The 55,641-nt window shown below is 63.4% G+C and carries 52 protein-coding genes, 1 tRNA gene and 1 pseudogene (1 of these 54 only partly in view); 30 read left to right on the plus strand and 24 right to left on the minus strand.

Annotated features, from left to right (window positions below):
• The first annotated feature begins 213 nt into the window (after nucleotides 1-213).
• The 5 genes from FJW06_RS06810 to FJW06_RS06830 all read left to right on the plus strand — a co-directional run bounded on the left by FJW06_RS06810 (nucleotide 214) and on the right by FJW06_RS06830 (nucleotide 4,432).
• The gene (locus tag FJW06_RS06810) at nucleotides 214-852 is read left to right on the plus strand and encodes an SGNH/GDSL hydrolase family protein (RefSeq protein WP_140749906.1); all 639 of its coding nucleotides are present in this window, start codon (nucleotides 214-216) and stop codon (nucleotides 850-852) included.
• A 222-nt stretch (nucleotides 853-1,074) separates the two neighbouring features.
• Nucleotides 1,075-2,523 carry a dihydrolipoyl dehydrogenase gene (gene lpdA, locus FJW06_RS06815; RefSeq protein WP_140749909.1) on the plus strand — a complete coding sequence of 483 codons (1,449 nt, stop codon included), beginning with the start codon at nucleotides 1,075-1,077 and terminating at the stop codon, nucleotides 2,521-2,523.
• A 102-nt stretch (nucleotides 2,524-2,625) separates the two neighbouring features.
• Nucleotides 2,626-2,883, plus strand: a complete 258-nt coding sequence (locus FJW06_RS06820; RefSeq protein WP_027170010.1) for a GlsB/YeaQ/YmgE family stress response membrane protein — start codon at nucleotides 2,626-2,628, stop codon at nucleotides 2,881-2,883.
• Nucleotides 2,884-3,004: 121 nt separating this feature from the next.
• Nucleotides 3,005-3,970 (plus strand): lipoyl synthase, encoded by a 966-nt coding sequence (gene lipA / locus FJW06_RS06825; RefSeq protein ID WP_140749912.1) that lies wholly within the window; start codon nucleotides 3,005-3,007, stop codon nucleotides 3,968-3,970.
• A 6-nt stretch (nucleotides 3,971-3,976) separates the two neighbouring features.
• A complete protein-coding gene (locus FJW06_RS06830) occupies nucleotides 3,977-4,432 on the plus strand; it encodes a type II toxin-antitoxin system RatA family toxin (protein WP_140749915.1) in 456 nt (151 codons plus the stop codon).
• Here FJW06_RS06830 and FJW06_RS06835 read toward each other — a convergent pair.
• Nucleotides 4,407-4,916: a CinA family protein gene (locus FJW06_RS06835; protein ID WP_140749917.1), complete on the minus strand. Its 510-nt coding sequence runs from the start codon at nucleotides 4,914-4,916 to the stop codon at nucleotides 4,407-4,409. The two genes, FJW06_RS06830 and FJW06_RS06835, sit on opposite strands and share 26 nt — an antisense overlap.
• Nucleotides 4,913-6,142 (minus strand): bifunctional 2-C-methyl-D-erythritol 4-phosphate cytidylyltransferase/2-C-methyl-D-erythritol 2,4-cyclodiphosphate synthase, encoded by a 1,230-nt coding sequence (locus tag FJW06_RS06840; protein WP_140749920.1) that lies wholly within the window; start codon nucleotides 6,140-6,142, stop codon nucleotides 4,913-4,915. Before FJW06_RS06840 ends, FJW06_RS06835 begins: the two co-directional genes overlap by 4 nt.
• A 253-nt stretch (nucleotides 6,143-6,395) precedes the next feature.
• On the opposite strand from FJW06_RS06840, the gene dusB reads away from it, so the two are divergent.
• From dusB to hflX, 8 genes are all read left to right on the plus strand, one after another.
• Complete coding sequence (gene dusB / locus FJW06_RS06845) at nucleotides 6,396-7,424, plus strand: tRNA dihydrouridine synthase DusB (RefSeq protein WP_140749923.1); 1,029 nt, start codon at nucleotides 6,396-6,398, stop codon at nucleotides 7,422-7,424.
• Entirely contained in the window at nucleotides 7,421-8,563 is a 1,143-nt protein-coding gene (locus FJW06_RS06850; protein WP_140749926.1) for a nitrogen regulation protein NR(II), read from the plus strand. Before dusB ends, FJW06_RS06850 begins: the two co-directional genes overlap by 4 nt.
• Nucleotides 8,560-10,020 carry a nitrogen regulation protein NR(I) gene (gene ntrC / locus FJW06_RS06855; RefSeq protein WP_140749929.1) on the plus strand — a complete coding sequence of 487 codons (1,461 nt, stop codon included), beginning with the start codon at nucleotides 8,560-8,562 and terminating at the stop codon, nucleotides 10,018-10,020. The genes FJW06_RS06850 and ntrC overlap by 4 nt, the downstream gene beginning before the upstream one ends.
• A gap of 120 nt (nucleotides 10,021-10,140) precedes the next feature.
• The gene (locus tag FJW06_RS06860; RefSeq protein WP_140749932.1) at nucleotides 10,141-12,432 is read left to right on the plus strand and encodes a PAS domain-containing sensor histidine kinase; all 2,292 of its coding nucleotides are present in this window, start codon (nucleotides 10,141-10,143) and stop codon (nucleotides 12,430-12,432) included.
• Nucleotides 12,422-13,783, plus strand: a complete 1,362-nt coding sequence (locus tag FJW06_RS06865) for a sigma-54 dependent transcriptional regulator (protein WP_140749935.1) — start codon at nucleotides 12,422-12,424, stop codon at nucleotides 13,781-13,783. The genes FJW06_RS06860 and FJW06_RS06865 overlap by 11 nt, the downstream gene beginning before the upstream one ends.
• An 82-nt stretch (nucleotides 13,784-13,865) precedes the next feature.
• The gene (locus FJW06_RS06870) at nucleotides 13,866-14,729 is read left to right on the plus strand and encodes a D-amino-acid transaminase (protein WP_140749938.1); all 864 of its coding nucleotides are present in this window, start codon (nucleotides 13,866-13,868) and stop codon (nucleotides 14,727-14,729) included.
• A 142-nt stretch (nucleotides 14,730-14,871) separates the two neighbouring features.
• Nucleotides 14,872-15,117: an RNA chaperone Hfq gene (gene hfq / locus FJW06_RS06875; RefSeq protein ID WP_006202172.1), complete on the plus strand. Its 246-nt coding sequence runs from the start codon at nucleotides 14,872-14,874 to the stop codon at nucleotides 15,115-15,117.
• Nucleotides 15,118-16,506, plus strand: coding sequence for a GTPase HflX (gene hflX / locus FJW06_RS06880; protein ID WP_140749941.1), 1,389 nt, complete (start codon nucleotides 15,118-15,120; stop codon nucleotides 16,504-16,506).
• On the opposite strand, the gene mazG is transcribed toward hflX, so the two are convergent.
• Nucleotides 16,503-17,339 carry a nucleoside triphosphate pyrophosphohydrolase gene (gene mazG, locus FJW06_RS06885; RefSeq protein WP_140749944.1) on the minus strand — a complete coding sequence of 279 codons (837 nt, stop codon included), beginning with the start codon at nucleotides 17,337-17,339 and terminating at the stop codon, nucleotides 16,503-16,505. The two genes, hflX and mazG, sit on opposite strands and share 4 nt — an antisense overlap.
• Before the next feature lie 83 nt (nucleotides 17,340-17,422).
• Nucleotides 17,423-18,607 (minus strand): amino acid aminotransferase, encoded by a 1,185-nt coding sequence (locus FJW06_RS06890; RefSeq protein WP_140749947.1) that lies wholly within the window; start codon nucleotides 18,605-18,607, stop codon nucleotides 17,423-17,425.
• A 147-nt stretch (nucleotides 18,608-18,754) separates the two neighbouring features.
• Between FJW06_RS06890 and FJW06_RS06895 the strand changes: the two genes are divergently transcribed.
• The 5 genes from FJW06_RS06895 (at nucleotide 18,755) to FJW06_RS06915 (ending at nucleotide 22,267) form a co-directional block, all read left to right on the plus strand.
• Nucleotides 18,755-19,276: a sigma-70 family RNA polymerase sigma factor gene (locus FJW06_RS06895; RefSeq protein WP_246674553.1), complete on the plus strand. Its 522-nt coding sequence runs from the start codon at nucleotides 18,755-18,757 to the stop codon at nucleotides 19,274-19,276.
• Complete coding sequence (locus tag FJW06_RS06900) at nucleotides 19,273-20,046, plus strand: anti-sigma factor (RefSeq protein ID WP_140749953.1); 774 nt, start codon at nucleotides 19,273-19,275, stop codon at nucleotides 20,044-20,046. Before FJW06_RS06895 ends, FJW06_RS06900 begins: the two co-directional genes overlap by 4 nt.
• A 36-nt stretch (nucleotides 20,047-20,082) precedes the next feature.
• Nucleotides 20,083-20,799 (plus strand): Bax inhibitor-1/YccA family protein, encoded by a 717-nt coding sequence (locus FJW06_RS06905; RefSeq protein WP_140749956.1) that lies wholly within the window; start codon nucleotides 20,083-20,085, stop codon nucleotides 20,797-20,799.
• A gap of 178 nt (nucleotides 20,800-20,977) precedes the next feature.
• On the plus strand, nucleotides 20,978-21,853 hold the full coding sequence (locus FJW06_RS06910) for an aldose 1-epimerase family protein (RefSeq protein WP_140749959.1): 876 nt from the start codon (nucleotides 20,978-20,980) through the stop codon (nucleotides 21,851-21,853).
• Between the two features lie 3 nt (nucleotides 21,854-21,856).
• Nucleotides 21,857-22,267 carry a hypothetical protein gene (locus FJW06_RS06915; protein ID WP_140749962.1) on the plus strand — a complete coding sequence of 137 codons (411 nt, stop codon included), beginning with the start codon at nucleotides 21,857-21,859 and terminating at the stop codon, nucleotides 22,265-22,267.
• An 18-nt stretch (nucleotides 22,268-22,285) separates the two neighbouring features.
• Here FJW06_RS06915 and FJW06_RS30455 read toward each other — a convergent pair.
• Nucleotides 22,286-22,405, minus strand: a pseudogene (locus FJW06_RS30455) (agmatinase); the annotation flags it as partial.
• Nucleotides 22,406-22,589: 184 nt separating this feature from the next.
• Between FJW06_RS30455 and FJW06_RS06925 the strand changes: the two are divergent.
• Nucleotides 22,590-22,970 (plus strand): hypothetical protein, encoded by a 381-nt coding sequence (locus FJW06_RS06925; protein ID WP_140749965.1) that lies wholly within the window; start codon nucleotides 22,590-22,592, stop codon nucleotides 22,968-22,970.
• Nucleotides 22,971-23,466: 496 nt separating this feature from the next.
• Here FJW06_RS06925 and FJW06_RS06930 read toward each other — a convergent pair whose 3' ends face one another.
• From FJW06_RS06930 to FJW06_RS06960, 7 genes are all read right to left on the minus strand, one after another.
• Nucleotides 23,467-24,288 carry an MBL fold metallo-hydrolase gene (locus tag FJW06_RS06930; protein ID WP_140749968.1) on the minus strand — a complete coding sequence of 274 codons (822 nt, stop codon included), beginning with the start codon at nucleotides 24,286-24,288 and terminating at the stop codon, nucleotides 23,467-23,469.
• A 3-nt stretch (nucleotides 24,289-24,291) separates the two neighbouring features.
• Nucleotides 24,292-25,086 carry a TatD family hydrolase gene (locus FJW06_RS06935; protein WP_140749971.1) on the minus strand — a complete coding sequence of 265 codons (795 nt, stop codon included), beginning with the start codon at nucleotides 25,084-25,086 and terminating at the stop codon, nucleotides 24,292-24,294.
• The gene (metG, locus tag FJW06_RS06940; protein WP_140749974.1) at nucleotides 25,086-26,630 is read right to left on the minus strand and encodes a methionine--tRNA ligase; all 1,545 of its coding nucleotides are present in this window, start codon (nucleotides 26,628-26,630) and stop codon (nucleotides 25,086-25,088) included. Before metG ends, FJW06_RS06935 begins: the two co-directional genes overlap by 1 nt.
• A gap of 82 nt (nucleotides 26,631-26,712) precedes the next feature.
• A complete protein-coding gene (locus tag FJW06_RS06945) occupies nucleotides 26,713-27,768 on the minus strand; it encodes a DNA polymerase III subunit delta' (protein ID WP_140749977.1) in 1,056 nt (351 codons plus the stop codon).
• Complete coding sequence (gene tmk, locus FJW06_RS06950) at nucleotides 27,765-28,439, minus strand: dTMP kinase (RefSeq protein ID WP_140749980.1); 675 nt, start codon at nucleotides 28,437-28,439, stop codon at nucleotides 27,765-27,767. The genes FJW06_RS06945 and tmk overlap by 4 nt, the downstream gene beginning before the upstream one ends.
• Nucleotides 28,440-28,511: 72 nt before the next feature.
• Complete coding sequence (locus FJW06_RS06955) at nucleotides 28,512-29,690, minus strand: D-alanyl-D-alanine carboxypeptidase family protein (protein ID WP_140749983.1); 1,179 nt, start codon at nucleotides 29,688-29,690, stop codon at nucleotides 28,512-28,514.
• Nucleotides 29,691-29,804: 114 nt separating this feature from the next.
• On the minus strand, nucleotides 29,805-31,067 hold the full coding sequence (locus FJW06_RS06960) for a septal ring lytic transglycosylase RlpA family protein (RefSeq protein ID WP_140749986.1): 1,263 nt from the start codon (nucleotides 31,065-31,067) through the stop codon (nucleotides 29,805-29,807).
• Nucleotides 31,068-31,352: 285 nt separating this feature from the next.
• On the opposite strand from FJW06_RS06960, the gene FJW06_RS06965 reads away from it, so the two are divergent.
• The 4 genes from FJW06_RS06965 (at nucleotide 31,353) to rimO (ending at nucleotide 34,463) form a co-directional block, all read left to right on the plus strand.
• Nucleotides 31,353-31,442 (plus strand) — tRNA-Ser (locus FJW06_RS06965).
• 172 nt (nucleotides 31,443-31,614) lie between these two features.
• Complete coding sequence (locus tag FJW06_RS06970; RefSeq protein ID WP_181178174.1) at nucleotides 31,615-32,022, plus strand: DUF930 domain-containing protein; 408 nt, start codon at nucleotides 31,615-31,617, stop codon at nucleotides 32,020-32,022.
• A 262-nt stretch (nucleotides 32,023-32,284) separates the two neighbouring features.
• Nucleotides 32,285-32,971 (plus strand): TerC family protein, encoded by a 687-nt coding sequence (locus FJW06_RS06975; protein WP_140749989.1) that lies wholly within the window; start codon nucleotides 32,285-32,287, stop codon nucleotides 32,969-32,971.
• Between the two features lie 178 nt (nucleotides 32,972-33,149).
• Nucleotides 33,150-34,463: a 30S ribosomal protein S12 methylthiotransferase RimO gene (gene rimO / locus FJW06_RS06980; protein WP_140749992.1), complete on the plus strand. Its 1,314-nt coding sequence runs from the start codon at nucleotides 33,150-33,152 to the stop codon at nucleotides 34,461-34,463.
• Between the two features lie 84 nt (nucleotides 34,464-34,547).
• Here the strand turns inward: rimO and FJW06_RS06985 are convergent, their stop codons facing one another.
• The 8 genes from FJW06_RS06985 to FJW06_RS07020 all read right to left on the minus strand — a co-directional run bounded on the left by FJW06_RS06985 (nucleotide 34,548) and on the right by FJW06_RS07020 (nucleotide 42,985).
• Nucleotides 34,548-35,615 (minus strand): BMP family ABC transporter substrate-binding protein, encoded by a 1,068-nt coding sequence (locus FJW06_RS06985; RefSeq protein ID WP_140749995.1) that lies wholly within the window; start codon nucleotides 35,613-35,615, stop codon nucleotides 34,548-34,550.
• 51 nt (nucleotides 35,616-35,666) lie between these two features.
• A complete protein-coding gene (locus FJW06_RS06990; protein WP_140749998.1) occupies nucleotides 35,667-36,587 on the minus strand; it encodes an ABC transporter permease in 921 nt (306 codons plus the stop codon).
• Nucleotides 36,587-37,714 (minus strand): ABC transporter permease, encoded by a 1,128-nt coding sequence (locus FJW06_RS06995; protein WP_140750001.1) that lies wholly within the window; start codon nucleotides 37,712-37,714, stop codon nucleotides 36,587-36,589. The genes FJW06_RS06990 and FJW06_RS06995 overlap by 1 nt, the downstream gene beginning before the upstream one ends.
• Nucleotides 37,711-39,288 carry an ABC transporter ATP-binding protein gene (locus FJW06_RS07000; RefSeq protein ID WP_181178175.1) on the minus strand — a complete coding sequence of 526 codons (1,578 nt, stop codon included), beginning with the start codon at nucleotides 39,286-39,288 and terminating at the stop codon, nucleotides 37,711-37,713. Before FJW06_RS07000 ends, FJW06_RS06995 begins: the two co-directional genes overlap by 4 nt.
• A 254-nt stretch (nucleotides 39,289-39,542) precedes the next feature.
• Nucleotides 39,543-40,520, minus strand: coding sequence for a quinone oxidoreductase (locus tag FJW06_RS07005; protein WP_140750007.1), 978 nt, complete (start codon nucleotides 40,518-40,520; stop codon nucleotides 39,543-39,545).
• 132 nt (nucleotides 40,521-40,652) lie between these two features.
• The gene (pcsA, locus tag FJW06_RS07010; protein ID WP_181178176.1) at nucleotides 40,653-41,471 is read right to left on the minus strand and encodes a phosphatidylcholine synthase; all 819 of its coding nucleotides are present in this window, start codon (nucleotides 41,469-41,471) and stop codon (nucleotides 40,653-40,655) included.
• On the minus strand, nucleotides 41,468-42,082 hold the full coding sequence (locus tag FJW06_RS07015; RefSeq protein ID WP_140750010.1) for a DUF1326 domain-containing protein: 615 nt from the start codon (nucleotides 42,080-42,082) through the stop codon (nucleotides 41,468-41,470). Before FJW06_RS07015 ends, pcsA begins: the two co-directional genes overlap by 4 nt.
• 12 nt (nucleotides 42,083-42,094) lie before the next feature.
• On the minus strand, nucleotides 42,095-42,985 hold the full coding sequence (locus FJW06_RS07020) for a DUF2182 domain-containing protein (RefSeq protein ID WP_140750013.1): 891 nt from the start codon (nucleotides 42,983-42,985) through the stop codon (nucleotides 42,095-42,097).
• Between the two features lie 101 nt (nucleotides 42,986-43,086).
• On the opposite strand from FJW06_RS07020, the gene FJW06_RS07025 reads away from it, so the two are divergent.
• Nucleotides 43,087-44,298 (plus strand): UbiH/UbiF family hydroxylase, encoded by a 1,212-nt coding sequence (locus FJW06_RS07025; protein ID WP_140750016.1) that lies wholly within the window; start codon nucleotides 43,087-43,089, stop codon nucleotides 44,296-44,298.
• Here the strand turns inward: FJW06_RS07025 and FJW06_RS07030 are convergent.
• Entirely contained in the window at nucleotides 44,275-45,237 is a 963-nt protein-coding gene (locus FJW06_RS07030; protein ID WP_140750019.1) for an AEC family transporter, read from the minus strand. The genes FJW06_RS07025 and FJW06_RS07030 overlap by 24 nt on opposite strands.
• A 211-nt stretch (nucleotides 45,238-45,448) precedes the next feature.
• Between FJW06_RS07030 and hspQ the strand changes: the two genes are divergently transcribed.
• Entirely contained in the window at nucleotides 45,449-45,772 is a 324-nt protein-coding gene (gene hspQ / locus FJW06_RS07035; RefSeq protein WP_167449172.1) for a heat shock protein HspQ, read from the plus strand.
• Between the two features lie 85 nt (nucleotides 45,773-45,857).
• Here the strand turns inward: hspQ and FJW06_RS07040 are convergent, their stop codons facing one another.
• On the minus strand, nucleotides 45,858-46,478 hold the full coding sequence (locus tag FJW06_RS07040) for an invasion associated locus B family protein (protein ID WP_040982846.1): 621 nt from the start codon (nucleotides 46,476-46,478) through the stop codon (nucleotides 45,858-45,860).
• A gap of 294 nt (nucleotides 46,479-46,772) precedes the next feature.
• Between FJW06_RS07040 and FJW06_RS07045 the strand changes: the two genes are divergently transcribed.
• From FJW06_RS07045 to mgtE, 5 genes are all read left to right on the plus strand, one after another.
• On the plus strand, nucleotides 46,773-48,593 hold the full coding sequence (locus tag FJW06_RS07045) for an extracellular solute-binding protein (RefSeq protein WP_140750024.1): 1,821 nt from the start codon (nucleotides 46,773-46,775) through the stop codon (nucleotides 48,591-48,593).
• 40 nt (nucleotides 48,594-48,633) lie between these two features.
• Nucleotides 48,634-49,317, plus strand: coding sequence for a DsbA family protein (locus FJW06_RS07050; RefSeq protein ID WP_140750026.1), 684 nt, complete (start codon nucleotides 48,634-48,636; stop codon nucleotides 49,315-49,317).
• 110 nt (nucleotides 49,318-49,427) lie between these two features.
• A complete protein-coding gene (locus tag FJW06_RS07055) occupies nucleotides 49,428-49,691 on the plus strand; it encodes a hypothetical protein (protein ID WP_140750028.1) in 264 nt (87 codons plus the stop codon).
• 260 nt (nucleotides 49,692-49,951) lie between these two features.
• Nucleotides 49,952-51,841, plus strand: coding sequence for an ABC transporter ATP-binding protein/permease (locus FJW06_RS07060; RefSeq protein ID WP_181178177.1), 1,890 nt, complete (start codon nucleotides 49,952-49,954; stop codon nucleotides 51,839-51,841).
• Between the two features lie 280 nt (nucleotides 51,842-52,121).
• Nucleotides 52,122-53,486 carry a magnesium transporter gene (gene mgtE, locus FJW06_RS07065; RefSeq protein ID WP_140750032.1) on the plus strand — a complete coding sequence of 455 codons (1,365 nt, stop codon included), beginning with the start codon at nucleotides 52,122-52,124 and terminating at the stop codon, nucleotides 53,484-53,486.
• A gap of 110 nt (nucleotides 53,487-53,596) precedes the next feature.
• Here the strand turns inward: mgtE and gor are convergent, their stop codons facing one another.
• Both gor and FJW06_RS07075 read right to left on the minus strand, forming a co-directional pair.
• Nucleotides 53,597-54,985, minus strand: coding sequence for a glutathione-disulfide reductase (gor, locus tag FJW06_RS07070; RefSeq protein WP_140750034.1), 1,389 nt, complete (start codon nucleotides 54,983-54,985; stop codon nucleotides 53,597-53,599).
• 117 nt (nucleotides 54,986-55,102) lie between these two features.
• Nucleotides 55,103-55,641: the 3' portion of a DUF2059 domain-containing protein gene (locus FJW06_RS07075; RefSeq protein ID WP_140750036.1), read on the minus strand. Its footprint extends 79 nt past the window's final position; the window shows 539 of its 618 coding nt (coding positions 80-618); the start codon falls outside the window, past its right edge; the stop codon is at nucleotides 55,103-55,105.

Raw genomic sequence — 55,641 nt, forward strand, 5'->3', positions numbered from 1 at the left:
GCCGTCGACGGCGCGCTCGGCGCGGAACTGCTCGGCGCTTTCAAGCGCATGATCGAAAACCCGATGGGCATGCTGGTCTAGGAAGGAAAAGGCGGTGCGGAAATTCTTCACCGGCCTTTTCACCTCGATCATTTTCGCCTCTGAAGGCGAGTTCTTCGCATGTCGGAGCGCCAGGCGCTCGCAGCCGGGTTTCGGCAAGGGTGGGGCAACCGCATGAAGACAATTCTCTGCTACGGCGACTCGCTGACCTGGGGTTACGACGCCGCCAGCCTCGGCCGCCATGCGCTCGAAGATCGCTGGCCGAGCGTGCTCGGGGCGGCACTGGGCGAGGGTGTCGAGGTTATCGCCGAAGGATTGAACGGCCGCACCACTGCTTTTGACGACCACCTGGCCGGCGCCGACCGCAATGGCGCCCGCGTTCTGCCGACCATCCTGACCAGCCATGCGCCGATCGATCTCGTCATCTTCATGCTCGGCGCCAATGACATGAAGCCCTGGATTCACGGCAATCCGGTTGCAGCCAAGCAGGGCATGCAGCGGCTGATCGACATCGTGCGCGGCCATGACTATCCGTTTGACTGGCCGGCGCCGCAAATCCTCATCGTTGCGCCGCCGGCGGTGACGCGCACCGACAATGCCGAATTCAAGGAAATGTTCGCCGGCGGCGACGACGCCTCGAAGCGTCTGGCGCCGCAATATTCGGCGCTCGCCGACGAGGCCGGTTGCGGCTTCTTCGATGCCGGCACCGTCGCCGTCACCACGCCGCTCGACGGCGTCCATCTCGATGCCGAGAACACGCGGCGTATCGGCGCGGCGCTGGCGCCGCTCGTGCGTGTGATGTTAGCGACATGACAGTCAATGCATTTCTGATCATCGGCCTTTGGTTGGCTGTGCGTTGGCAAGGCCATCAAAGTCGGCTGCTTACCGGCTACGCATTTGTGAGACTCTGGGCTTTCGACGCTCTTTCGATACTGGTGCATGAGCCAATTTTCAGGCTTCCAATGCTGATGCATGAGCCATGGGCGATACCAAAGCCCTCTTTCAGCAAAGTCTCGCTTCAATAAGGACCATAAAATGGCTGAATCCTACGACGTCATCATCATTGGCTCGGGCCCCGGCGGCTATGTCACGGCGGTGCGCTCCGCCCAGCTCGGCTTCAAGACGGCGATCGTCGAGCGCGAGCATCTCGGCGGCATCTGCCTCAACTGGGGCTGCATCCCCACCAAGGCGCTGCTGCGCTCGGCCGAGATCATGCATTATTCGGATCATCTGAAGGATTACGGGCTGAAGCTCGAAGGCGGCAAGGTCAGCCCCGATACGGCCGCCGTGGTCGACCGCTCGCGCAAAGTATCGCTGAGGCTGAACACCGGCGTCGGCTTCCTGATGAAGAAGAACAAGGTCGACGTCATCTGGGGCGAGGCGAAGCTCTCCAAGCCGGGTGAGGTCGTCGTTTCGAAGACCGCGAAGAAGGCGATAGAGCCGCAGCCGCCGGTGCCGAAAGGCGTCAAGGGCGAGGGCACTTACACCGCCAAGCACATCATCCTGGCCACCGGCGCCCGGCCGCGCGCTCTGCCCGGCATCGAGCCGGACGGCAAGCTGATCTGGACCTATTTCGAGGCGATGGTGCCGAAGGAAATGCCGAAGTCGCTGCTGGTCATGGGTTCCGGCGCCATCGGCATCGAGTTCGCCTCCTTCTACCGCACCATGGGCGCGGACGTGACGGTGGTCGAGTTGCTGCCGCAGGTCATGCCGGTCGAGGACGCCGAGGTATCGAAATTCGCGCAGAAGCAGTTCGAGAAGCAGGGGATGAAGATCATCCTCGAAGCCAAGGTGACCAAAGTCGAAAAGGGCGCCAATTCGGTCACGGCGCATGTCGAGATGAAGGACGGCAAGATCGAGAAGATCACCGCCGACCGCATGATCTCGGCCGTCGGCGTGCAGGGCAACATCGAAAATCTCGGCCTGGAGGCGCTCGGCGTGAAGACGGACCGCGGCTGCATCGTCGTCGACGGCTACGGCAAGACCAATGTGCCGGGCGTCTACGCCATCGGCGACGTCGCCGGGCCGCCGATGCTCGCCCACAAGGCCGAGCATGAAGGCGTCGTCTGCATCGAGAAGATAGCCAATTTCCCGGGCGTGCATGCCATCGACAAGCTGAAGATCCCCGGCTGCACCTATTGCAGCCCGCAGGTTGCATCTGTCGGCCTGACCGAAGCCAAGGCCAAGGCCGAGGGCAAGGATATCCGCGTCGGCCGCTTCCCATTCAGCGCCAACGGCAAGGCCATCGCGCTCGGCGAGGACCAGGGCTTCGTCAAGACCATCTTCGACAAGAAGACCGGGCAGCTTCTCGGCGCGCATATGGTGGGCGCCGAGGTGACCGAGCTCATACAGGGTTTTGTGGTGGCGATGAACCTGGAGACGACCGAGGAAGAGTTGATGCACACGATCTTCCCGCATCCGACGCTGTCAGAGATGATGAAGGAGAGCGTGCTCGACGCCTATGGCCGCGCTCTGAACGCATGATAGACTCGCCACGCGAGACTCATCCGCGGCAGCCGGAGAGAGCTGACGACAAGACGGTTCGTATCCGGATGCATTTTCACCTGATCGAGGAGGAACTGGCATATGCATTTGAATGGCGTCGGCTGGATCGCAGCCATCATCGTCGGCGGCCTGGCGGGCTGGCTCGCCGAGATGGTCATGAAGAGCAACACCGGCATCTTCATGAACATCATCATGGGCATCGTCGGCGCGGTGGTACTGAACGCGATCCTACAGGCCCTCAACATCCAGTCGTTCGGCGTCGGCTGGGTCGCCTACCTGATCACAGGCTTCATCGGCGCCTGCCTGTTGATCTTCGTGGGGCGGCTTGTCCGCCGCTGAACGAAAGCCGCTATGCGAAAACGGCCGTGGCGGCATGCGCCGCCGCGGCCTTTTTCTTTGCTTCGAAAAGTCCTAGATGACGACAGTTGGCCGCAAAACTTGCGGCCGCGAAGGGTTTGAGATGGTCACAGTCGTAGACACGATCGCCAACCGGCCGCGCCCGCGGCATCCCGAAAAGGCGCACCGGCCCGACCAGGAAGTGCTGCGCAAGCCGGATTGGATCCGTGTCAAGGCGCCGGTTTCCAAGGGCTATGCCGAGACGCGCGAGATCGTGAAGTCGCACAAGCTGGTGACGGTGTGCGAGGAGGCCGGCTGCCCGAACATCGGCGAATGCTGGGACAAGAAGCACGCCACCTTCATGATCATGGGCGAGATCTGCACGCGCGCCTGCGCCTTCTGCAATGTCGCAACCGGTATCCCGACCGCGCTCGATCCGGATGAGCCCGCCCGGGTGGCGCATGCTGTGAAACAGATGGGGCTGAGCCACGTCGTCATCACCTCCGTCGACCGCGACGATCTGGCCGACGGCGGCGCGCGGCATTTCGCCGATGTCATCCACGCCATCCACGCGGAAGCCCCTTCGACGACGATCGAGATCTTGACGCCCGACTTCCTGCGCAAGGACGGCGCGCTGGAGATCGTCGTTGCCGCCAAGCCCGACGTCTTCAACCACAATCTCGAAACCGTGCCGTCGAATTACCTGACCGTTCGCCCCGGCGCGCGTTATTTCCACTCGATCCGGCTGCTGCAGCGCGTCAAGGAACTCGACCCGTCGATCTTCACCAAATCCGGCATCATGGTCGGCCTCGGCGAGGAACGGAACGAGGTGCTGCAGTTGATGGACGATCTGCGTTCGGCCAATGTGGACTTTATGACCATCGGCCAGTATCTGCAGCCTTCCAAGAAGCACCATCCGGTTATCCGCTTCATCCCGCCGGACGAGTTCAAGTCCTATGAGACGATCGGCAAGACCAAGGGTTTTCTGCTGGTGGCGTCGAGCCCGCTGACGCGCTCCTCACACCATGCCGGCGAGGATTTCGCCAGGCTGCGCGCGGCGCGCGAGGCGCAGCTCGCGAAGGCCAGCTGACCTTCAATGCCGAAATTCGAGGCGACACGCCGCGTCGCGCATACACCGCAAGAGATGTTCGCGCTGGTTGCGGACATCGAGGCCTACCCGCAATTCCTGCCGCTCTGTGAATCGCTCACCGTGCGATCGCGCAAGGAGCGCGACGGCCGCACCATCCTGGTTGCCGACATGAGCATCGGCTACAAGGCAATCCGCGAGACCTTCACGACACAGGTGCTGCTCAAGCCCGACGAGAACGCCATCGATGTCAAATATATCGACGGCCCGTTCAAATATCTCAGCAACATCTGGCGCTTCGATCCCGCAGACGGCGGCTGCGAAGTGCATTTCTTCATCGACTACGAATTCAAGAGCCGCATTCTCGGCGCTCTGATGGGCACGATGTTCGACCGCGCCTTCCGCATGTTCTCGGAAGCCTTCGAGAAGCGCGCCGATGTCATCTATGGCGCGAAGCCGGACTAACTTCGCCGAGCGCTCGTAGCCCGAGTTGCAGCGCGTGCCGCACCGTCTCGTGCCGGATGAATTCACGGCCCTTTTGGCCGAACAATTGCTGGTCGGCCACGACAGGCTGACCGGCAAGCGCAATCCCGAACCACACAAGACCGACCGGCTTGTCCGCCGAGCCGCCGCTGGGACCAGCGATGCCGGTGACGGCGAGCGACAGGCTGGCTTGCGACTGCGCCAGCGCCCCCGCGGCCATCTCCAGCACCGTCTCGCGCGAGACCGCGCCATGCACGTCGAGCGTGGCGGCGGAGACGCCGAGCATCTCCATCTTGGCTTCGTTGGAATAGGTGATGAAGCCACGATCGACCACGGCGGAAGACCCTGCAATGTCGGTCAGCGCGGCGATGATCAGGCCGCCGGTGCAGCTTTCGGCCGTCGCCAGCATGATGCCGCGCTGCTGACATGCCTGGAGCAAAGCAATGGCGAGTTCGGCGTTGCTCATGCGGGCACCTCTCCCGGATAGACGACGCTGGCGGTGGCGATCGCGGCGATGCCTTCGCCGCGCCCGACAAAACCGAGCTTCTCATTGGTCGTCGCCTTGATCGAAATGCGCTCGGGCGCAATGCCGAGCATGGCCGAAAGCGCCTTCGTCATCGCTGCGCGATGCGGCCCAACGCGCGGCGCCTCGCAGATCAGCGTGATGTCGGCATTGGCAATGCGGCCGCCGCGCTCCCGCACCAGCTTCGCCGCATGCTCGACAAAGATCGTCGAGGCTGCACCCTTCCATTGCGGATCAGACGGCGGGAAATGCGTGCCGATGTCGCCGGCGCCGCAGGTGGCCAGCAGCGCGTCGGTCAGCGCGTGAAGCCCAACATCGGCGTCCGAATGGCCGGAGAGCTTTCGCTCATAGGGAATGGCGACGCCGCAGAGCGTCACATGGTCGCCGGGCTCGAACGCATGCACGTCGTAGCCATTGCCGGTGCGAATATCCGGGAAGCGCTGCTGCGCGCTCGAGAGCCGCTGGTCGGCCAATGCGATGTCCCTTGCCCAGGTGAGTTTGACGTTGTCCGGCGATCCGGGAACGATCCTGACCGGTATCTGCGCCCATTCGGCGATCGCCGCATCGTCGGTGAACTCGGTCTTGCCGAGATGATGCGCCTTCTCATGCGCGGCAAGCAACGGCCAGAACGGAAAACCCTGCGGTGTCTGCGCGGCATGAAGGCCGGCCCTCGACACCGTCTCGTCGATCATGCCGGTGGCCGATTCCCGCTTCAGCGTGTCGGCAACGGGCAGCGCCGGCAGCGCGCCCTGGCGCTCGCCGATGGCTTCGATGGTGCGGTCGATCAGCCCGGCGTCGACAAAAGGGCGTACGGCATCATGCACCAGCACTTTTGCCGGTGCCTGCTCCCTCAGCGCCAGAAGGCCGAGCCGGACCGATGCCTGGCGCGAAGGGCCGCCGATCACGGCGACAAGACGATTACCATGCGCTTCGGCCGCGCGTTGGAAGAGTTCGGCGTCGTCGGCATGAATGGCCACGACCACGGGACCGATCATCGGATGGGAGAGGAAGATATCCAACGTATGGGCGATGACGGCACGGCCGCCGATGCGCTGATATTGCTTCGGACCGTCGGCCTGTCCGGCGCGCGCGCCGCGGCCGGCGGCAACGATCACCACTCCGATCCCGCCGCTTGGGGCCGCCGCTTGCTTTTCGCTTGCCTCGCTCATTCCGATCGGTCCTAGAGCCAGATGATTTCAGGTCGATTCGACCTGAAATCTGAATCCGTCTCTAAATCAAAGAAGTAGAGCATGTTGTCGGCCGAAAGCCGCTCACACTTTTCGGCATCATGCTCTAGTCGCGGTGATGGCCGAAGGCCAGCTTTTTCCAAAATGCGCCTTAATGTGACGTCATTGCGCGTTGCACAATGCCACACTTCTGGCTAGTGAATGTGCAACGATCGAACGTGCTTGGTTTTTGTGCATGACTGACCTGACCACATTGGCATCGCCACTCGATGTCGGCGGCGTAAGAATCCCCAATCGGGTTTTCCTCGCGCCAATGTCCGGCATCACCGACGAGCCGTTCCGGCAGCGCGCCCATACGCATGGTGCCGGCCTCGTCGTGTCCGAGATGGTGGCGAGCGGCGAGCTGGCCAAGGGCAGGGCCGGCTGCGACCTGCGCATCCGCCATTCCGGCCTGCCGGTGCACATGGTGCAACTGGCCGGCCGCGAGGCCGTCCATATGGGCGAGGGCGCGCGCATAGCGGCGGGCGAGGGCGCCGACATCATCGACATCAACATGGGCTGCCCGGCGAAGAAGGTGACCGGCGGCTATGCCGGCTCAGCGCTGATGCGCGATCTCGACCACGCGCTGTCGCTGATCGAGGCGGTGGTCGGCGCCGTGTCGGTGCCGGTGACGGTCAAGATGCGGCTCGGCTGGGACGAAAGCGCACTCAACGCGCCGATGCTGGCGCGCCGCGCCGAACAGGCCGGCGTCAAGATGGTGACAGTGCATGGCCGCACGCGCTGCCAGTTCTACCAGGGCAAGGCCGACTGGCGCGCCATCGCGCGCGTCAAGCAGGCCGTCTCGATCCCGGTGGTGGCCAATGGCGATGTCGGCTCGCCGGAAGAGGCGGCGACCATCCTCGAACAGTCCGGCGCCGACGCGGTGATGATCGGCCGCGCGCATTATGGTGCGCCGTGGATCGCCGGCGGAATCGCCACGAGAGCCGCCGGCGCAGGCGCGCAAGGCATTCCGCAAACAGCGCAGGCGCTCACCGACTATGTCGTCTCGCACTATGAGGACATGCTCGCGCTCTACGGTATCGAAAGCGGGCTGCGCCAGGCGCGCAAGCATCTCGGCTGGTATCTCGACCGTCATGCTCCCGATGTTTCGGCCGAGCAGCGCAAAGCCATTCTGACGTGCTTCGAGCCACGCGCGGTCGTCGCCGGGTTGCGCTGCGCGTTCGCCGACGGCTTGCCCTCGACCAGCCTGCGGAGCGCGGCATGAAGGCCGATGTTCCCCAGCAGGCCGATATGGCGGATGCCGCCAACATCGTGCTCAACACCATCCGCCGCCCGGTCATCATGGTCGACTCCGACGGCTTCATCACGTTCGCCAATGCGGATGCCGAGGACTTCTTCCGCTCCAGCGCGAACATGCTTGCCCGCAATACCCTCTCCAAGCTGGTGCCCTTTGGCAGCCCGTTGCTGACGCTGGTCGACCAGGTGCGAGAGCGGCGCGCACCGGTCAATGAATACCGCGTCGACGTGTCGTCGCCGCGCCTCGGCATCGAGAAGATGGTCGACCTCTATGTCGCGCCGGTGCCGGAGTTTCCGGGTTCGATCGTCGTCATGTTCCAGGAGCGGTCGATGGCCGACAAGATCGACCGCCAGATGACGCATCGGGGTGCCGCACGCTCCGTCACCGGCCTGGCCGCCATGCTCGCGCATGAGATCAAGAACCCGCTTTCCGGCATCCGCGGCGCCGCTCAATTGCTTGAGCTTTCCGCGTCCGACGAGGACCGCGCGCTCACACGCCTGATCACCGACGAGACCGACCGCATCGTCTCGCTTGTCGACCGCATGGAAGTGTTTTCCGACGAGCGGCCGATCGAGCGTTATCCGGTCAATATCCACGTCGTGCTGGATCATGTGAAGGCGATTGCCAAGAACGGTTTTGCAAGGCGGATCAAGATCTTGGAGGAATATGATCCATCATTGCCTCCGGTCTTCGCGAACCGCGACCAGCTGATCCAGGTCTTCCTCAATCTGGTGAAGAACGCCGCCGAGGCGATCGGCGCCGACCCGCAGGGCGAGATTGTGCTGTCGACGGCCTTCCGCCCCGGCATCCGCGTCTCCGTGCCCGGCACGCAGGACCGAGTCTCGCTGCCGCTGGAATTCTGCGTGCATGACAACGGGCCCGGCGTCTCCGAGGACATCCTGCCGATCCTGTTTGATCCGTTCATCACCACCAAACCCAATGGCTCAGGACTTGGGCTGGCGCTGGTAGCCAAGATCGTCGGCGAGCATGGCGGCATCATCGAATGCGATTCGACGCCGCGCGGGACGACATTCCGCATCCTGCTTCCGGCCTGGAAGGAGACCGCGCCCGGCGCAGGCGAGGAAGCTGAAGGAGACCGCACATGAGCGCTCGCGGCAATATTCTCGTCGCCGACGACGATGCGGCCATCCGCACCGTGCTCAACCAGGCGCTGTCGCGGGTCGGCCACGAGGTGCGCGTCACCTCCAACGCCTCGACGCTGTGGCGCTGGGTGGCGGCGGGCGAGGGCGATCTGGTCATCACCGATGTGGTGATGCCGGACGAAAACGCCTTCGACATGCTGCCGCGCATCAAGAAGGCGCGGCCCGAACTGCCGGTCATCGTCATGAGCGCGCAAAACACGTTCATGACCGCCATTCGCGCCTCCGAGACCGGCGCCTACGAATATCTGCCGAAGCCGTTCGACCTGACGGAGCTGCTCAACATCGTCAACCGGGCGCTGGCCGAGCCGAAGCGGCCGAAACTCGATGCCCGCGCGGAAGACCAGCCGGAGACAATGCCGCTGGTCGGTCGCTCTGCCGCCATGCAGGATATCTACCGCATGCTGGCGCGTATGATGCAGACCGACCTCACGGTCATGATCAGCGGCGAGTCCGGCACCGGCAAGGAACTGGTGGCGCGCGCGCTGCATGAATATGGCCGCCGTCGCGGCGGTCCGTTCGTGGCCATCAACATGGCGGCGATCCCGCGCGACCTCATCGAATCGGAACTGTTCGGCCACGAGAAGGGCGCCTTCACCGGCGCGCAGAACCGCTCCAGCGGCCGTTTCGAGCAGGCCGAGGGCGGCACGCTGTTCCTCGACGAGATCGGCGACATGCCGATGGAGGCGCAAACCCGGCTGCTGCGCGTGCTGCAGCAGGGCGAATACACCACCGTCGGCGGCCGCACGCCGATCAAGACCGACGTGCGCATCGTCGCGGCCACCAACAAGGACCTGCGCACGCTGATCAACCAGGGCCTGTTCCGCGAGGATCTGTTCTACCGTCTCAACGTCGTGCCGCTCAGGCTGCCGGCGCTGCGCGAGCGTTCCGAGGACATTCCCGACCTGGTCCGGCATTTCTTCAAGCAGGGCGCCAGCGAGGGCCTGCAGACCAAGCGCATATCGTCCGGCGGCATCGAGCTCATGAAGCGCTATCCCTGGCCGGGCAATGTGCGCGAGCTGGAAAACCTGGTGCGCCGGCTGGCCGCGCTCTACTCGCAGGACGAGATTTCATCGGAGGTCATCGAGTCCGAGCTCAAGACCGGGGAACGGCCGGTCGTGCCGGACGGCGGCGCGCTCATCCCCGACGATCTGTCGATCGGCCAGGCGGTCGAGCATTTCCTGCAGCGCTACTTCGCCTCCTTCGCCGGCGAATTGCCGCCGGCCGGGCTCTATCAGCGCATTCTTGCCGAGGTCGAGTATCCGCTGGTGCTGGCCTCGATGACGGCAACGCGCGGCAACCAGATCAAGGCCGCGGAGCTTCTGGGGCTCAATCGCAACACGCTGCGCAAGAAGATCCGCGAGCTTGGCGTCAACGTCTATAAGTCGTCCAGGCAGCCGTAGCGTCACTTCGTCCTTTTGGTGGATTTCGCCGGGAAAGATTATCTTCCCGGCCACACTTGTTGCATAATCGCCACAATGCGTTGCATACATCCGACGCTATGACCGACTCTGTACCGCGACATGGCAGCTGAGGCTCCGACCCTGAACCAACCGCTTTTCAACCAGACCGGCACGCGTGACGGGCGACGGTTGCTGGCGTTGCCCGGCGTGGTCGCGATTGCCGGCGCGATGATCACGGCGGCCATCTCCTTTGCGATCCTGGTCGGCGCAACACCGATCGCGCCGACTGCCGACGCGACCTGGGCCCTGGTCGCGGCCAATGCCGTCTTCGTCCTGTTCCTCATCGCCCTGATCGCCCGCGAAGTGCGTCGCATCGTCCTGGCACGGCGCCACGGCAGGGCTGCCTCGCGGCTGCATGTGCGCATCGTCGCCATGTTCGCGCTGGTTGCCGCCATCCCGGCCATCATGGTGGCGATCATCGCCTCGATCACGCTCGACATCGGCCTGGACCGCTGGTTCGAAATCCGCACCAAGACGATCGTCAACTCGTCGCTGTCGATTGCCGACGCTTATGTGCAGGAGAACGCGCGCAACCTCCAGGGCACGACATTGTCCATGGCATACGATCTCGATGCCTCGCGCACGCTCTATGGCCTCGACAAGGGCGGTTTCCTCGACCTGTTGAACAAGGAGGCAGTCGGCCGCGGACTGGCGCATGCGGCCCTGATCAAGCCGGACGGCTCGTTCGTCATGAACGCCAAGACCGATGCCGATTTTCCGATGCCGGAGCCGCCCGCGGGCGCTGTCGACACCGCGTCCGACGGCAAGCCGGTGCTGATAGAGCCGCGAACCCGCAACATCATGGGCGCCATCATCAAGCTGCGCGAGATCGAAGGGCTGTACCTCTATACGATCCGACTGGTCGATCCCGACGTGATCAAGGCGCGCCAGATCGTCAGGGGCAACACCGACGAATACCGCAACTTGGAAGACAATCGCCGGACCTCGCAGGTCGCCTTCGCGTTGCCTTATCTGTCGCTCACGCTGATCATCACGCTCTCGGCGATCTGGACCGGCATTGCGGTCGCCGATCGCCTTGTGCGGCCGATCCGCCAGCTGATCGGCGCCGCCGACGAGGTGGCGACCGGCAATCTCGACGTTGCTGTTCCCGTGCGCCAGTCGGATGGCGACGTCGCCTCGCTCGGCGAAACGTTCAACAACATGATCCTCGAGCTCAAATCGCAACGCAACGAGCTGCTCTCGGCCAAGGATCTGATCGACGAGCGCCGGCGTTTCTCCGAGGCAGTGCTCGCCGGTGTCACCGCGGGGGTCATCGGCGTCGACCCCTACGGCATCATCACCATCGTCAATCGCTCGGCCGAGACCATGCTGGCAATTTCAGCAAATGCGACGCTCGGACAGAACCTTTCAGCGGTTCTGCCGCTTGTCGGCCGCGTCTTCGAGATCGGGCGGCAGTCCGGCAAGCCGGTCTATCGCGAGCAGGTGACCTTCTTCCGCACCGGCCTGGAGCGCACCTTCAATGTCCAGGTCACGGTCGAGTCCGGCGACGATGGAGAGGACGAGAAATCCTATGTGGTCACCGTCGACGACATCACCGATCTCGTCCAGGCGCAGCGTTCGTCGGCCTGGGCGGACGTGGCGCGGCGTATCGCGCATGAGATCAAGAACCCGCTGACGCCGATCCAGCTCTCGGCCGAGCGCATCAGGCGCCGCTACGGCAAGGTCATCACCGAGGACCGCGAGGTCTTCGACCAGTGCACCGATACCATCATCCGCCAGGTCGAGGACATCGGCCGCATGGTCGACGAGTTCTCGGCCTTTGCGCGCATGCCGAAGCCGGAGATGAAGGCGATAGACCTGCGTGAGTCGTTGCGCGAGGCATCTTTCCTGGTCGAGGTCAGCCGCTCCGATATCGCCTTCGAACGAGACTTCGGCAGCGAGCCGTTGAAAGGCACTTTCGATAGCCGACTGATGGCGCAGGCCTTCGGCAACGTCATCAAGAACGCGGCCGAGGCGATCGACGGACTTGATGGCGACGACCGTTCGGACGGCACAATCCGGATTCAGGCCGGACGCCAAGATGGCGCCATACGAATCGACGTTATCGACAACGGCAAGGGGCTGCCGCGCGAGAATCGCCAACGGCTTCTCGAGCCCTATATGACGACGCGCGAGAAGGGGACCGGGCTTGGCCTCGCTATCGTCAAGAAGATCGTGGAGGACCATGGCGGCCGTCTCGAATTGCACGACGCGCCAGAGGATTTCCATGGCGGCCGGGGCGCGATGGTCTCGATCATCCTGCCGCCGGCGACGGTCGTAGCCGCGCCGCCACGCGGTGAAGGCCGAAACGAACACGAACGAGAAACTGAAAAGGTCGATAATGGCGTCTGACATTCTCATCGTCGATGACGAGGAAGACATCCGCGAACTTGTCGCCGGTATCCTGAGCGACGAGGGTCATGAAACCCGTACGGCGCATGACGCCGACAGCGCGCTTGCGGCGATCGCCGATCGCGCGCCGCGGCTGATTTTCCTCGACATCTGGCTGCAGGGCTCGCGGCTCGACGGCCTGGCCCTGCTCGACGAGATCAAGACCATGCATCCGAATATGCCGGTGGTGATGATCTCCGGCCACGGCAACATCGAAACGGCGGTGTCGGCCATCCGGCGCGGCGCCTACGACTTCATCGAGAAGCCGTTCAAGGCCGACCGGCTGATCCTGATCGCCGAGCGCGCCCTTGAGACCTCCAAGCTGCGGCGCGAAGTCTCCGACCTCAAGCAGCGCAGCGGCGAGACCTTCGACCTGATCGGCATGTCGTCGGCCATGAGCCAACTGCGGCAGACCATCGAGCGTGTCGCCCCCACCAACAGCCGCGTCATGATCGTCGGCCCGTCCGGCTCCGGCAAGGAACTGACGGCGCGCGCCATCCACGAGCTGTCGTCGCGCAAGACCGGTCCGTTCGTCACGCTGAGTGCGGCCACCATTACGCCCGAGCGCATGGAGATCGAGCTGTTCGGCACCGAATCGAACGGCACCGAGCGCAAGGTCGGCGCGCTGGAAGAGGCGCATCGCGGCATCCTCTACATCGATGAAGTCGCCGATATGCCGCGCGAGACGCAGAACAAGATCCTGCGCGTGCTGGTCGAGCAGCAGTTCGAGCGGGTAGGCGGCACCAAGCGTGTCAAGGTCGATGTCCGTATCATCTCCTCAACCTCCCAGAACCTTGAGGCGATGATCGCTGACGGCCGCTTCCGCGAGGACCTTTACCATCGCCTGGCGGTGGTTCCGGTCATGGTGCCGGGGCTCGCCGAGCGGCGCGAGGACATCCCCTACCTCGTCGACAATTTCATGAAGCAGATCGCGCGCCAGGCCGGCATCAAGCCGCGCCGCATCGGCGACGATGCGCTGGCCGTGCTGCAGGCGCATAACTGGCCGGGCAATGTTCGCCAGCTGCGCAACAATGTCGAACGGCTGATGATCCTGGCGCGAGGGGAAAATCCCGATGCCCCGATCACCGCCGACCTTCTGCCCTCCGAGATCGGCGACGTCATGCCACGCACGCCCAACCAGTCGGACCAGCACATCATGGCCCTACCGCTGCGCGAGGCCCGCGAGCAGTTCGAGAAGGATTACCTGATCGCTCAGATCAACCGCTTCGGCGGCAACATCTCGAAGACGGCCGAATTCATCGGCATGGAGCGCTCGGCACTCCACCGCAAGCTGAAGTCGCTCGGTGTGTAGGACCAGCCTGGCTCAGCCGATTGTCTGTTACGACTGCGGCGGAATCGCCTAAGAAAGCCGGACGTTTTTACCGAGGATACCCATGCCGCGCATTGCCTATGTCAACGGGCGCTATGTCGTCCACGCCCAAGCCAGCGTCCATATCGAGGACCGTGGCTACCAGTTCGCCGACGGCGTCTATGAGGTCTGCGAAGTGGCGCGCGGCCATATCGTCGACATGCCGCGCCATCTTGCCCGGCTCAAGCGCTCGCTGAAGGAACTGGCGATCGCCTGGCCGGTCTCGGAAGGCGTGCTGCCGATGCTGCTGCGCGAGGTGGTCAATCGCAACGGCGTGGTCAACGGCCTCGTCTATGTGCAGGTGACACGCGGCGTCGCCAGCCGCGAGTTCGTTTTTCCACCGGCGGGAACGAAATCTTCCCTGGTCATAACCGCCAGGAAGGCCGATCCCGCCGCGGCGGCGAAGCGGGTGGAGACCGGAATCAAGGTCATCACCGTTCCGGAGAATCGCTGGGACCGCGTCGACATCAAGAGCACGGGCCTTTTGCCCAATGTGCTCGCCAAGCAGAAGGCCAAGGAAGCGGGCGCCCAGGAAGCCTGGTTCGTCGACACCGACGGCAACGTCAAGGAAGGCGGCTCATCCAATGCCTGGATCGTCACCCGCGACGGCGTCTTGGTGACCCGGCCGGCCGAGCACGGCATCCTGCGCGGCATCACCCGCACGACGCTTTTCGACGTCGCCGCCAAGCTCGGCCTCAAGATCGAGGAGCGCGGTTTTTCGGTCACTGAGGCCAAGGCGGCCAGGGAGGCGTTCATCAGTTCGGCGACCACAATTGCCATGCCGGTGGTCGAAATCGACGGCGCGCCGATAGCAAATGGTCATCCTGGTTCCATGACACTTTCGTTGCGGCAGGCCTTTTTTGACGTTGCGGAAAAAAGTCCAGCCTGATAACCGCACAACTGGAATGAACCTCAACTATCTCGTTCTGCTTGCCTTTGTATCGGCAAGAGGGGGTTTGCGCGCTTGACAGGTGCCGCGTAATTTGGCGCATTGGCCGCAAACCGAAGGGGATCGGCGAAAGACAAGAAAAATGGCGGAACGATCGCAAAACCTTCAGGACCTGTTCCTGAATTCAGTTCGCAAGAGCAAAAATCCACTTACCATCTTCCTCATCAACGGCGTGAAGCTGACCGGCGTCGTCACTTCGTTCGACAATTTTTGTGTGTTGTTGCGGCGTGACGGGCACTCCCAGCTCGTCTACAAGCACGCCATTTCCACGATCATGCCGAGCCAGCCGGTTCAGATGTTCGATGGCGAGGAAAGCCAGGGCGCCTGATTGGCACGTGATAAGGACGCGGACCGCAGCGTTCGCGGAAAACAAGGACATCAACTCGGGCCGGAAGCCAAGGATCCGACCCGGGCCGTTGTCATTGTGCCGGTGCTTGCGCGCCAGCCGCGCGGCGACGACGAGTCGAGTCGGCCGCGCCTGAGCCGTTCGGCGGATGCCCGCCGCGACGAAGCGGTCGGGCTTGCCAGCGCCATCGATCTCAATCCGGTTCACACCGCGGTGGTGACGGTCGCCGACCCGCGGCCGGCGACGCTGCTCGGCAGCGGCAAGGTTGCCGAATTCGCCGACATCGTGAAGGAGCGTAACGCGGAGCTGGTCATCGTCGACCATCCGCTGACGCCGGTGCAGCAGCGCAATCTCGAAAAGGAACTGAACGCCAAGGTGCTCGACCGCACCGGGTTGATCCTCGAGATCTTCGGCGAACGGGCGCGCACCAAGGAAGGCACGCTGCAGGTCGAGCTTGCGCATCTCAACTACCAGAAGGGTCGGCTGGTGCGCAGCTGGACCCACCTCGAACGGCAGCGCGGCGGCGCCGGTTTCCTCGGCGGCCCCGGCGAAACCCAGATCGAGTCGGACCGACGCATCCTGCAGGACAAGATCACCAAGCTGAAGCACGAGCTGGAAACGGTACGCCGCACGCGCGACCTGCACCGTGCCAAGCGCAAGAAGGTGCCGTTTCCGGTGGTGGCGATCGTTGGCTACACCAATGCCGGCAAGTCGACACTGTTCAACCGGCTGACCGGGGCAGGGGTCCTGGCCGAGGACATGCTGTTCGCGACGCTCGACCCCACCTTGCGGCGCGTGCGGCTGCCGCACGGCACGCCGGTCATCCTGTCGGACACGGTGGGCTTCATCTCCGACCTGCCGACGCATCTGGTCGCCGCCTTCCGGGCCACGCTGGAAGAGGTGGTCGAAGCTGACCTGGTGCTGCATCTGCGCGACATCTCCGACCCGGATACGGCCGCCCAGGCGGAAGATGTCGAACGCATCCTCGGGGATCTCGGCGTCGACGCCGCCGACACCAACCGCGTGGTCGAAATCTGGAACAAGATCGACCTGCTCGACGAAGGCAACCGCGAGCGGCTGCTGGCCGAGGGCGCAAGCGGCAAGTCGCCGCCGATCGCCATATCGGCGGTGACCGGCGAGGGACTGGACACGCTGAAAGCGCTGATCGAGGCGCGTGTATCGGGCGAGTTGGAAACGATGACGGTGACATTGAGCCCGGCCCAGCTCGGTCAGGTCGACTGGCTCTACCGCAACGGCGATGTCGTGTCGCGCACCGACAATGAGGATGGCAGCGTCACACTCTCGCTGACGGCCACGCACAGCGCCAGGCACGAAATCGAGAACCGCCTGCATCGCAAGAGCGGCAGCTAACCGACTGATTGCTTGGCGCTTTTGGCTTGCTGCCAGAGCGCTTCCATCTCGTTGAGCGTCGCCTTGTCCAGTGAACCGCCCGAAGCCGCCAAGGCTTGCTCGACATAGTGGAAGCGCGATCGGAATTTTTCGTTGGTGCCGCTGAGCGCCGCTTCCGCGTCGAGCTTGAGGTGGCGGCCGAGATTGACGACGGCAAACAACATGTCGCCGAACTCGTCCTTGATCGGCGCCGCGTCACCGGTGGCGAGTGCTTCGCGCAACTCGCCGATCTCTTCCTCGATCTTGTCGAGGATCGGTGCCGCCTCGCTCCAGTCGAAGCCGACACGCGCTGCTTTCTCCTGCAGTTTCAGCGCGCGCGTCAGGGCAGGGAGCGCCACCGGAACGCTGTCGAGATAGCCTTTGCCGTGATCCTCCGGATCGAGGCCGCGGGCGATGCGGGCACTGCGCTTTTCAGCCTTCTCCTCAGCCTTGATCTTTTCCCACATGCCCTTGGCCATGCCGGCGCTGCGCGCCTTCTCGTCACCAAATACATGCGGATGGCGGCGGATCATCTTGGTGGTGATGGCCTCGACGACATCGCCAAAAGCGAACTCGCCGATCTCCTCGGCCATCTGTGCATGGTAGACGACCTGCAGCAGCAGATCGCCCAACTCCTCGCGCAGGTCGTCGAAATCGCCGCGCGCGATCGCGTCGGCCACTTCATAGGCCTCCTCGATCGTATAGGGCGCGATGGTCGAAAAGTTCTGCTCGATATCCCAGGGGCAACCGGTCTCCGGAGCCCTGAGCTCCGCCATGATCTCGATCAGCCGGGAAATGTCTTTTGAGGGCGTCATCCTGCAAACCCTAGCGCGCGGCGCGGCGGGCGACCAATCCCGCCGGTTGGCAAAAGACTATTGTCCACAGTTGCGCGGGCTTTTTAGTCGAGCACCGAGACGATCGCCTTGGCGAGATCGTCCATGCCGTCCTCCGGCAGGCCGGCTACGTTGATGCGGCTGTCGCCGACCATATAGACGGCATGCTCGGTGCGCAGGCGCTCGACCTGCGCCTCGGTCAATCCGAGCCGCGAAAACATGCCGCGATGGTTGGCGATGAAATCGAAGCGATCGGAGTTGGACTGCCGGCGCAACGCCTCGGCAAAGGCGACGCGGAGCCTGAGCATGCGCAGCCGCATCTCCTCGAGCTCCGTCTCCCAGTCCCTCCTCAGGGCGGCGTCTTCGAGCACCATGCGCACCGCCGCCGCGCCGTGATCCGGCGGCATCGAATAAAGCGCGCGCGCGGCCGCCAGCATCTGGCTCATCGCCACGTCGGCCTGGGCGCCGTCCTTGGCCATGATCATCGCTGCGCCCACGCGCTCGCGATAGACGGCGAAATTCTTCGAGCAGCTGGAGGCGACGACCATCTCCGGCACCTTGTCAGCCAAGAGCCGCAGACCCGCGGCGTCGGCGTCCAGGCCCTCGCCAAAGCCCTGATAGGCGATGTCGACGAAGGGCAGCAGGCCGCGCTCCAGGAGGACGTCGGCAACCTTGGCCCATTGCGCGACATCGAGATTGGCGCCGGTCGGGTTGTGGCAGCAGCCATGCAGCAGTACCACGTCGCCGCTGTTGGCCGTCCTGAGCGTCGCCAGCATCTCGTCGAAACGGACGGCGCCGGAAGCGGAATCGAAATAGGGATAGTTGCGAACCTCGAGGCCCGCGGCTCGCATCACCGGCAGATGGTTCGGCCATGTCGGGTCAGACAGCCAGACCGTCGCGCCGGGACGTGTGCGCTGCAGAAGCTCGGCCACCAGCCTGAGCGCGCCCGATCCGCCCGGCGCCTGCGCCGCGCGAATGCGCGAATGGTCAGCCTTCTCGCCAAAGGCGAGCTCGATCATAGCGGCGTTGAATCCGGTGTCGCCGGCAAGGCCGAGATAGGTCTTGGTATCCTGGCTCGCCAGCAGACGCTTCTCGGCCTCGCGCATGGCGCGCATCACCGGCGTCCTGCCGTCGATATCCTTGTAGACCCCGACACCGAGGTCGACTTTGCCGGGCCGCGGATCATTGCGATAGAGGCCGATCAAGGCAAGGATCTTGTCGGCGGGCGCGGGCTGCAGGGTTTCGAACATCGCTAGGGCTCCAATCGCGGCGGAGTGATACGCAAATCGATCGCGCCGCGCCAGCGGTTTCCTCGGCGCCGGCGATAAGCAAAAGAAATCGCCGGGCGGAGGGATTAAAATCCCCACATGCTCCGTAAACAGGGCATGAAACGGTCGATGGCACGCTTCGATATTGTCGGGCAATTGGGGTCGCTGCGGCGTTACGCGCGCTCGCTGACGCGCGACGGCACTGAGGCCGAGGATCTGGTCCACGACGCACTGGTGCGCGCCTATGAGCGGCGCGCGACCTTTCGGTCAAGCGGCAATCTGCGCGCCTGGCTGCTGGCGATCGTGCACAACATCTTCATCGACCGCGTGCGCTCGCGCCGCTCCGAGGCGGTGCGCATAGAACAGGCCGGCCTTGTCGCCGACCAAAGCGTGCCGGCGTCGCAGGACCATTCGGTACGCCTGTCGCAGGTCCGGGAGGCGTTTCTCTCACTGCCGGAGGAACAGCGCTCCGCGCTCCATCTCGTCGCCATCGAAGGGCTTTCCTATCAGCAGGCCGCCGAAGTCATCGGCGTGCCGCTCGGAACGCTGATGTCGCGCATTGGCCGCGCGCGCGCCGCGCTGCGCGAGATGGAGGAGGGCGCGACGCCGAAAACCAAGCCTCATCTCAGGATCGTGGGAGACGATCAATGACCACCATTCTCGACCCCGTAACCGATGCCGATCTCGACGCCTATGTCGACGACCAGCTGGATGTCGCCCGCCGCATCGAGGTCGAGGCGCACCTTGCCGCACGCCCGGAAGCGGCGGCGCGCGTGATGTCCGATTTGAGGACGCGCGACGAACTGCGGGTCGCGCTTGCCGGACCCGTCGGCATGGCGCGGCCGGCCACGACCGAAGCGGCACGGCGGCTGGAAAGGGTGCTTGCGAGGGGGCCTATCCTTGCGGTGCTGCAGCGCGCCGCGGCCGCGGCCGTGTTGGTCGCGGCGGGCTGGCTGGCCAATGGCATTTTCGGGCCGATCGGGGTCACCAAGGTGGTCGCCTCGACGCAGCCGCCGGCCTATGTCGAGGATGCGGTCCGCGCGCACCGCACGACCCTGGTGCGCGAGACGATGCCGTCGCAGCGCGAAGCGCCGGGCTACAATGCCGATGAAATCCGCGCCGCCACAGCAATCGTCATGCCTTCGCTGCCCGACGACTGGAAGATCCGCGACGTGCAGGTGTACCCCTCGCAATTCGGGCCAAGCGTCGAGATCGCGGTCGAAACAAGGGACCTCGGTCTCGTCTCGCTGTTCGCCATCAGGCCGGGCACGTTCGATGTCGTGAAGCCGACGCTCGCGCCCGCCGACGACATCTCATCGGCCTATTTCCAGATCGGCGAGGTCGCCTATGCGGTGGTCGGACGCGGCGACGCCGGCAGTCTCGACCGTGCCGCCGAGAAACTCGCCAGAACGCTCTATTGAAACCGACGCTCTACCGAGAAACCAAGGAGAAACCGAATGAACAGCCCCAATCTGGGATACCGAATGGGCACCGGCGTCCAGTCCGGAGCCGTCTATGACGAGGGCCTGCGCAAGCACATGCTGCGCGTCTACAACTATATGGGCCTCGGCCTCGTCGTCACCGGCCTCGTTGCCTTCTTCGTGGCCTCGACGCCCGCACTCTATGTGCCGATCTTCTCCAGTCCGCTGAAATGGGTGGTGATGCTGGCGCCGCTCGCCTTCGTCATGATCTTCTCCTTCAAGATGCAGACCATGTCGGCCGCGGGCGCGCAGGCGATGTTCTGGGCCTTCTGCGCTGTCATGGGCCTGTCGCTCGCCTCGGTGTTTCTGGTCTTCACCTCGACCAGCATCGCGCGCACCTTCTTCATCGCCGCCACGATGTTCGGCGCCACCAGCCTTTACGGCTACACGACCAGGCGTGACCTGGCTCAGTTCTCGTCCTTCCTGATCATGGGCCTGATCGGCGTGGTGATCGCCAGCCTCGTCAACCTGTTCCTCGGCTCGACCGCGCTGCAATTCGCCATCTCGGTGATCGGCATCGCCGTCTTCGTCGGCCTCACCGCCTGGGACACGCAGACCATCAAGGAGCAGTACGCGGAGAATTTCGATGCGGAATCACAGCAAAAGCTCGCCGTCTTCGGCGCCTTCTCGCTCTATCTGAACTTGATCAACATCTTCCAGCTGCTTTTGAATTTCACCGGTGAGCGCGAATAGCCGGACCGTAGCAGGTAATACTGCTGACCTCAGCATGGCCGGAGGGAAACCTCCGGCCATTTTTTGTCGATTGCGCACCAAGGCGCCCACGACCAAGGTGCGACCTGCCTGCCGCGCTTGAGTTCACGCGTGGCCTTTTGCTAGCCTGCCGGCCAAACCGGCCAGCCGCGAGGATGCAATGGACCAGTTGACGCTTCACGCTGACGGCATCTCGGCAACCATCGTCGGGCAGGGGGCCGAGCTGGTCTCGCTGCGCGATGGCGATGGCACGGAGCTTCTCTGGCAGGCGGGACCTGTATGGCGCCGTCATTCGCCGGTCCTGTTCCCGATCGTCGGCCGGCTCAAAGGCGATCACCTGCGGCACCGCGGCCAAACCTATCCGATGACGCAGCACGGCTTTGCCCGCGACCGGCGCTTTGACTGGGCGGAGCAGGGGCCAACCTTTTGCTCATTGGTCCTGACGGATGACGCCGAAACGCGGACGCACTACCCCTTCGCCTTTCGCCTGGCCATTGGCTACGAGCTGAAGCCACGGCAACTCGGCGTGACGTTCGAGATCACCAACACCGGCGACGAACCATTGCCGGCCTCTATCGGCGCACATCCAGCGTTTAACTGGCCGCTGCTGCCGGAATTGCCCAAGGAAGCCTACCGGCTGACTTTCGCCGACAACGAACCGGCGCCGGTACGCCGCCTGAAAGACGGCTTGCTGCTGCCGGCCACGCAACCGACGCCCATCGAGGGAAAGACGCTGCCACTTTCCGAAAAACTGTTCGACGAAGACGCCGTCATCCTTGATCGGCCGGCTGGCGCCAGCGTGCGCTACGCTGCGGCGCGCGGACCGGCGATCGAGATGTCGTGGCAAGGGTTCAACGAGCTGGGCATCTGGTCCAAGCCCGGCGGCGCGCCGTTCCTGTGCATCGAGCCATGGCACGGTATCGCCAGTCCCGCCGATTTCGACGGCGAGTTCGCCGACAAGCCTGGTGTCATGCTGATCGAGCCCGGCGGCCGCCGCGAGCTGAGCTACCGGATCGGCCTCAGCAGGGAGCCGTAAAGCATGGCATATGCCGTCAAGGCCGAAATTGGGGACACGCAGGCGGAAACCTTTGTCTTCGCCGCCCAGAAGACCATGTATGGCGGCAAGCGCATTGCCGAAGGCGACGTCGTCTTCGTGTTCGCCAGCGAGAACGAAGGCGGGCAGGGGCTTGTCGCGCGCGGCGTCGTGACATCCAGCAAGCCGATCGCGAGGCGCCCCGATCTCGAACGGCAAACGCCGCGCGTCAGCGTTTCCATCCGCCGCACCGCCTTGGCGACGAAGCGGTTAGGCCGCGATGAGCTCAAGCGCTTCAAGAATTGGCAGGACAGCCGGCCGGAGACCGAGCTAAATTTCAAATTCTACCGCCAGGCGACCAACAAGATCGTCGGCATCTCGGACGCGACAGCGGCGTTTCTAAGCAGCTTTTTCTAGACCCACCCGCTCGGCATCTCAGCCGGTCTGCCGGACAACGGCGCCGATCACATTGACGAGAAGCCGGGCGGCGATGAGTGCGGACAGGCCGTCAATGTCTGTGGGAGGATAAAGTTCGACGAGGTCGAACCCCGCTATCCCGCGCCGAAGATTACGGCTCGCGGCACGCGCCCATCGGCGAGGCGATCGGGAAGGCCGAGAAAGGAAGCCGAGACAGTCATTTTCTGGGTGCTTTCATTGTTGCGCCGCGGCGATGGCGGCTGACGGCAGGGTGGTTGCTTCGGCCTGGAGTTTTGCGACAATTTCGCGTCTCAGGCAACAAATGGCGATAGTATTCGAGGCCGCATTCGAGGCCGCATCGCTTTCCGGAGGTATGATGCCAAAGCTCTCATGGCAAGCAGGGCTTGTTTTCGGCCTGTGCGCGACGCCTGTCGCGCTGCTGCTGGCACTCTTCTCCGCTGGAGCCGGGCATGGTCACTGGGTGTTGGCGCGCGCGCTCTATCCGATACCCATGCTGGCGACGCTGTTGACCGACAAAACCGTCACCAGCCTGTCCGTGGGGCTGGCTGTGGCACAGTTTCCTGCCTATGGAGCGTTCGCTGCTCCAGGCGGCAGCAGCCGATGGCTGGCGCTCGTCCTCGTCCATCTCGCTGCGGTCGCAGCCTCCTTCAGCGGAGTTCTCGGCTATTTCGAGGGAGCGTAGTGGCAGCGCTCCGATGCTGACAGCGATGACAGCGCCTCTGCCAGTTCGAAGAACGTGTCATGCCGACCCCATAACATCAGGGCACGAGGCTGCCGACGCTGGAGACAGTCGGCAATTTCGTCGAAGCGAGCGGCGTATTTGCCATAGTCGGCGATGAGCGCGCGCTGCGTCTCCATATTTCCGGGCCGCTGCATCGCGCGCCAGTCTTCCTCCCAGCTTTCCCTCGGAATCTGTGCGACGACATCGTCAGGAACAACAGCTCCTATGACTTTCGAGCAGGGCTGTGTGACATCGCGCTACAGGCATCTACGTTGCCATATCAAAAAGTCGCATAAGATATATTATGGAACTATCGTATTAAGCGTAGACCTGGAATTTGCCGGGCTTCCGCCACTGACGGCAAACTCGATGACTGCTCGCTTCAGCGCTTCGCGGAATTCGGGCTACCAGCCAAACCCATGAATGGCGAGCTGCGACAGCAACCGAGCAGTTGCCGCTATCGCTCTGACTCGTAAGGAACTTCGATCACCATGCCGTCATAAGCCGGCGCCACGTGATCCGGGGTCTCGGCCATCACGGCGGCATAATCCAGCGGCACGTGCATATGCGTCAGCACGGCGTTCTTGGGCGCCAGCCTTTCGATCCACTCCAGCGCTTGGCCGAGCGACAGGTGGCTGGGATGGGTCTTGTACTGCAACGCGTCGATCACCAGCATATCGAGGCCGCCCAAACGCTCGACGGTGGCGTCCGGGAAGCCGCTGATATCGGGGCAATAGGCAAGCCCGCCGATGCGAAAGCCGAGCGAGATGATGTCGCCATGGAACTGCGGCAACGGCTCGAGGGTGAGGGCGCCCCCCTCGCCTTCGATCTCCACCGGCCTCGCGTGATCGATGACGTGAGCCTCGACGATCGGCGGATAAGAGCTGCCGGGAGGCGTCTCGAAGCAATAGCCGAACGCCTGGCGCAGCCGCAGCATGGTCGGCTCATCGGCATGGATGTCGATACGGCGGCGTTGCTCGAGCACATAGCCGCGCAGATCGTCGATGCCATGAATGTGGTCGGCATGCGGATGCGTGTAGACGACCGCGTCGAGGCGCTTGACGGAGGCCAGCAGCATCTGCTCGCGGAAATCCGGCCCGGTGTCGATGACGACCGTGGTGCGCGCGCCATTGGCGGCAATCCGCTCGACCAGGGCTGCCGTGCGCATGCGCCGGTTCTTCGGATTCTTGGGGTCGCAATTACCCCAGTCGCCGGTGATACGCGGCGTGCCGGGCGACGAGCCGCAGCCAAGAACAGTGAAACGCAGCCGGTCGCCCATGCCTCAGCCCGCCGCCATGTCCGGACGCGGCATCTTGGTGAACAGCCGAAAGAAATTCCCGGTGGTGATATCGGCGATTTCAGCCTCGCTGACGCCGATGGTCTCGGCAAGAACCTTCGCCGTGTTCGCCACATAGGCCGGTTCGTTGCGTTTGCCGCGATACGGGATCGGCGCCAGGTAAGGCGCGTCGGTCTCGACCAACAGCCGGTCGCGCGGGACGTCGGCGGCGATGGCGCGCAACTCGGCGGAATTCTTGAATGTCAGGATGCCGGAGAAAGAGACGTAGCCGCCGAGCGCCACACCGACTTCGGCCAGCCTGCGCCCGGACGAAAAACAGTGCAAAATGAAGGGGAAGGCGCCCTTCCCTGTTTCGTCCTCGAGGATCGACGCCATGTCCTCATCGGCGTTGCGCGCATGAATGACCAGCGGCAGACCGGTCCGGCGCGCGGCCGCGATATGGGTGCGAAAACCTTGCGCCTGCGCGTCGCGCGGCGCGTGGTCGTAGAAATAGTCGAGGCCGGCTTCGCCGATCGCCACCACCTTGGGATGGCCGGAAAGCCGCACCAGTTCGTCGGCGGTCACGTCGAGCTCTTCCGCCGCCTGATGCGGATGGGTGCCGACCGAGCAGTAGACCTCGTCGAAAGTCTCAGCGATTTCAAGGATCTGTTGAAATCGCCTCACGCGCGTCGAGATCGTGACCATACGGCCGATTCCGGCCGCGATGGCGCGGGCGACGATAGCCGCCCGCTCCTCGGAAAAGTCCGGAAAGTCGAGATGGCAATGGCTGTCGACCAGCATCAGGCGCCCTGCTCGACATAACGCGGGAACACGCCCTCCGGCGCCGGCAAGGCGGTGCCCGGCACCAGCGCATGGTCGGCATGGACGTGCTCGAAAGCACGCTTGTCCGTGGACACCGCCAGCAGGTCGAGCAGCTTGGCCGCCGATCCAGGGACGAAGGGCTGGCAAAGCACCGTCACCCGGCGGACCAACTCGGCCGTTGTCCAGAGCACCGTTTCCATGCGCTCCGGATCGGTCTTGCGCAGTGCCCACGGCTCCTGGGACGCGAAATAGCGGTCCGCTTCCGCCACCACGCCGAAGATGGCCGCCAGCGCCTGATGGATCGCCTGCTCCGCCATAGCCCGGCGCGAAACGGCTAGCGCTTCAATCGCCTGGTCGAGGATAGCCGTATCGGCCTCCGCCAGCTCGCCGCGCTTCGGCACCGCGCCGCCGCAGTTCTTGGCGATCATCGACAGCGATCGCTGCGCCAGATTGCCGAGCCCGTTGGCGAGATCGGCATTGGTGCGGTTTACGATCGCCTCATGGCTGTAGTTGCCGTCCTGGCCGAACGGCACCTCGCGCAGGAAGAAATAGCGCACCTGGTCGACGCCGTAATGCTCCACCATCGTGAACGGGTCGATGACGTTGCCGACTGACTTCGACATCTTCTCGCCGCGGTTGAACAGAAAGCCGTGTGCGAAGACGCGCTTCGGCAGCGGGATTCCCGCCGACATCAGGAACGCCGGCCAATAGACCGTATGGAAGCGGACGATGTCCTTGCCGATGATGTGAGCATCGGCTGGCCAGAACCGCCATTTCTCATCGTTTTCATTAGGATAGCCGACGCCGGTGATGTAATTGGTCAAGGCGTCGATCCACACATACATCACATGCTTCTCGTCGCCCGGCACCGGCACGCCCCAGTCGAACGTGGTGCGCGAGATCGACAGGTCCTTCAGCCCCGATTTGACGAAGCTCATCACCTCGTTGCGACGCTCGGCCGGACCGATGAAATCGGGCTGGCTCTCGTAGAGCGCGAGGAGCTTGTCCTGATAGGTGGAAAGCCGGAAGAAATAGCTTTCCTCCTCGACCCATTCGACAGGCGTTCCCTGCGGCCCGTAGCGCACATTGTCGGCACGGACCTCGGTCTCCTCCTCGCCGTAATAGGCCTCGTCGCGCACCGAATACCAGCCGGCATAGCCGCCCTTGTAGATGTCGCCATTGGCGGCCATCGCCTTCCAGATCGCCTGGGAGGAGGCGTAATGCCGCTCCTCGGTGGTGCGAATGAAATCGTTGTTGGACGCGTTGAGCGCGATGGCCATGCGCCGGAACTCGGCCGCGTTGCGGTCGGCAAGCTCGCGCGCCGTGATGCCCTCCTTGCGCGCCGTCTGGAGCATCTTGATGCCGTGCTCATCGGTGCCGGTCAGGAAGAACACGTCCTTGCCGTCGAGCCGCTGGAAGCGGGCGAGCGCGTCGGTGGCGATCAACTCATAGGCGTGGCCTATATGCGGCTTGCCGTTCGGGTAGGAAATCGCGGTGGTGATGTAGAATGTGTCGCGTGACATGAATGAACCATCATGAATGTCTGAATGTGAGTTGTGGCGGTGGATATCGCATCGGGACGGCGATTGCCATCCCGAGGGGCCGTCACATTCGCATCGCAGAATTCAGGCGGTCGATCATGGTCAGGGCGTGCTGCTTCTTGTCGAGATTGTAAGTCTCAGCCTCAGATATCGTGTTCAGTGCGTCCTGCCAAGCCTCGGACAGCGTTTTGGCCCTGGCGAGATCGCCGGCCAACGCCGCTTCGCTGGCTGCGGCCGAAAGCAGGTCGAGCGCGCGGTGGTTGAAGATGTCGAACTGGATCGCCTGGTCGCGTCCCGCCACAGCCTCGGCAAGGCGGTGCGCCCCGGCGATGTCCGGCTTGCCGGCTGCCACCAGCGTGTCGAGCGCGCCGGCGATCTCCAGCCCGCCATATTGGGTGAGCAGGATCGCGTTGCGGGCGCTGCCCCCTGCCCGCTCGGCGAGCGCCGCGCGCGCGGCCGGATCGTCCGGCGGTGGCGGCTCGACATTCTCGAGCACCGTCATCAGCTCGTCGGCGGCCAAAGGCGCCAGGCGCACCACTTGGCAGCGCGACCGGATCGTCGGCAACAGGCTGCCTGGCGCATGCACGACGAGAATGAACAAAGTGCGCGCCGGCGGCTCTTCGAGATTCTTGAGCAAGGCGTTGGCCGCGCTGGTGTTCATGTCGTCGGCCGGATCGACGATGACGACGCGGTAGCTGCCGTCATGCGAGGTCATCGACAGGAAGCGGCTGACCTTGCGGATTTCGTCGACGGTCAGCACCGTCTTGAAGCTCTTGGTCTTGTCGTTGGCCGGGCGGGTGAGATGCAGCACCCCCGGATGCGCCCCGGTGGCAATCTGGCGAAACAGCGAGGAAGCCGGGTCGGGAACGGCGAGCGTTTCGGGCGCCCTCTTGAAATCCGGATTTTTCAGAAGATGGTGCGCGATGTGGAACGCGAGCGTCGCCTTGCCGATGCCCTGCGGCCCGGCGAAAATCAGCGCATGCGGCAGCTTGCCGGCGCGGTAGGCGCTGGCAAGCATTCCTGCCGCGGACGCGTGGCCGATCAGCCGCGGCGTTTCGGCGGGTTCGGGCACGCCGTCCAGCGTGTCGTGCTGTTGGGGGGCGATGCGCTCGAAGATCATGCCGACGCCGTCTCGATCCTTTGCGTCGGCATCCGCTCTTCCAGCGCAGTGAAGACGGCGGCGGTGACGACATTCTCCACTGTATCGGGATCGGCGGAGGCGTCGATGACGACGCATCGCTCCGGTTCGGCCGCGGCGATGGCCAGGAACGCCTCGCGCCGTCGCCGGTGGATGGCCAGGGTCTCCTTCTCGAAGCGATCGGCGGCGTCACCGGCGCCGCGCCGTGCGGCGGCCCGCTGCAGGCCTTCAGCGGGATCGATGTCGAAGATCAGCGTCATGTCGGGCATCATGCCGTTGATGGCCACCGCCTCCAGCGCCTTCATGAAATCGGCATCGAGCCCGCCGGTGACGCCCTGGTAGACGCGCGAGGAATCGATGAAACGGTCGCACAGCACGATCGAACCGCGATCAACCGCCGGCCGGATGACCTGCTCGACATGGTCGGAGCGCGCGGCGGCGAACAGGATCGCCTCCATCTTCGGGCCGAACGGTTCGGCCGCCCCGGACAGAAGCACATGTCTTACGGCCTCGGCGCCCGGCGATCCGCCCGGTTCGCGGCTGACCAGCACCTCGTACTTCTTGGCGCGCATGCGCCGTGCCAGCCGCTCGATCTGTGTCGACTTGCCTGCTCCTTCGCCGCCCTCGAAGGTGATGAAAAATCCGCTCGCCAATCGAGACTGCCTTTGCTCGCGCTGGCCGCTGTCATAGCTCCCGTCCGGCAAAAGGTCCACGAACTTGCCCGATCACAAATGTTTCTGGCGCAGCCAGCCGACAGCGAGTTCCTTGGCCGAGTCGAGCGCACGCTGCGGCAGCGTGCCTACTTTCACCGACTCGGCGGCGTAGAGCGGCGTCTGCTGGCTCAGCGTATCGCCTATCCAAACGCGCAATTCTCCGACCGGTTGCCCTTCCTCGACAGGCGCCGACACCGGACCCCGGTAGACGATCCTCGCGGTCAGCTTGTCGCGGTTGGCTATCGGCAGAAAGATGTCCACTGGGCCTTTGGCTTTCAAGGCCAGGTCGGATTTGGCGCCGCCGAAAACCTGCGCCTCCCCGACCACCTCGTCCTTGGCGAAGATCTCGGTCTTCTGGAATGACCGCGAGCCCCACTCGAGCAGCTTGCGCGCCTCTTCGGAGCGTTCGCGGTCGTTCGCCAGTCCGCTGAGGGCGGCGATCACGCGTATGCCGTTGTGGCTGACGGTGCCGACCAGGCCGAATCCCGCCTGCTCGCTGGCGCCTGCCACGAAGCCGTCTGCCTCGATGCCCATGGCGATCAGCGGGTTGCGGTTCTTCTGCGATATCTTGTTCCAGGTGAAGTCCGGCTGGCCGTAATAGTGGAAGAATTCCGGATAGTCGCGCCACAGATGCAGCGCCAGCATCGTCAGTTCCCGCACCGTCGTCTGCTGCCCGTCCGCCGGCAGGCCGGTGGAATTGACGAAGGTCGATTTCGAGAGGCCGAGTTGACGGGCACGATCGGTCATCTGCGCGGCGAAATTCGCTTCCGAGCCAGCCATGCCCTCGGCCAGCACGATGCAGCCGTCATTGGCCGCCTGCACGGTGACGCCCTGGATCAGATCCTCGACGCGGACCTCGGATTTGAGCTTGGCGAACATGGTCGAGGTTCCGGACGGCGCGCCGCCCGTACGCCAGGCGTTTTCGCTGACGAGGAACGTGTCGTCGAGGGTGATCCGCTTCGCCTTGAGGGCGTTGAAGACCACCTCCATCGTCATCAGCTTGGCCATCGAGGCCGGCGGGATCGGCTTGTCGGGGTCCTTGGCGAAGAGCACCGTGCCGGTGTCGGCATCGATCATGAACGCCTGCGCCGCCTTGGTCTCGAAAAGCTGCGCGTTCGCCGGAGCGGCGCAAAGCAGCACCAGCACCAATCCCAGAAGGCTGGCGAAAGGCGGAAGAATGCGCAGTTGCATGAAATGGCGACCCAATCTGAACAAACCGGAGAGTCGCCCGGATTTGTGCAAAGACTACCCATAGCCAAGCTAGCAGGGTTTTTTCGGCCGGATCAACGTGCAGTGCGAATTTGCTCAGTTACGCACAGCCAGCGCGTCCGGCGCGCCATGCGACCAAGCTGCCTGAAGCAGGTCGTCGATGCTGCCATGGCCGTCCGGATAGACGTTGACCGCATACCAGTCATTGCCGTCGAGCTCGGTGCGCTGGATTTCGGTGCGGCCGAACGGCTTTAGCGCGGCGGCGACGCGCTTTGCCTTCGCGGCTTCGTCGAAGGAACCGGCGGCGACATAGTCGGACGCGGGCGCCTGTTCCTGGTGGCCCGATTTCTTCCACGACCGAAGGATATCGGCCGGCGACATGCCGCCGTCATCGAGCGCGGCAAAGACATCGGCGCGCTTTATCCGTTCATCCGCGTAGGACAGCGAAGCCATGGCGAAAGGCGAGTTCGCGGGAAGACCGAAATCCGGCCGTTCCGGCACGATCGGTCCGAAATCGGGCAGCGCGACATCGCTGGTACCCTGCACCGGGAAGGCTGCCGGCTGAACGGTGGCTTCATCCGACAGACCCGGCTGCGCGGCAGAGGCCTGGTCCGAATTGGTCAACTGGCCGGGGAAAGGCACGGCGGCCGGCGGCGCGCCTACCGACAGGCTCGGCGACGGGCCGTTCATGGCCACCATCACGCCGGTCGGCAGGCCGTCCGACGGATCCGGCCGGTTCTTGCCGGGATGGTAGGAGGCTACCAGATACTGGTCGTCGTCGCCATCGAGCGGCGCGCGGCCGACATATTCGACTTTGACCCTGGCGGTGCCGACCTTGTCGTAGTCGAGCATCTGCGCCGCGCGTTCGGAGACGTCGATGATGCGGCCTTCGTGATAGGGGCCGCGATCGTTGACGCGCACGATCACCGAACTGCCGGTCTCCAGATTGGTGACGCGGGCATAGCTCGGCAGCGGCATCGTCGGATGCGCCGCCGTCAGATGCGTCATGTCATAGACTTCGCCATTGGCGGTCAGACGGCCATGAAACGCATCGCCATACCATGAGGCCAGTCCTACCTTGGCGTAGTTCTTCTCTTCCTTGGGAAAGTACCACTTGCCGCGCACCTGGTAGGGCTTGCCAAGCTGGTCGCGGCCGCCGCCGCGCCGCATGAGCTGGACGCGCGGGCTCGCCTTCACGCCATATTCGGATTCGGCGAAATATTCCTTGGAGCGGGCCTTCTTGTAGACCATCCCCTTCGGCTCAGGTTGTGAGGCGCAGGCAGCCAAAAGCAGGCCCGAAAGGGCGCACAGGGCGAAAGCAGAAGCGCGACGAAGACGCGGGCGCGCCGGAGTCTGCATGTTTTCGATGTCCCCTACCGTGCTGCATCTGACGGAGCCAAAGTCGCCCCGTTGGGTCAACACCTTGATCCCCAATCCCTTTTGCACAGGAATTGCTTATCACGATGTTAATCGACTATGGCCGCAACAGGGCGAGATTATGGCGAGGCATACGGCCGGGCTATGATCGGACGGCGACATGGCGATTGACAGATCTTTGCACCGCGCACTAGAGCATGAGCGCTTGCGTTCGTGCCGACATGGCTTTGCGATCGGCAGGACGAAGCGCCTCGTGAAGATCACGATGGAGGGATGGCCGAGCGGTTTAAGGCACCGGTCTTGAAAACCGGCGTGGGCGCAAGTTCACCGTGGGTTCGAATCCCACTCCCTCCGCCAAACCGCATTCGCTCTTCGAGCTTCGCAGGACCGGCGCGATCCTTCGGGTGAAGCGGGATTCCCTTCAGGCTTCAGCGCGAGAAGGCGACATTGCCGCCACAGTTCTTCACGGCCCTCCAGCATGAGGTCAACGGTTGGTGAAGCAGCGTTCATTTGATTTCTCAGACAAAATATGCTGCTTCTCGCGCCCATGAAAAAGCTCTGCCTGATGGTTCTGGCGTCGCTGACGCTGGTCTGGCCGGCCAAGGCGATGGACAATGCGTTGCGCGCCGGCCTGATGAAACTCGATCCGCAGACTCGTCTCGAGCAGCGCTGTGACGCCGAAGTGCTCGACCGGATCAGTCACGACGATCGCAACTACAAGGCCGACCGCGTCGTCGCCTACGCCTTCGCCACGCCGCAGATGAGCGCCGATGCCATCAAGAGCTCGGGCGCCGCCTTCCGCAGCAAGGGCCAGTGGTACCGGCTGAAGTTCAAATGCCTGACCGCGCCGGACCACATGCAGGTGCTGCAGTTCCGCTACAAGATCGGCGACGAAATCCCGGAAGCCGACTGGGCCAAATATAACCTCTACGACTAAAGCGCGTCGCGATCTTTCAGATTCGCTCCATGCGTTTATTTTTTGATTTACGCATGTCTTCGTCCCGAAACCGGTTCCCACTTTCGCGAGACATGCTTTGGTTTCGACCTTGCCCTTGCCGGCAACCACGAAATCCTTGAGGGCTTGCGCCGGTGGCGTGTTTTCCGGCGATGCCCGACCCTGCGTCTTGACGCCGATGGACCATGCCTTTAGGCCCGTCTGGGCAAAGGCTAGGCTCATTTCAGGCAAGGATTTCTAGTCGATGGAAATATTCACTGCCGCAGGCCTTTCAGCTCTCCTCCAGGTCGTCGCAATCGATCTCGCGCTTGCCGGCGACAACGCGATTGTGATCGGCCTCGCCGCGGCCGGCCTTCCCGCCGATCAGCGCAAGCGCGCCATCCTTGTCGGCATCGCGGCAGCCACTGTCCTGCGCATAATCTTTGCCCTGATCACGCAATGGCTACTGAGCATCGGCCCCATGCTGCTCATCGCCGGCGGGCTTCTGCTTCTGTGGGTGTGCTGGAAAATGTGGCGCGAGCTGCGCGTCAGCCATGAGGATGAGCGCGACGCGACCGAGGCGCTGTCCAACGGCGACTACAACAAGGACAGCAGGATCGCCGGCGCGGCGCCGCGCAAAACCTTCTCGCAGGCTGCCTGGCAGATCGTCATCGCCGACGTCTCGATGTCGCTCGACAACGTGCTCGCGGTCGCCGGCGCGGCCATGAAGCATCCGACCGTGCTGATCATCGGGCTGGCCCTTTCGATCGCCTTGATGGGTTTTGCCGCTTCCTTTGTCGCACGCCTCCTGCACCGGTATCGCTGGATCGCCTATATCGGCCTGCTGATCATCTTGTACGTGGCGATCAACATGCTGCTCGGAGGCGCCGTGCAGCAGTTTCCCGACCATTTTGCCTTCCTGGCACCATGGTTCGGGCCAGACGGCCACTGAGGCTGGTTAAGGGATAGGTTGCCGAGCCACTCTTGTCCTGGCCGGCTGCCAGGTTTGCATCCGGGCCGAAGCGTGCTATTGCGCCGCGCGAAAATGGCTCAAAGCCCGCCGTAGATCGATCTTCAGAGCCAAAGGCTCAGTCCTCGATCTCGCCCTCACCTCTTGGAAAACAAAATCTATGTCCGCCCCACGCGTCAGTTTCGTCAGTCTTGGATGCCCGAAGGCGCTCGTCGATTCCGAGCGCATCATCACGCGGCTTCGCGCCGAAGGCTACGAGATCGCGCGCAAGCATGACGGCGCCGACCTCGTCGTCGTCAACACCTGCGGCTTTCTCGATTCCGCTCGCGACGAGTCGCTCAACGCCATCGGCTCCGCCCTTTCCGAGAACGGCCGCGTCATCGTCACCGGCTGCCTCGGCGCCGAGCCGGAGGTCATCCGCGAAAAACATCCCAATGTGCTGGCAATCACCGGCCCGCAGGCCTATGAGAGCGTGATGGCGGCGGTCCACGAGGCGGCTCCGCCCAGCCACGATCCCTATGTCGATCTGCTGCCGCCGCAGGGCGTGAAGCTTACGCCGCGCCATTACGCCTATCTGAAGATTTCCGAGGGCTGCAACAACCGCTGCACCTTCTGCATCATCCCGGCGCTGCGCGGCGATCTCGTCTCCCGCCCGGCCGCGGACGTGCTGCGCGAAGCCGAAAAGCTCGCCAAGGCCGGCGTCAAGGAGATTCTCGTCATCTCGCAGGACACCAGCGCCTACGGCATCGACATCAAGTACCAGACGTCGATGTTCGGCGACCGCGAGGTGCGGGCGAAATTCCTCGACCTGGCCGAGGAGCTCGGCAAACTCGGCATCTGGATACGCATGCATTATGTGTACCCCTACCCGCATGTCGCCGACGTCATTCCGCTGATGGCGGAGGGAAAGATCCTTCCCTATCTCGACATTCCCTTCCAGCATGCCTCGCCACAGGTGTTGAAGAACATGCGCCGTCCCGCGCATGGCGAAAAGACGCTGGACCGCATCCGTAGCTGGCGCGAGGTCTGCCCGGACCTCGCCATTCGCTCGACCTTCATCGTCGGTTTCCCCGGCGAGACGGAGGACGATTTCCAGATGCTGCTCGACTGGCTGGACGAGGCGAAAATCGACCGCGCCGGCTGCTTCAAATACGAGCCGGTCAAGGGCGCACGCTCCAACGACCTCGGGCTGGAACAGGTGCCGCAGGAGATCAAGGAAGCGCGCTGGCACCGCTTCATGCAGCGCCAGCAGAAGATCTCAGCCGCGCAGTTGGCCAAGAAAGTCGGCAAGCGCCTGCCCGTGCTGGTCGACGAGGCGCATGGTACATCCGGCAAAGGCCGCACCAAATACGACGCGCCGGAGATCGACGGCTCGGTGCATATCCAGTCGCGGCGGCCGCTGCGCGCCGGCGAGATCGTCACCGTCAAGATCGACCGCGCGGACGCTTATGACCTTTATGGATCGGCCGTCTGATCGTTTTCGACCGCGAAGGGAACGCCAAATGAAAAGGGCGCCGCGCGGCGCCCTTTTCATTTCTGATTTTGCGACTTGCCCGCCTTATTGCGGCAGCTTGTCGTCGATGCCCTTGACGTAGAAATTCATGCCGAGCAGCGTGCCGTCGTCGGCGACCTCGCCGTCCTTCAGCCAGGGCGAGCCATCCTGCTTGGACACCGGTCCGGTGAAGGGATTCCAGCCGCCAGCGATCTTCTTCTCGGTTGCCTCGGCCATCGCCTTCACGTCGTCGGGCATGTTGGTGTAGGGCGCGAGCTTGACCGCGCCGTCCTTGATGCCCAGCCACACATTGTCCGGTTTCCAGGTGCCGTCGAGCGCCGCCTGCACGCGGCTGATGTAATACGGGCCCCATTCGTCGGTTAGCGAGGTCAGTTGCGCGTGCGGCGCGAACTTGATCATGTCGGACGACTGGCCGAAACCGTGTAGCTTGCGCTCCTCGGCGACCTGCAGCGCGGCGGTGGAATCGGTGTGCTGCACGATGATGTCGGCGCCCTGGTCGAACAGTGCCTTGGCGGCGTCGGCCTCCTTGCCCGGGTCGAACCAGGAATTAACCCAAACGATCTTCACCTTGAAGTCGGGATTGATCGACTGCGCGCCGAGCATGAAGGAGTTGATGCCCATCACCACTTCTGGGATCGGGAAGGAGACGATGTAGCCGGCGAGGCCCTTCTTCGATTCCTTGGCCGCGATCTGGCCGAGCACGTAGCGGCCTTCATAGAAGCGGGCGTTGTAGATGCCGAGATTGTCGCCGGTCTTGAAGCCGGTGGCATGCTCGAACATCACCTTGGGAAACTTCTTGGCCACCTTCACCTCGGCATCCATGAAACCGAATGAGGTGCCGAAGATGATCTTGCAGTTCTCGCGCGCCAGGCGCTCGAAAGCGCGGTCGGCGTCCGGGCCTTCCGAGACGTTCTCGAGATAGGCGGTCTCGACCTTGTCGCCGAGCGCCTTCTCGACCTCGAGGCGGCCCTGGTCGTGCTGGTAGGAGTAGCCGAAATCGCCGATCGGACCCGTATAGACCCAGCAGGCCTTCAGCTTGTCGGCGGCTTCGGCGGTTGCCGCCAGCGACAGGGCCGCGGCCGTGGTCATCAACGCAATAAGCAGTTTTTTCATTGTGTTACCTCTCTGAGTTAAGCCTTGGAGCTTCCCGTCTTTTTGTTGTTGTCAACGATCCGGAACGAATGGCTGCCCCAACGAAGCCGGCGTGTTCATCATCGTCAGCCGCTTGTTGCGGGAGATTAGAACGAGAACCACGATGGTTGCCAGATAGGGCAGCGAAGAAAGAAACTGCGAAGGCACCGGAATGCCAAATGCCTGTGCATGAAGCTGGCCGATCCATACCGCGCCGAAGATATAGGCGCCGGCCAGCACCCGCCACGGGCGCCAGGAGGCGAACACCACCAGCGCCAGCGCGATCCAGCCGCGGCCCGCACTCATGTTCTCCACCCATTGCGGCGTATAGACCAGTGACAGGTGCCCGCCGGCAAGGCCGGCGCAGGCGCCGCCGAAGATCACGGCGAGATAGCGGTAGCGGATGACCTTGATGCCGAGCGCGTGCGCTGACGTATGGCTGTCGCCGATCGAGCGCAGCGTAAGCCCCGTGCGCGTCCTGAACAGGAACCACATCACCGCCGCTGTCAGCGCGATCGAGATATAGAACACCGGATCCTGGCCGAAGATCAGCTTGCCGACGACCGGGATCGAGCTGATGCCCGGAATGTCGAGGTTGGGCAGCCTAACGCCCGGTTGGCCGACGAAGGTGGTGCCGATCATGCCGGAGAGGCCGAGGCCGAGCAGCGTCAGCGACAGGCCGGTCGCCACCTGGTTGGTCGCGAGCGACAACGTCATGACGGCGAACAGCAGCGAGAACAGCGCGCCGACGATGATTGCGGCAAGCAAGCCGATCCACGGCGATCCGGTGAGGTAGCCGGCGCCGAAGCCGCCGACGGCGCCCATGATCATCATGCCCTCGACCCCGAGATTGAGCACGCCGGAACGCTCGACCACCAGCTCGCCGATCGCAGCGATCAGAAGTGGCGTCGCCGCGGTCGCGATGGTCAAAAGGATGTTGACGGTGATGTCCATCAGCGGGCCTCCTCGAGCTTCGGCGCTGCTTCGAGCTTTGCGCCGTTCGGCTTCACCAGCGCCATGCCGATCAGGCGAATGCGGTAGTGGATGAGCGTGTCGCAGCCGAGCACGAAGAACAGGAGCATGCCCTGGAACACGCGCGCCACCTTGTCGGAAATGCCGAGCGCGCTCTGCACCGCTTCGCCGCCGAGATAGGTCAGCGCCAGTACCAGGCCCGCGGCGACGATGCCCAGCGGATTGAGGCGGCCAAGGAAGGCGACGATGATGGCGGTGAAGCCGTAGCCGGGCGAGATCACCGGCTGCAACTGGCCGATGGCGCCGGAGACCTCGGAGATGCCCGCCAGACCCGCCAGCGCGCCTGAGAGAAGGAAGGTGAAGAAAACCATCCGGTTGAAGCCGAAGCCGGCAAAGCGCCCTGCCCTCGGGCTGGAGCCCAGCACGCGCACCTCGAAACCTTTCAGCGTCCGGCTCATCATCAGCCAGATCGCTACGGCGGCCACCAGGGCGAAGACGAAGCCCCAATTGGCGCGGCCGGCATCCGGCATCAGCTCCGGCAGTACCGCCGAATCGCCGAACTGGATGGTCTGCGGAAAGCCATGGCCCTGCGGATCGCGCCACGGGCCGCGCACCAGCCAGTCGAGGAAAAGCTGCGCGACATAGACCAGCATCAGGCTGGTCAGGATCTCATTGGTGCTGAAGCGCGTCTTCAAAAACGCCGGGATCGATGCGTAAAGGGCGCCGCCGACCATGCCGAGCAGGAGCATCAGCGGGATCACCAGCGGGCCTTCGAATTGCGGGAACAGCACCGGGATGATGGAGCCGAAGATTGCGCCGAAAATGAACTGGCCTTCGGCGCCGATGTTCCAGATGTTGGCTTTGTAGCAGACCGACAGGCCGACCGCGATCAGGATCAGCGGCGCCGCCTTGATCGCCAGCTCGTGCAACTGCCAGACCTGGCTGATCGGCTCGACGAAATAAATCTCGAAGGCATTGAGCGGATTGACGCCGAGCAAGGCGAACATGATGGCGCCGGCGATGATCGTCAGCGCGAAGGCGATGAAGGGCGACAGTATCGAGAACAGCGCCGAGCGCTGCGGGCGTTTGACGAGTTCGATGCGCATCATGCGACCTCCAAGCTGTGTTCGGCGTGGCCGGGCTCGGCGCCGCCCATCAACAGGCCGATCTTCTCGAAAGTCGCCTCGGCGATTGGCAGCGGTGTCGACAGTTCCCCGTTGTGCATGACGGCGATACCGTCCGACAATTCGAACAATTCGTCGAGGTCCTGGCTGATGACCAGGACAGCGGAGCCGCTGCGGGCGAGCTCGATCAAGGCCTGGCGAATGTGAGCGGCGGCACCTGCGTCGACGCCCCAGGTCGGCTGGTTGACGACCATGACGCTCGGCTTGCGGTCGAGCTCGCGGCCGACGATGAATTTCTGCAGATTGCCGCCCGACAGTGCGGCGGCCTCCGGATCGGGCGCACTCTTGCGCACGTCCATGGCTTTGATGATGCGCTGGGCGGCGCTGTAAACCGCGCCGTTCCTGACCATGCCGCCCGAACCCACGAAGGCCTTGCCGTCGGTGGCATGGCGGGACAGAAGCAGGTTTTCAGAAAGCTTCATGCGCGGCGCGGCGCCATGGCCGAGGCGCTCTTCCGGCACGAAGGCGGCTCCCATCAGCCGCCGGCCAGTGATCGACAGGCCACCGGCGTCCTTGCCGCGGATGCGCACGGAACCGGCATCCTGCTGCAGCACTTCGCCGGAGATGGATTCGAAGAACTCGCCCTGGCCGTTGCCGGCAACGCCGGCGATGCCGATCACTTCACCGACACGCACCTTGAGGTTGATGTTCTTGAGCGGGATGGCGAAGGGCGTCGCCGGCTTGCGGCTGAGGCCGCGGATTTCCAGCAGGGCCGGCGCCGTCTCGATGCCTTCGGCCGGCGCGCGCACCACCGCCTTCACCTCGCTGCCGACCATCATGCGGGCAAGCGATGCGGCCGTCTCCTCGCGCGGATTGCAGTGGCCGACGACCTTGCCGTGGCGAAGCACCGTGGCACGGTCGCAGATGCGTTTGACCTCTTCCAGCCGGTGCGAGATGTAGAGGATCGACTTGCCTTCCGAGCGCAGGCGCTCCAGCGTCTCGAACAGCTTGTCGGCTTCCTGCGGCGTCAGCACCGAGGTCGGCTCGTCGAGGATGATGAGCTGCGGCGTCTGCAGGAGACAGCGGATGATCTCGATGCGCTGGCGTTCGCCGACGGAGAGGTCTCCGACCAGCGAATCCGGATCGAGCGGAAGGCCATAGCTGAAGGACAGCGCCCTCGCCTTCGCCGCAATGGTGCTGATCGGGGAACCGTCATTGAGAGAAAGCGCGATGTTCTCGGCCGCCGTCAGCGCCTCGAACAGCGAGAAATGCTGGAACACCATGCCGATGCCGAGCTTTTTGGCCACGCCCGGGCTGGTGATCTTGACCGCCCTGCCATCCCAGAAGATCTCGCCCGAGTTCGGCTCGAGCGATCCGAACAGCATCTTGACCAGCGTCGACTTGCCGGCGCCGTTCTCGCCGAGCAGCGCATGGATCTCGCCCTTCGCGATGTTGAGATCGATGTGATCGCACGCCGTCAGCGTGCCGAAAATCTTGGTAAGGCCACGAACCTCGAGCAGGTTCGACCTGTCATGATTTGCACTCACAGTGCCTCCCATCCGGTTTCCCGGATATGTTCTGTGTTCCCGAAAGCATGGTATGCGCGGCCGGCTCCCATCGGAAAGCAGCACCCAACTTGAAAGAGCTTCAAGAATTTCAGCGGAAACTCAAGGGTTAAGATAGACCTCTTGAGAACAACGGCAAATCCGCATCGCTTTTTCAGGCAAGCCATTCCTTCGGGCACGGCAAGTCGCTGAAAACAAGGCAGCCGGCCAGGGTATGATGCCCAGAAGCGTGAAGCCGTGAAAGCGCTCTAGGGAATGAGAATAGTCGTTCCCGTCGTCTTGCGGGCTTCGAGATCGGCTTGCGCCTTTGCGGCGTCCTTCAGCGCATAGCGCTGGTTGATCTTGATCTCGACGGCGCTGCTCTTGACCACGTCGAACAGCGCTTCGGCCGACTTCACCAGATCCTCGCGTCTGGCGTTGTAGACGAAGAGCGTCGGCCGAGTCGCATAGATCGAGCCCTTCTGTGCCAGGAGCGACATCGAGAAAGGCGGGATCGGCCCGGATGACTGGCCGAAGCTGACGAACATGCCCAACGGCCGCAGGCAATCGAGCGAGGCCGGAAACGTGTCGGCGCCGACCGAATCGTAAACGACGTCGCATTTCTTCCCGCCGGTAAGCGCCGCGACGCCCGCGACGAAATCCTGTTCCTTGTAGTTGATGACGTGGTCGAAGCCGTGCGCCCGGGCAAGCTCGATCTTGTCGGCGGAGCTCGCGGTGCCGATCACGGTCGCGCCCAGATGCTTTGCCCATTGGCCGAGGATGAGGCCGACGCCGCCGGCCGCCGCGTGGTAGAGGATCGTATCGCCGGCTTTCACCGGAAAGGTGCGGCGCAAGAGATATTCCGCAGTCATGCCCTTCAGCATCATCGCCGCCGCCTGCTCGTCGCTGATGCCGTCCGGCACCTTGACCACGCGGTCGGCTGCGATCACCCGTTGCTCGGCATAAGCCCCGACATTGACGGCATAGGCGATGCGGTCGCCCGGCTTCAACCAGTCGACGCCGGTGCCGAGCGCCAGCACCACGCCCGCCGCCTCGCCGCCCGGGATCAGCGGAAGACCGCCGGGTGGCGGATAAAGCCCGGAGCGATAGTAGACGTCGATGAAGTTGAGGCCGATCGCCGTATGCCGGACCAGGATCTGGCCTTCTCCGGGCTGGCCGGGATCGGCATCTTCATAGGCCAGGACTTCGGGGCCGCCATTGACGTGGATGCGGATTGCCTTGGACATCGCTCAACTCTCTGATGGGTACGTGAACTGGAGCATGACCCCCGAAAAGGGAGAGCCGATTTTCGGAAGATCGCGCGCCGATAGATAGCTAGGTCAGGATGACCATTCGGCCAAAAATATCCTGATCCAGGATCAAGGCTTCTTGGCGCCCAGATTGGGGAACATCTGCATGACGCCCCCGATGCAGGCGAGATAGAGGCCGGTGATGGTGATGCCGATCTTGGTGAAGTCGCCGACCTGCTCACCCAGCACGCCGATCTTGTTGTAGAAGCTGGCAAGCGCGGCCTGCGCCAGCGCCAGCGCGCCGAAGGCGCACCACAAAAGGATCATGCCGAGATTGAGCGACCTGAGTCGCACCACCCGCACCGGGTGGATGAAGTTGATCGGCAGGAAAGTCAAAATGCCGGCAACCACCACCACGGCGAAAGACACCCATTGCCCGGGCTCGATGACGAAGAGCGTGAACACCACCATATTCCAGACGACCGGGAATCCCTTGAAGAAGTTCTCCTTCGTCTTCATGCCGGTGTCGGCATAGTAGATCGCGCTGGAGACGACGATGATTGCCGCGGACAGGAAGGACAGGTTCTCGCCCATGAAGCCGCGCTGGTAGAGCGCGAAGGCCGGGATGAGCACGTAAGTGACGTAGTCGATGATGTTGTCGAGGAGTTCGCCCGACCATGTCGGCAGGATTTCCTTCACCTCGAGCTTTCTGGCGATTGGCCCGTCGATACCGTCGACGAACAGCGCCAACCCCAGCCACCAGAACATCGCCGTCCAGCGCTCCTCGCTTGCCGCCACCAGCGACAGGAAGGCAAGGAACGATCCCGACGCAGTGAGCAGATGCACGGAAAACGCGCGCGCCTGCGGCCACGTCACCTTCTTCTTCGGCAACGGGATGCGTTGCGCGATCTTCTTGGCTGCCTTGCCGGCCCTTGTGTTCTTGCTCACGGTCCCCGCCAGTCCAGCTTGCAGATTTCGGCCGAGCGGCCGGCGAAATTCCAGTTGCGGCCGAAGGCGCGCATCTTGCTCTTGTCGGACTTCGCCACGATGATCTCCGGCGCGATCCAATATTCGGAATTGGTGATCACCGTATCCTTCTCGCGGTCCTTGCCGGGGATCGGCGTCACCGCGCCGTCGATGATTTTCGGTATCTGGAAGACGCGCGTCTTGTCGCGGGTCTCGTAGGTAATCGGCACCTGCTCGACGCCGAGGAATTTCCCGACGAGGATCGAGAGCAGCGAGGTGGTGCCGCCGGCCTTGCCGGTGAATATCTTGGTCAGCGCCTTCACCGCATGGATTGAAGCGCGCTTGTCGATGAACAGGCCGGCCGTCCAGTTGCCGCGGCTCATGTAACCGGGAATTTCCATGATCAGGCCGAGATTGAGACCGGAAAGGTCGACTTCGCCGAAGTGCCCCGCGTCGATGCGGAAGCCGGCCCAAGTCTGGCAGTAACCCTCGGTCGGCGGGTGGCTGCCCAGCGACAGCACGCAGGGACAGAAAACCGTGCAATTGCAGGAGAGTACCAACTCCCCTTTCGTTGCCCAGCTTTGGTCGGTCATCGAATTCTCCCCTCACACCGAAACTAATAGCAGGGCCGCCGCCCACACAAGCAGTATCGCACCGGCAACCCGGCTGGCCACCCTGCCCGTGGTCTGTTTTTCGATCAGGGTGAACAGGCCGATCAGCGCCATCCAGAAGACGTTCATGGCGCCTACGGCAAACATCACCAGCATCAGCGCCCAGCAGCAACCGAGGCACCAGACGCCCTGCTTCAGGCCAAGTCGGAAAATGCGGCCCGGTTTCGCGCTCCAGTTGGCGAACAGGATCGAGAACGGGTTGCGGCATTTTTCCAGGCATGCCTGTTTGAGGCCGCTGAATTGATAGAGACCGGCGACGAGCAGCGCCGCGGCGCCGGCAAAGCCGACGGCCGGATCGAGCATCCGGCCGGAGCCGGCAAGGGCGTAGACCGCGAGCGTCAACGCGGTGAAGCCGGCGGATGCGGCAAGCCACGTGCCGAGGTAACCGGCGACAAGCACCAGCGGATGAACGACGGGCTCGCCCTTGATCCTCGCGGTATCCGCGATCTCGCAATAGGTGCGGATCAGCGGCGCCGCCGAAGGCAACATGGTCGCCACAGCCATCAGGAACCACATCAGCAAAAGCGCCGGCCCTTGCAGGCCGGTCGGGCCGGCAAGCGGCGCCGGCGCGAGGCAAACAGCAAAGAACCGGTCGAGAAAATCCGGCAAAGGCAGGCTCGGCAGGTTTTTCAGCAGCATGTCGCCGGGCGCGCCGGCGGGGCGGCCTTCGGCCCCACGGATCGCCATCGCGCCGAGGAGGAACCAGGCAAAGGCGATGCCGATCCCGATCGTCAGCATGACCGCGAGACGCGGGCTGCGCGCGACGCCCGCCGCCGCGCGGCCGGCGCGGTCGAGATGGCTGAAATCATGCTGCTCGCCGTTCATGGCACTCGAATGGGCTGAATCGCCGCGTTGATCAAGCCGGCCGATCTGACCTATATCCGGGTAAAGGCCTAACGGGTCGCCTCGCATTCTGGAAGCCTGGCGTGGAGCACAACGACAAAGCGCGCATCCTGGTTGCCGGCAGCGGTCCGGCCGGCCTGATCGCGGCCCTCGGCTTTGCCCGGGCCGGCTTCGAGGTGACATTGGTCGGTCCCGAGGCCAACAGCGCCGACAGCCGCACCACCGCGCTCATGAATCCGGCGCTGAAGGTCCTTGGGCGGCTGGGCGTCCTTGCCGAACTGAGGATCCAGGCCGCGCCGCTCAAGGCGATGCGCATCGTCGACGCCACAAGGCGACTGATCCGCAGCCCAACCGTAACCTTCCGCGCCAGCGAGATCGGCGAGGAACAGTTCGGGCTCAATTTGCCGAACAAGGCTCTTATCCCCATTCTCGCCGGGGCCGTTTCAGCTCATGACGGCATTCATTGGCTGAAATCCACCGTCGAGTCCTGGAGCCTTGACGGCGACCAGGCCCGTGCAAGGCTGGCCGACGGCAGCGAAGTCTCGGCATCGCTCGCGGTCGCGGCCGATGGACGTCTGTCTCCGGCGCGGGAAGCCGCCGGCATTCGCGCCTTCGCGCGGTCCTATCCGCAGTCGGCGCTTGTCCTCAATTTCGGCCACCGCAGCGAGCATGGCTTCGTCTCGACCGAATTCCACACCGAAACGGGGCCGTTCACACAGGTGCCGCTGCCCGGCAAGCGCTCAAGTCTTGTCTGGGTGGTGAAGCCGCAGACGGCGCAGGAGCTTGCTGCGCTCGACGATGCAGCCCTGTCGGCGCGTGTCGAGGAACAGATGCAATCGATGCTCGGCCGGGTCTCGGTCGAGCCGGGCAGGCAGGTCTATCCGTTGTCGGCGGCCTCGCCCGGCCGCTTCGCGCAAAACCGGGTGGCGCTGGTCGGCGAAGCGGCGCATGTGTTTCCGCCGATCGGGGCGCAAGGCCTCAACCTCGGCATCAGGGATGTCGAAGATCTGATTGGAATCGCGAGCGAAAACAGCAGCGATCCCGGATCGCGCCGGACCCTCGCCGCCTATGACACGAGGCGCCGACCCGACATATGGGCGCGCAGCGGCGCAGTGAACCTGCTCAACATGTCGCTCTTGTCCGATATGCTGCCGGCGCAACTGGCGCGCAGCGCCGGCCTCAATGCGCTGGGCAGCTTCGCCCCGCTGCGCGCCTTCTTCATGCGCGAGGGATTGCGGCCGGGCAGCGGCCTTCGCGCCATTGCCGGCGGCCTAAGGAAAGAGGTCGGCCGGTAGGATTCCGTGCCGGATCGCGTAGAGCAGCGCGGTCACCGTTACCACCGAAAAGCATGTCGTGATCAGCACGCTGGCCGAGGCCCGCTGCACCCATACGTCGTACTGCTGCGCGATCACGAAGACATTGGTCGCCGTCGGCAGCGCCGCGAGCAGCATGGCGGAGAAGACCCAGGTCGGCGAGAAATTGCCGATCCAGCTCAGCACGACATAGCAAAGCAGCGGATGGACGATCAGCTTCAGCCCGGCGATCAATGCCAGCTCGTGCGGAACGCGGTTAAGCCGCCTCAGCGCCAGCGTCACGCCCATGGCAAACAAAGCGCAAGGCGCGGCCGCGCGTGCGAGATAGTCGAGGAAACGATCGACAGGCAGCGGCGGGCGGAACTCCACATAGGCGGCGCCGACGCCAAGCGCCGTCGCAATGATGAAGGGATGCAGCGCGATCTTTTTGAGGACGCCGAGCGCCAGTTTGAGCGGCGGCGCCTTCTCCTTGCCCGACAGCGCCATCATCATCGGCGCGACCGTGAAATGCACGATGTTCTCGAAGCAGAAGATCAGCGCCACGGGCACCGCGGCCTGTTCGCCGAACGCCAGCACGGCAAGACCAGGCCCCATATAACCTATGTTGCCGTAAGCCGCGGCAAGAGCGGTGATCGTCGCCTGCGCGATGCCACCGCGGGAAACGATAGCCGACCAGGCGAACATCAACGTGAATATCCCGTAGGTGGCGATGAGCGAGCCCAGGATGAAGCTCCATTCCGTCAACTGCTCGAAGGGTGTCTTGGCGAGCAGTTGGAAGAACAGGGCCGGCAGCGCGACATAGACGATGAACGTGTTCATCCAGCCAAGCGCCTCCAGCGGCTGCCTGGTGATGCGCGCCACCAGGAAACCGATGAAGATCATGCCGAAGAACGGAAGGACGAGGCCGATGACGTCAGACATTTTTCGCCCGAACGGGAAAACTCCCGCGCGGGCTAGCCCGTTGTTTCGTCCGAGGTCAAGGACTTGGCTATTGAATTGCGGCAGTGCCTGCGCCAAATAGGCCCAAGCCGAAAGTCGGGGTCGATTTTTGGCTGCGTGACGTGTAAATTCAAGGTCTTAGGCGCCTTGTGCGCAGCCACGAAGGCGCCTCGGAACCTAAGTGGTGAACGTGATGAAGACGGCCAAATTCTCGATCGGGCAAGTGGTTCGCCACAGGCTGTTTCCGTTCCGCGGCGTGATCTTCGACGTCGATCCCGAATTCGCCAACACCGAGGAATGGTACGAGGCCATTCCCGCCGACGTGCGTCCGCGCAAGGACCAGCCTTTCTACCATCTTCTGGCGGAAAACTCGGACACCGAATACATCGCCTATGTGTCCGAGCAGAACCTGCTCGAGGACCGGTCGGGCGAGCCGGTGAGGCATCCGCAGATCGGCGAGATGTTCGACAAGCTGCCGGACGGCCGTTACGAGCCGAAGCGCCAGTCGAAGCACTGAAGCGCGTCACCCAGGGCGCACAACGTGGACGACAAAAAGCGGGGCGAATTGCCCCGCTTTTTGTTTCCAGACGATGCTCCGGCGATCAGTTCGCGGTCTTGGCCTTGTCCTGCTCGTCCTTGAGCTTCTTGGCGAAGTCCTGATTGTTCTTGGCGACGAAGTCCTGCAGCTTCTTCTGCCGGTCCTCGATGTCCGACTGCTGCAGCGGCGGGCCGTCATAGGCGCCGCTGAAGCCGGTGAGCGCGATCTTGATCGGGTTCGGCTGGTTCTGGAAGTTGATCGAGGTGAGCGTGATGCCCTGCCCCTTCTTGAAGGAAGCGACGAGCTGGTCGCTCAGCGGCACTTCCGCCACGCAACGATCCGGGAAGCAGATCACATAATCGAGCTTCTGCGCCTTGCCTGAATCGATCTGCAGCGCGATGCCCGGAGGAACGAGGCGGCCGGTCGGCACCGTGACCTGGAAGACCTTGCGGTTCACCTTGCCCTTGAGCTCGATCAGGCTGACGCCGGTGACGAGCTGTCCGTTCCCGGCGGTGACGATGTTCTGCACATTGCAGATGTCGACGTCTTCCTGCTTGGTGCAGGCCTTGAACCAGCCCTGAGGAATCTGCGGCTGCTGTTGGGCCGAGGCGGTGAAAAGCCCGGCGCCCAGAACGCCGACCACGCCTGCGGCCAGCACCGAAAGGCGGTACGCGTTGATCGTCATATGGTGCACTTTCCTCTCAAATGATCCCGGGGACCGGCTTCTTCGTGCCGTGTGGTCCAGCTACCTGTTGCCCAAATGAGGCAACAGGATGACTTCGGAGCGCGTGTTACACTGCCAGCGGCGTCGAATCCAGCCCGGTTTCCGCGATTTCTTTGCGGTTTGGTGTCCGCGGGAAGAGTGCGATCGGCGATGCAGCGGCTGAACCCGATTTCCATTGGCGCGCCGATTCAATCGGATGGCGAAATGCTCTACGGTGCACGGCGAATCACAAAGCCGCCCGGCAAGGAGACGGTCATGGACCGCGTTCTCGTTCGGCTGATCGCCGCGACGTCGTTTCTGGCTCTTTCGCTCCTTCCGGCACAGTCGGAGCCGAAGCACGGTATCGCCATGCAGGGCGAACCGGCGCTGCCGCCCGACTACAAGCATTTCGACTACGTCAATCCGGATGCGCCGAAAGGCGGAAGCGTCACCTATTGCGTCGTCGGCTCCTTCGACAACCTCAACCCCTTCATCCTGAAAAGCCTGCGCACCACGGCGCGCGGGATGATCGATACGGTCTACGGCAATCTCGTCTTCGAGCCGCTGATGCAGCGCAACTATGACGAGCCTTTCAGCCTCTACGGGCTGCTGGCCGACAGCGCCGACATGGATCCGGAGCGCAAGAGCATAGAGTTCCATCTCAATCCCAATGCAAAATGGTCGGATGGGCAGCCGGTGACACCGGATGACGTGCTGTTCACCTACGACGTTTTCAAGGACAAGGGCCGCCCACCCTATAGCGACCGCATGAGCATGATCGGCAAGCTGGAGAAGACCGGCGAGCACAGCGTGAAATTCACCTTCAACGACAAGGCCAACCGTGAATTCCCGCTGATCGTCGCGCTGACGCCGATCGTTCCCAAGCACGCCTTCGACAAGGACACCTTCGACAAGACCACGCTGAAGCCGCTGATCGGCAGCGGCGCCTACACCGTGGACAAGGTGTTGCCGGGGCAGCGTATCGTCTTCAAGCGCAATCCGGATTATTGGGGCAAGGACGTCCCATCCAAGCGTGGCTTCGACAATTTCGACCAGGTCACTATCGAGTATTTTCTCAACGCCAATGCCAAGACGGAAGCGTTCAAGAAAGGCATCTGCGCCCTCGACGACGAGACCGATCCGGTCAAGCGCGAGCGCGACATCGACTTTCCGGCGTTCCGGAGGGGCGATGTGAAGGAAGAATATTTCAACACCGGCATTCCCCCGGTGGTGACCGGCTTTCTGTTCAACACCAGGCTGCCGAAATTCGCCGATCCCGTGGTTCGCCGCGCGCTCGGCATGCTCTACGACTTCGAATGGGCGAACAAGAACCTGTTCGGCGGCAAGTTCAACCGTACCATGAGCTATTGGCAGAATTCCGAGCTGTCCGCGCTCGGCCATCCGGCCGACGACCGAGAAAAGGCGCTGCTTGCTCCCTACCCCGGCCGCGTGCCGCCGGATGTGATGGACGGCACCTGGCGCCCGCCCGTGACGGACGGTTCGGGCCAGGATCGCAAGGTGCTCAAGGCCGCCTTCGACTTGCTTAAGGGCGCCGGTTTCCACCTCCAGGGCGGCAAGCTGCTCGACCCGCAGGGAAATCCTTTCGGCTTCGAAATCCTGACCTCTTCGCAGGATGAGGAGCGGCTGGCTGCCATCTACCAGCGCACGCTGGAAAAGATCGGCATCAACGTCGGCATCCGCGCCCTCGACGGCGACCAGATCCAGTCGCGCAAGCAGCGTTACGATTTCGAAGTGCTGATCGGGACAAGCGGCTTCAGCAATTCGCTGTCGCCCGGCAGCGAGCAGCTCGGTCGTTGGGGGTCGGTCGCGGCGAGAACGGAAGGATCGTTCAATCTCGCAGGCGTCGCTGATCCCGCGATCGACGCCGCGATCGACGCCATGCTGAATGCCCGCACCAAGGAAGACTATGTCGCGGCGGTGCGCGTGCTCGACCGGTTGCTGATCTCCGGCAACTACATCGTGCCGATGCAATACAACACCCAGCAATGGCTCGCTTACTGGAGTTATCTGGAACATCCGCAAAAGACCCCCATATTCGGCTATCAGCTGCCGACCTGGTGGCGAAAGCCGAACTGAAGCCAGCCCAACCCGATCCGAAACCAAGCAGGAGACGAGCATGAGCGCCGAGAACTCCATCACAGTGGATGTGGTGTCCGATGTCGTCTGCCCCTGGTGCTTCATCGGCCAGAAGCGCCTTGATAAGGCCATTGCTTCAGCAGGCGGCGTCGACGTGCATGTCCGTTGGCGGCCGTTCCAGCTCGATCCGACCATCCCTTCGGGAGGCATGGATCGTCGCCAGTACATGCTCGGCAAGTTCGGCAGCGAGGAACGCATCCGCGAGATCCACGCGCGCATCGAGCCGCTCGGCGAAGCCGAGGGCATCCATTTTGTCTTTGGCGCCATCAAGGTCGCCGCCAACACGCTGGACGCGCACCGCGTCATCCGCTGGGCGGGCGCCGCGGGCGAGGACGTGCAGAACCGGCTGGTGCGCCGCCTCTTCCAGCTGAATTTTGAGGAAGGCGCCAATATCGGCGACCATGCCGTGCTGGTGAAGGCCGCCGGCGAGGCCGGCATGGATGCGTCGGTGGTCGAGACGCTGCTGCCGACCGACGCCGATGTCGATGCCGTCCGCAACGAGATCTCCACCGCCTCGCGCATGGGCATCACCGGCGTGCCCTGCTTCCTGCTCGAAGGCAAATACGCTGTGATGGGCGCGCAGGATGCCGACACGCTTGCCGATGCGATCCGTCAGGTGGCCCAAGCCAAGGCGCGCGGCGAGTTGGAAACCGCCGCAGGTTGAGTGCTCCATCTACGCAATTTCGCGCGGAGCCGTCGCGTACTTTTCCTGGATTGCCGACTTAACAGTCGGCCCGGCACACACGATCTAGTGAATCGCCCTGGAGACGCGCCATGGTCGGTCATGTCCGTTTCGCCACCGGCGAGATCGTGATCGACAAATACGACGCTGCCGCAAAGACCATCTCCAGTCATTTCAGTGGCTCGGGAAAAGACGAATCAAGCAAGCCTGAAGAGCTCACCGACGGCAAATTTTCGGGCATTCCGGTCACCGAGCAGCAGCCGTTTCGGCCGATCGGGGCCTCTTTTTCGTTCACAAACCCGTGTTTTTTGCTTCCCTGGGGGAAGGTCCGCGCCCGCTGGCTCAACCGCCTTTAACGCACTGGAATAAAAGATGAAATCACCGCGATCGGCGATCCGCCTGCACCCGCTTTCTGTTGCCCACGCGCCACGGCGGGTAACCCCGTTAACATTCTCCGCCAGAAAATTAATGGAAAATGATCAATTGGTGTTACCCTATGTAATAAACTAAGAAAGGTTTGGGCGGGATCGTGATTGAGGTCGGTAGACCGCAACGTACAGTACCGGAGCAAACATCCAGCGAGGCGAAGACCTCGCCCCTGACGCCGGTATCGTCGATGCGTACATTCTGGGGACTGATGCGAGCCTACTGGTTCTCCGACCGGTGGAAGGAAGCCTGGACCCTAACCCTCGTCATCGCGCTGCTGACCGCTCTCTCAAGCAAGGCCGGTGTCTGGTTTGCCCTGGCATTGGGCGAGCTGGGCAATTCGATCGCCTTCCTCCATGACGCCGCCAACCCCCATCCGCTGCAGACCATTCTGACCAATGCCGGCATACTGGTGCTGCTGGTGGTATTGAAGGATGCCGGCTTCACCGGGGTGCGCAATCTCGTTTCGACGACCTTGCACCGCAAATGGCGGGGCTGGCTGAACAACCAGTTCAACCAGGCCCTGCTCGACGGCAACCATACCCATTTCCATGCGCAGCACGGCTCGGTCGCCGGCAGCATTGTCGCCCCCGACAACATTGACCAGCGCATTCAGGAATCGATCAAGGACATGACCGGCGGCGCCATCGGTCTCGCCATGGGTGTCCTAGGCGTGGCGACGTCGCTTTATTTCATCGGCGAAAACCTGATCGGGTCATCGGTCGAGGTCAAAGGCCTGGAATTCCTGGGCAGCTACGGCACGGCGGTCCTGGCTTTCCTCGCCGTCGCCACCTACGTGCCGCTGAACACCTGGATCGCCGTCAAGCTCGGACGACTGCTCGAGCGGCTCAATGTGCGCATGCAGCAGGCCGAGGGCAGCTACCGCAGCGAGCTGACGACGTTCCTGCGCCGCAGCTTCCATGTCGCCGCCTCGCATGGCGAAGGCGTGCAGAAGTCGATGCATGACAGGCTCTATGTCGATATCGACAAGACGTGGGGGCGTCTCAACATTGTCAACACCAGCTACACGTCGTTCGAGCTGATCTACAATTTCGTCGGCGCACGTATCGTTGCCTACGCTCCGGGCCTGCTGTCGTTCATCCATAACCGTCTCGACTACAAAGGCTACATCACCGGCTCCGAAATGGTCGCCCAATTGATCAGCCAGTGCTCGTGGTTCATCCATGTGATGCCGGCGATCGCGACGCTCAGGGCCAACAGCCAGCGCGTGACCGAACTCGCCAATGCCATCGAAAACGTCCAGCATCCGCAGGAATTCTATCAGCAGACCGGCCGCTCCGACTTCAGCTACGCGATCCAAAACCCGGTGTTCGGCCTGACCATCCAGAGGCTTGAGCTGGCGCATCAGGGTGAGGACGCGACACCCTTCCTAAGCGCCGCCAATCTGCGCTTCCGCCGCGGCGAATGGACCTTCCTCAAGGGCGAGTCCGGCTGCGGCAAGACTTCGCTGATCAAGGCGATCAACGGCCTGTGGCCCTACGGCCGTGGCACCATCGTCTTCCCCGAGGGCGTGACGAGCTTCTACGCCGCTCAGGAGGTGAAGCTGCAGCAGGTCTCGCTGAAGCAGCTCGTCTGCCTGCCGGGTTCAGAAAACGACCATAGTGACACGCAGGTCGCCGCAGCCTTGCATAAGGCCGGTCTCGGCGACTTCATCGGGCACCTGGCCGACGAGAGCCGCGAGGGCAAGATCTGGGATCAGGTGCTTTCGGGCGGCCAGAAGCAGAAGCTGGTGGTCGCGCGCATCATCCTGCAGCAGCCGGGGCTTCTGTTCCTCGACGAGGCGACCGGCGCGCTCGATCCGGAGGGCAAGATCGCGTTCCACCAAGCGATCAAGGACAATTGTGCGAACGTCACCGTCATCAGCGTCATGCACGAGGCGGTGGCGCCGCGCTCGCTTTCCGGCGAAGAGTTCTATCACAGCGTGGTTTCGATCGCCGACGGCGTCGCCACCAAGAAGCCGATGGCGCCGAGCCTCCCGCGCGAGCTCACCACCATTCTCGCCCAGCCGCAGCCGGTCGAGGACAAGTGGCTGCGCTTCCGCCGGCTGAAGCAGAAATAGAAGTTATACCAAGCCTTTGACCGGCGGCCGTGGCCCGGCCCGGGCTGTCGTCGATCACAGTCTCGCGATCCGGCCTCCCCGCATCCATTTTCAGCGCCCTTCGCGATTGACTCGGCAAAATGCGCTCCTATGTTGCGCGCGCTCGCTGATTTCCAACTCGAACCCCGCGAGCAGAAAGGTCAACCCGCCATGCCTGGCGACAGTCACAGTCGAACGCAACCGCCGTCCGCCCTGACGTGACCTGATGGCTCACGTCCTGCCGGACGGCAAGGAGTGAGCCATGAACGAATTCGCACCCGTATTGGACGACGAAGCCGTCGCCGTCGCCCGTGTTCTTGCCAACGATCACGTCGCCGACGTCGTCGAAGCCCTCAACCACGAGCCTCGTGAGACAGCCATCGAGCTGCTCTGCGCCGTGCCGTTCGAGCGGCTGGTCGAGATTTTCGACCAGCCGGAACTCGAGGCAGCACCAGAGCTTGCCGAGGCCCTGCCGCGCCCGAAGGCGAGCAAGCTCCTGACCGCGATGTCGGTCGACCGCGCCGCCGACATCTTGCGCGAGCTGAACGAACCGGCCCGCTCGGAGCTGCTCGGCGCCTTGGCGCCGCCGCTGCGCGCTACGCTACTGTCCATCCTGGGATATCCGGAAGGCAGCGCCGCCTCGATCATGACCACGGAATTCGTCAGCGTGCCTTCCGACTGGACCGTCGGCCGCACGCTCGACTACATCCGCAAGGTCGAGCGCACGCGTGAAACCATCTACGCCATCTACATCGTCGATCCGGACACGCAGCTCCTGCTGCGTTCGACCGGATTGCGCCGGCTGATCGCCGGCAACCCGGAGGATTCGATCCTGTCGGTGGCGCCCGACCGCGTGCCGGTGACGGTGACGCCGCTCACCGATCGCGAAAACCTGGCGCAGACCATCTCGAAATACGACCTGCTCGCGCTGCCTGTCGTCGATCACGGCAGGATCCTCGGCATCGTCACCGTCGACGACATCATCGACACGATGATCGAGGAGACGACCGAGGACGTGCATCGCTTCGGCGGCATGGAGGCGCTGGACGAGCCCTATATGAAGATGAGCTTCCTCGCTATGATCCAGAAGCGCGCCGGCTGGCTCTGTGCGCTGTTCCTCAGCGAGATGCTGACGGCTAACGCCATGCAGAGCTACGAGGGCGAACTGGAAAAGGCGATCGTGCTGACGCTGTTCATCCCGCTGATCATGAGTTCCGGCGGCAATTCCGGCTCGCAGGCGACGTCGCTCGTCATCCGCGCGCTGGCGCTGCGCGAGATCGGGTTACGCGACTGGTGGCGGGTGGCGTTGCGCGAGCTGCCGACCGGGGTGGTGCTCGGCTCGATCCTCGGCATCGTCGGCATCTGCCGCATCGCGCTCTGGCAGTATTTCGGCTTCTACGACTACGGTCCGCACTGGATGCTGATCGCCGCGACGGTAGGCGCGGCGCTGATCGGCATCGTCACCTTCGGCTCGCTGTCGGGATCGATGCTGCCCTTCGCGCTGAAGCGCATCGGCTTCGACCCGGCGAGCGCCTCGGCGCCGTTCGTCGCCACGCTCGTCGACGTCACCGGGCTGGTGATCTACTTCTCGGTGGCGCTGTTGATCCTGCGCGGCACACTGCTTTAAAAAAGCAATTCCAGGAAAACTGTGTAGCGGTTTCCGTCAGGAATTGCGCAAAAACAAAGACTTAGAGACAGTTTGGGGTCGCCGGCGTCGCTGGCGACCCCATGCTACAATCAAACCCGTTCGCCGTTCTTCACGCGATAGGTCGGCTTGTACATCGTCACCAGTTCCTCGGCCGCGGTCGGATGAACGGCCATGGTGCGATCGAAATCGTCCTTGGTGAGGCCGGCTTTCAGCGGGATGCCGAGAAGCTGTGCCATCTCGCCGGCGTCGGGGCCCAGAATATGGGCGCCGATCACCTTCCTAGACGCGCCGTCGACCACCAGCTTCATCAGCATCTTCTCGTCGCGGCCGGACAGCGTGTGCCGCATCGGACGGAACGACGCGCGATAGATCTCGACGTCGGGGAAGCGCTTGATCGCGTCGTCTTCCGACAGGCCGACGGTGCCGATCTCAGGCTGCGAGAACACCGCCGTCGGAATGGTGTCGTGGTCCGGCGCGGTCGGATTGTCCTGGAAGGCGGTCTCGATGAAGCACATCGCCTCGTGGATGGCGACCGGCGTCAGTTGCACGCGATGGGTGACGTCCCCGATCGCCCAGATGTTGTCGACACTGGTGCGCGAATATTTGTCGACGACGATCGCGCCCGTCTTGCTGAGTTCGATGCCGACGCCCTCCAGGCCCATATTCTCGGTGTTGGGAATACGCCCGATCGCCAGCATCACCTGGTCGACCGTCAGGGTTTGACCGGACGACAACAGCACGTCCAGCCTGCCCTCCGGGGTCTTGCGCACCTGTTCCGAAACCGCGGGGCAGAGGATCCTGATCCCCTTCTTCTCCATCGTCTCGTGCAGCGAGCGTCGCAGATCCATGTCGAAGCGGCTGAGGATCTCCTGGCCGCGATAGACGAGCGTGGTGTCGACGCCCAGGCCGTGGAAAATATTGGCGAATTCGACGGCGATGTAGCCGCCGCCCTCGATCATGATCGCCTTCGGCAGTTCCTTGAGATCGAAGGCCTCATTGGAGAAGATGCAGTATTCGTGGCCTGACAGTGCCGGATGCGGCGCGGGCCTGCCGCCGGTAGCGATCAGGATTTGGTCCGCGTTGACGGTGCGATCTTCCGCGACCAGATAAACGGAATGCGGGTCGACGAGCACCGCGCGCGAATGAAAGGTCTCGCCGCCGGCGCCTTCGACATTCTTCTTATAGACCGCTTCGAGCCGCGCGATCTCCTTGTCCTTGTTGGCGACCAGCGTCTGCCAGTCGAAGCTCGCCTCGGGCACGGTCCAGCCATAGCCGGCGGCGTCGGCGAAATGTTCGGGAAACTGCGAAGCATAGACGTAGAGCTTCTTCGGCACGCAGCCGCGGATGACGCAAGTGCCGCCGAACCGGTACTCCTCCGCGATGGCGACCCGCTTGCCGAGGGCTGCCGCCACCCGGGCCGCTCTCACTCCGCCCGAGCCGCCGCCGATGACGAACAGATCATAGTCATAAGCGGCCATCGCGACGGGCTCCTGGGGATGAGAAGGACGGGTCACAGGTAGGCTGCAAAACCACAAAAGAAAAGCCCGGGAAACCCGGGCTTTGTGGTCCAGCGGCCATGGGCCGGTCGACGCAGATCAGTTCTGCGAGTCGTCCGCAGGGGCCGAATTGTCGGCGGGAGCCGAATTGTCTGCCGGAGCTGCGCCGTCGGCGGGCGCCGTGGCGTCCGGAGACGGTGCTGCCGGCGCCTTGGCCTTGGCTGCGGCCGCGAGCGTCTCGCCGACCTGCTGCGCCAGGTCGCGGGCAACACCGTTCTGCCAGATGTCGGCGGCCTTCACGAGGTCGCGCGTCACCGCGGGGCCGCTGTCCAGAAGCTTCTTGCCGGCTTCCGAGCTGTAGAAGGTGGCTATGTCGTTGAGCTCCTGTTCGGAAAACACCTTGGCATAGGCAAGGGCTGCTTCCTTTTCGAGATCGGCGCGGCGCGAAGCAAGGGCGAGCGCCTTCTCGGCCACGGTCTTGCCGATCAACTCCTGCATGTCGGGATTCTTCTGGATAAGCTGCGCTTCGAGCGCGCCGGCAGCCTGCGGCAGGATGTTGTCGAACGTGTCCGTCGCATGGATCGCAGCGACGGCTGCGCGCGCCGCCTTCAGGTGCGATTCGCTGACGTCCTGCGCAA

It is taken from the genome of Mesorhizobium sp. B4-1-3, assembly GCF_006439355.1.
Taxonomy (GTDB): domain Bacteria; phylum Pseudomonadota; class Alphaproteobacteria; order Rhizobiales; family Rhizobiaceae; genus Mesorhizobium.

Excerpts from the sequence above, each read along its gene's own strand:
- FJW06_RS07055 (WP_140750028.1), top strand. The coding sequence starts at position 49,428 with ATGGTCGGTCATGTCCGTTTCGCCACCGGCGAGATCGTGATCGACAAA.
- FJW06_RS07015 (WP_140750010.1), bottom strand. The coding sequence starts at position 42,082 with ATGACCGACCAAAGCTGGGCAACGAAAGGGGAGTTGGTACTCTCCTGC.
- FJW06_RS06850 (WP_140749926.1), top strand. The coding sequence starts at position 7,421 with ATGAAGGCCGATGTTCCCCAGCAGGCCGATATGGCGGATGCCGCCAAC.
- FJW06_RS06860 (WP_140749932.1), top strand. The coding sequence starts at position 10,141 with ATGGCAGCTGAGGCTCCGACCCTGAACCAACCGCTTTTCAACCAGACC.
- FJW06_RS07040 (WP_040982846.1), bottom strand. The coding sequence starts at position 46,478 with ATGACGATCAACGCGTACCGCCTTTCGGTGCTGGCCGCAGGCGTGGTC.
- hfq (WP_006202172.1), top strand. The coding sequence starts at position 14,872 with ATGGCGGAACGATCGCAAAACCTTCAGGACCTGTTCCTGAATTCAGTT.
- FJW06_RS06990 (WP_140749998.1), bottom strand. The coding sequence starts at position 36,587 with ATGGACATCACCGTCAACATCCTTTTGACCATCGCGACCGCGGCGACG.
- FJW06_RS06995 (WP_140750001.1), bottom strand. The coding sequence starts at position 37,714 with ATGATGCGCATCGAACTCGTCAAACGCCCGCAGCGCTCGGCGCTGTTC.
- FJW06_RS06975 (WP_140749989.1), top strand. The coding sequence starts at position 32,285 with ATGGAAATATTCACTGCCGCAGGCCTTTCAGCTCTCCTCCAGGTCGTC.
- mgtE (WP_140750032.1), top strand. The coding sequence starts at position 52,122 with ATGAACGAATTCGCACCCGTATTGGACGACGAAGCCGTCGCCGTCGCC.
- FJW06_RS06915 (WP_140749962.1), top strand. The coding sequence starts at position 21,857 with ATGGCATATGCCGTCAAGGCCGAAATTGGGGACACGCAGGCGGAAACC.
- mazG (WP_140749944.1), bottom strand. The coding sequence starts at position 17,339 with ATGACGCCCTCAAAAGACATTTCCCGGCTGATCGAGATCATGGCGGAG.
- FJW06_RS07060 (WP_181178177.1), top strand. The coding sequence starts at position 49,952 with ATGCGTACATTCTGGGGACTGATGCGAGCCTACTGGTTCTCCGACCGG.
- FJW06_RS06810 (WP_140749906.1), top strand. The coding sequence starts at position 214 with ATGAAGACAATTCTCTGCTACGGCGACTCGCTGACCTGGGGTTACGAC.
- gor (WP_140750034.1), bottom strand. The coding sequence starts at position 54,985 with ATGGCCGCTTATGACTATGATCTGTTCGTCATCGGCGGCGGCTCGGGC.
- dusB (WP_140749923.1), top strand. The coding sequence starts at position 6,396 with ATGACTGACCTGACCACATTGGCATCGCCACTCGATGTCGGCGGCGTA.
- FJW06_RS06905 (WP_140749956.1), top strand. The coding sequence starts at position 20,083 with ATGAACAGCCCCAATCTGGGATACCGAATGGGCACCGGCGTCCAGTCC.
- FJW06_RS06960 (WP_140749986.1), bottom strand. The coding sequence starts at position 31,067 with ATGCAGACTCCGGCGCGCCCGCGTCTTCGTCGCGCTTCTGCTTTCGCC.
- FJW06_RS06910 (WP_140749959.1), top strand. The coding sequence starts at position 20,978 with ATGGACCAGTTGACGCTTCACGCTGACGGCATCTCGGCAACCATCGTC.
- FJW06_RS06890 (WP_140749947.1), bottom strand. The coding sequence starts at position 18,607 with ATGTTCGAAACCCTGCAGCCCGCGCCCGCCGACAAGATCCTTGCCTTG.
- FJW06_RS06865 (WP_140749935.1), top strand. The coding sequence starts at position 12,422 with ATGGCGTCTGACATTCTCATCGTCGATGACGAGGAAGACATCCGCGAA.
- FJW06_RS07030 (WP_140750019.1), bottom strand. The coding sequence starts at position 45,237 with ATGTCTGACGTCATCGGCCTCGTCCTTCCGTTCTTCGGCATGATCTTC.
- FJW06_RS07045 (WP_140750024.1), top strand. The coding sequence starts at position 46,773 with ATGGACCGCGTTCTCGTTCGGCTGATCGCCGCGACGTCGTTTCTGGCT.
- FJW06_RS06935 (WP_140749971.1), bottom strand. The coding sequence starts at position 25,086 with ATGCTGGTCGACAGCCATTGCCATCTCGACTTTCCGGACTTTTCCGAG.
- FJW06_RS06820 (WP_027170010.1), top strand. The coding sequence starts at position 2,626 with ATGCATTTGAATGGCGTCGGCTGGATCGCAGCCATCATCGTCGGCGGC.
- FJW06_RS06835 (WP_140749917.1), bottom strand. The coding sequence starts at position 4,916 with ATGAGCAACGCCGAACTCGCCATTGCTTTGCTCCAGGCATGTCAGCAG.
- rimO (WP_140749992.1), top strand. The coding sequence starts at position 33,150 with ATGTCCGCCCCACGCGTCAGTTTCGTCAGTCTTGGATGCCCGAAGGCG.
- FJW06_RS06900 (WP_140749953.1), top strand. The coding sequence starts at position 19,273 with ATGACCACCATTCTCGACCCCGTAACCGATGCCGATCTCGACGCCTAT.
- FJW06_RS07005 (WP_140750007.1), bottom strand. The coding sequence starts at position 40,520 with ATGTCCAAGGCAATCCGCATCCACGTCAATGGCGGCCCCGAAGTCCTG.
- FJW06_RS06955 (WP_140749983.1), bottom strand. The coding sequence starts at position 29,690 with ATGCAACTGCGCATTCTTCCGCCTTTCGCCAGCCTTCTGGGATTGGTG.
- FJW06_RS06840 (WP_140749920.1), bottom strand. The coding sequence starts at position 6,142 with ATGAGCGAGGCAAGCGAAAAGCAAGCGGCGGCCCCAAGCGGCGGGATC.
- FJW06_RS06830 (WP_140749915.1), top strand. The coding sequence starts at position 3,977 with ATGCCGAAATTCGAGGCGACACGCCGCGTCGCGCATACACCGCAAGAG.
- lipA (WP_140749912.1), top strand. The coding sequence starts at position 3,005 with ATGGTCACAGTCGTAGACACGATCGCCAACCGGCCGCGCCCGCGGCAT.
- FJW06_RS07050 (WP_140750026.1), top strand. The coding sequence starts at position 48,634 with ATGAGCGCCGAGAACTCCATCACAGTGGATGTGGTGTCCGATGTCGTC.
- hspQ (WP_167449172.1), top strand. The coding sequence starts at position 45,449 with ATGAAGACGGCCAAATTCTCGATCGGGCAAGTGGTTCGCCACAGGCTG.
- ntrC (WP_140749929.1), top strand. The coding sequence starts at position 8,560 with ATGAGCGCTCGCGGCAATATTCTCGTCGCCGACGACGATGCGGCCATC.
- FJW06_RS06970 (WP_181178174.1), top strand. The coding sequence starts at position 31,615 with ATGCTGCTTCTCGCGCCCATGAAAAAGCTCTGCCTGATGGTTCTGGCG.
- FJW06_RS06895 (WP_246674553.1), top strand. The coding sequence starts at position 18,755 with ATGGCACGCTTCGATATTGTCGGGCAATTGGGGTCGCTGCGGCGTTAC.
- FJW06_RS06870 (WP_140749938.1), top strand. The coding sequence starts at position 13,866 with ATGCCGCGCATTGCCTATGTCAACGGGCGCTATGTCGTCCACGCCCAA.
- FJW06_RS06985 (WP_140749995.1), bottom strand. The coding sequence starts at position 35,615 with ATGAAAAAACTGCTTATTGCGTTGATGACCACGGCCGCGGCCCTGTCG.
- FJW06_RS06930 (WP_140749968.1), bottom strand. The coding sequence starts at position 24,288 with ATGGGCGACCGGCTGCGTTTCACTGTTCTTGGCTGCGGCTCGTCGCCC.
- metG (WP_140749974.1), bottom strand. The coding sequence starts at position 26,630 with ATGTCACGCGACACATTCTACATCACCACCGCGATTTCCTACCCGAAC.
- FJW06_RS06925 (WP_140749965.1), top strand. The coding sequence starts at position 22,590 with ATGGCGATAGTATTCGAGGCCGCATTCGAGGCCGCATCGCTTTCCGGA.
- FJW06_RS07020 (WP_140750013.1), bottom strand. The coding sequence starts at position 42,985 with ATGAACGGCGAGCAGCATGATTTCAGCCATCTCGACCGCGCCGGCCGC.
- FJW06_RS06945 (WP_140749977.1), bottom strand. The coding sequence starts at position 27,768 with ATGATCTTCGAGCGCATCGCCCCCCAACAGCACGACACGCTGGACGGC.
- lpdA (WP_140749909.1), top strand. The coding sequence starts at position 1,075 with ATGGCTGAATCCTACGACGTCATCATCATTGGCTCGGGCCCCGGCGGC.
- FJW06_RS07000 (WP_181178175.1), bottom strand. The coding sequence starts at position 39,288 with ATGGGAGGCACTGTGAGTGCAAATCATGACAGGTCGAACCTGCTCGAG.